The organism is Marinomonas alcarazii, from assembly GCF_003208215.1.
Lineage (GTDB): Bacteria > Pseudomonadota > Gammaproteobacteria > Pseudomonadales > Marinomonadaceae > Marinomonas > Marinomonas alcarazii.
In genome coordinates this window covers 173,014-230,684 of sequence record NZ_QKLW01000006.1, presented here as the reverse complement: position 1 = coordinate 230,684, position 57,671 = coordinate 173,014, and the positions used below count along the sequence as shown (strand labels likewise).

Below are 57,671 nucleotides of genomic sequence, written 5' to 3'. Positions count from 1 at the left end.
GTAAGGAAGCCCAACATGTCGATACACTTTTTAGAACGGCTCTACCAATCACGCTTTTTCACCATTTTTCTTGCAGGTGTCGGTGCTGCACTGTGCATTTTTATTATTTCGTTAGGGGCTGAAACGGCACCAGAATACATCGGCATGATGGCACCTTTTGGCGCAACCATGGTGATACTCTTTGCCTTACCTAAAAGCCCTCTGGCTCAACCTAAAAATATTTTAGGAGGCCATCTAATAACGGCCACAATAGGCCTAATAACATTACAATTTTGGGATGTGACGCCTCTGAGCATGGCGTTGAGTGTAGGAGCAGGTGTTTCCATCATGATGCTAACAAACACCCTTCATCCTCCCGCTGGAGCTAACCCACTGCTGATCTTATCGCTGAAAGTGTCTTGGGTATTTCTCTTCAATACCGTACTAACTGGTTGCTTGCTGATTATTTTATTTGGCTGGCTTTACCATAATGGTGTGTCACGCATAGGTTATTCGCTAAAACCAAAAGGCTAAGCTTAATTGCACATTTTTTGTTACTGCCTCTTTTTTAACCAGTCGTTTAATGTATAATCTCGCTCCGCATTTGACCACTAGGTCAAATGCGTAACCGACAAATTAGTCAATCACTTGGGTTCCCTAACCCCAATCAAACGAAAAAGGCCACAACATGAGTTCGTTCACTTCCGAGCAAAAAGCTAAGGCGCTTTGCTACCTTGCACTATTTCATTTGCTCATTATTGCCTCGAGCAATTACCTAGTACAAATCCCCTTTACCATTGCGGGTTTTCATACCACATGGGGCGCATTTACCTTCCCCTTTATCTTTTTGGCAACGGATCTAACGGTCAGAATTTTCGGAGCAGCATTAGCGAGAAAAATTATTTTCTTAGTCATGATTCCATCATTAATCGTGTCTTACGTGCTCTCTGTCATCTTTGCACAAGGTCAGTTCCAAGGCTTCGGCGCACTGGGGGCATTCAACGAGTTTGTTGGGCGCATTGCTATAGCAAGCTTGATGGCTTACTTGCTAGGACAAGTGCTGGATATTCAGGTATTTAATCGACTTCGTCAGCTAAAAGCCTGGTGGGTAGCACCTGCTGCTTCAACCGTCTTTGGTAACGGTTTAGACACCTTAGCCTTCTTCGGTATCGCCTTTTATCAGAGTCCAGATGCGTTTATGGCAGAGCACTGGCAAGCCATTGCACTTGCAGATTTCGGCTTTAAACTGATCATCAGTCTTGGATTATTTATTCCAATGTATGGCGTGTTATTGAACTACCTAACTAAGAAGCTCACCGCGATTAAGCCAGATTTCAAACTAGCCAACGCATAAAATGGTTTAAAAAAGGCCTATTTGATCAAAAATAGGCCTTTTTTATGTTCGCTCTCGACTTCCTCTCAATGACTTACCATAAGTCACCAAAGCGCTCTCGATGACTCAAATATAAACGTAAATCAAACTCTAACTGGTGATAATCCGCTTCCATATAACAACATAGCTTGTAGAAAGCCTTGTTGTGATCCTTTTCTTTAAGATGCGCCAACTCATGCACCAAAATCATCTTTAACAAAGGCTCGGGAATACGACGAAACAAAGATGAAATACGAATCTCATTCTTGGCTTTCAGCTTACTTCCCTGCATCCGTGACACATAAGTATGTAAACCAAGAGCATTATTAATAATGTGGATTTTATCGTCATAAATCACTTTGCTAATCGGCGGTGAACTGCGCATAAAAGCGTTTTTTAAATCCATCGCATAATCATACAAAGCGCGTGGACCGTTTAGCGAATGGGCAACCGGATATTTTTTAAATAACCAAGCGGCAGACTGCTCAGTATCCAGAAGCTGCTGCGCCTGTTGTTGCACCTGAGCACTGTAAGCACCAAGATATTTTTTTACTTCATTACTTTGAGTCATAGACGCTATCGACTAACACAGAAAAGATCGACAAGTGTCGCAGAACTGAGGTTGAAAAACCATTCAAGCACCCAGCCATGGCCGTAATTCTTCCCACAACTGAGGGCTGGCCGCCCAGACAAGGTTACCGTTTAACAACCCATCATTTTTAAGGAAGTCAGTCACTTGGCCACCCGCTTCTTCGATTAACAGCAAGCCTGCCAACGCATCCCAACTGTTTAGATGGGATTCAAAGTAGCCATGAACCAGCCCAGATGCCACATGAGCCAACATCAGAGCACCCGCTCCAAAACGTCGGTATTCGATACTCTGTTTGTCCAACATCAATATAAGATCGCAATACGCTTGTACAGGTCGACGATTAGATCGCCCTAACCCCAGAAGTGCCTGACCTTTTTGAGGATCATGAATCGTTAATCGAACGCCATTCAAATACGCGCCTTGGCCTTTCTTGGCAGTAAAAAACTCCTCCCTATCCGGCGCATAAACAAAGCCCATCTGGATTTCATTGTGCTTTATATAGGCTACTGAAACACACCAATAATCCATACCTTGAACGTAATTTGTGGTGCCATCAATGGGATCAATTACCCAGACACCGCAGTCCTCTGGCTTAGAAGCTTGAACAAGGCCACTTTCTTCCCCCAAAAAACCATCATCGGGGAATAAAGCGCGAATCACTTTTTTCAGCTCAGCTTCAACCGCAATGTCTGCCTGAGACACAAAATCTTGTCTGCTTTTTGTTGTTACAGATAATCCCGACTGACGAATGGCTTGAGCACGTTTGCCTGCGGTTTTAATTGCCGCTTCTAAAACTTGATAGTCATCTTGCATGTTATTTTGTCCTTATGCTGGTCAATTCAAAACTTGGTTAAGTATTTCTAATCACCAATTTGACCGGTATTTCTTCTATGCTTTGATCAATAGATGGATCTTTCCCTCTGGCTTCCAAGCAAGACAAAACCCGCCAGGCGGTTTTCTCAACATCTTGATGAATCGTCGTCAGGCGATAACTGTATTGCGCTGTTTGCGGCGTATTATCAAAACCAATAATGCGGAAGTCATGTGGGGCATCAAGGCCATTTTCTCGCATCCCATCCAAAAAGCCGCAGGCCAGCTGAGCATTAGCGCAAAACACACCATCAACGTTTCTCCCTTCTGCACAAAATACATGGGCCGCTTGCCTTCCACCTTCGTAGCCATCCGCTTCAGCAACTATTTCGAATAAATCTCTGCTCGTTTCAGCCATCACCTGCTGAAACATATCGCCACGATTGATACCGGACCAAGTGGATTCACGATAATTCAACCAAGCAATCGACTGACAGCCGCAAGCTATTAGCTGTTCCGCCACCAGCTCGGCGGCCATCTTGTTATCAGAACAAACAAGGTCTACCTCGGGAAACTCCACATGGCGGTTAATACCGACCACAGGGACATTGTGCTGAACGCATTCCTTCACTAAATCCGCAGGCGGTTGACCCGATGTGACAACGACCCCAGAGACTCGAAACTGCGTAAAACGCCGAATAGTCATTTCCAATTCATCCGCATCACGCACTTCTGTGACGAGGGCTTGATAACCTTTACGTTGAATTTCACTCAACAACCCCTCTAGCAAACTGCTACGAAAAGGGTCACTTAATCGCGCCACCACCACACCAATTAGCTGACTGCGTTTGCGATTTAAGCCCTGCGCCAAAAAATTGACTTGATAGCCAAGCTCATTCGCTGCTTGTAAGATTTTTTTGCGAGTCTCGCGTGCAACATTGCCTTGATCGCTAAACACCCTTGATACCGACGCACGGGACACACCAGCGAGCTTTGCCACATCTTCAGCAGACACAGACCGACCACCTCGAGGATTCTTCAAAGCACCTCTCCTTGATTCATCGGATGCGAACTAAGATCAAAATTATTTAAGTCAAATTGCAAACCATCTCGACTTAAAAATAGCGCAGGATGACCAGACGTAGCGGCCAACAAACTAGGGATGGCCTCATCAAAACAATGATAAATCCCCAATGCTCTTACATTTGTCTCCGCCAGCAAACGCTGACAGTCAGGGAAATCCCCATGAGAAGAGCCGCCATCCAAAGCATGAAAAGAAGCACATTCCTGAAAAGCGATATCCACACCTTCCATCAAGGCTTCGCTCGCCTTGGTAGGACGGCCATCGCCACTGTAAAAGACACTTTTTCCCTCTATGGTGATTCTCAGCGCTTTATTCGCCATTTCATGCTGCGTGTTGGCCGTGCGAATTTGCCAGTGCTTCCACTCGAAGTCGTCCGCAATATCTTGCCAATGAATGTCGAAACACAGCTGCGTTTCTGGCCACACAGCCAAATCAACGAGGGCCTGAAGCGGCTGTCGTTGATCCGATTGACAGAAAATAGTCAAAGGCTCCGTACGCTTGAAGCTTTTCCATTGGTTAATAAGGGCAGCTAAACCTGAACTGTGATCTGGGTGAATATGAGTGAAATAAATTACTGCAATGTCATTAACGCCAATATTGCGCTGCCAAATTGCCCGAGGAATCGTTGGACCACAATCAATAAGCCACTGATTCTCCAGGCTATCTGTGATTTTTATCGCGGAAGTATTACAGCGCTTAGAGAACGCACTGCCACTGCCAATTACATCAATTTTCATACTGTCTCACCAAGATGTCTTTTTAGCTTAATTAAATTGTCATAAAGATCCGACAAAGTAGGCCACCATAATGTCGGTTAGAGATTGCATTTTTTTTACAAACCACTGAACACGTGTTCATTTGTTAAAAAAATTCAAAAAACGACCGGCAATCGTTTTATTGGCTTGGGGAAAAAGAAAGGAATGGCGCACTTACACATACAAAACTTGCAGGCTGGCTACGGTAAAAAATTGATTTTAGACAAGATCAATTTGACTGTTGAGCAAGGCGAAATGATTGCCTTACTTGGTCCATCTGGTTGTGGCAAAACGACGCTGCTTAATGCGTTATGTGGCTTCGTTCCTGTAAGCGGCGGAGAGATTTTTGCGGGGTCTCGGTCCGTTTCTCAATTGCCAGCCGAAAAACGCAACATCACCATGGTTTTTCAAAGCTACGCTCTATGGCCTCATATGACTGTCGCACAAAATATTGGTTACGGACTTAAAGTTCAAAAAGCCAAACGCGCAGAAATAAACCGCCGCGTCAGCGAATTATTGAGCATCGTAAAATTAGAAGGGTTAGAAGACGAGAAGGTAACGGCTTTGTCAGGAGGACAACGCCAACGAGTGGCATTGGCACGCGCCTTAGCGATTCGTCCCGATGTGCTAGTGCTTGATGAACCGCTTTCCAATCTTGATGCGAAAGTTCGATTAAGCGTTCGCCATGAAATCAAAGCCCTGCAAAAGCAACTTGGCTTCACCTCTTTAATTGTCACCCATGATCAGGAAGAAGCCCTAGTCATGGCGGATCGGATTGCCGTGCTAAACCAAGGAAAAATCGAACAAATCGGTACCCCAGAAGAAATCTATCACCACCCAAGTACCCCTTTTGTTGCTGATTTTATGGGGGCTGAAAACCATATCAAATGGCCAACTCACGACGACGCTTTTCGCCTAAATACGAGTAACCCAGCAGCTGAATTAGATCTTTATTTTCGCAGCGAAAATGCCGTGCTAGCAACGCCACAGGCGGCAAGTAAAGATGACTTAAATGCGGGCTTAATTATTCACGGCCACGTCGAACAAAGTGTTTTCTTTGGCAATAACTACCAAATTAGTGTGCGCTGCGGGAAGCACACCATACAGGCAGATCATGACCAGAACCTGTCTGAGAATACTCCCGTGACCTTAAGTGTTCCCAATAATGCTCTGCATGCTTTTGATAAAGAAGGAAAGCTTGTAGCGCATCAAAAAAACCATGCCGTTTCTGTCAAATCAATGAGGATGAATCATGTTTGCTAAAACTAACATCGCTGTAATCGCTGCTGTCGGCCTTACTCAATTTTCCAGTTTTGCATTCGCAGAAACCACACTTAATGTGGCCTCTGCGGGTAGTCAAAATATGGTGGATTACGTGAAAACATATCTTGCCCCAAAATTTGAGGCGACACACCCTGGAGTAAAGGTAAACGTCGTAGGCACAGGACCAGGTGATGCAGGTTCTCACAAAATCATGGAAAAACTGTCGGCACAAAATGACAGCGGCCTTGCTAAGTGGGACATAGATGTAGCCGTTGTGCATCAAAAAATTGGTGGGGAAATGGTAGAAGATGGCTTGCTGTCAAAATACCGCAGCGAAGTGAAAACCGGTGACATGGTCTCTCGCGACAGTGCTAAAAATGCGCTAGGTATCAATGTGGATGGTTACGTTATGCCAATGTTCCACAGCCAAACCGCCATTGCTTACAACAGTGATTTTGTTGAGAACCCACCAACGTCTTATGACGAATTGGTTCAATGGACAAAAAAACACCCTAAAGCCTTTGGCTACAATGGCATCAAAAATGGCATGTCTGGCGTAAGTTTTGTAACTGGCTGGATTTATGCCTACGGCACAGATGCAGAAAGACTGTCTTCTGCGCCATACGATAAGAGCGTCGAATCCACTTGGAATAAAGCCTTTTCTGAACTTAAAGAGTTCAACAAAAATATCACCTTTACTCCGGGCAACGCTGGCACCTTAGACATGCTCAATCGGGGAGAGATTTTCATGGGCCCAGTTTGGGTAGATATGTTCTACAGCTGGAAAGAGCAAGGCAAAATCCCACCATCACTCAAACTTTCTTTGATTGCACCAGGCATGCCGGGTCAGCCTATGTACTACGTAGCACCAGCCAAAGCCGCACATCCTCAACTGGCTCGCGAGTTCATTGAATTAGCCACCAGCCCAGAAGTTCAAGCCAACGGTATTGTTAAGCAATTCAACTGGTACCCAGGCATTGATGCGAACTATGTGGAAGCTAAGCTAGATAAAGCGACATGGGAAAAACTGTTCGCAGAAATCACCCCTAGCGACTTATCAAAATATGGCAAAAGTTTCCCTATTGGACCGTACTTTGATGACATCAAAGAGGGCTACGAGCGCAACGTTTCTAACTAATATTTAGTTCAGAGAGACGTTCAACATAAGTCCTGAGCACTTATATTTTAAGCTGCTCAGGACTATTTATTCTTGTGTTGGTTATTGGAAGTAAACATGCGTCAAACGACATCACCCAATCTACTAAAGCATCGCCTTTGGTTAATCGTCCCAGCAGCTTTAATGGTTGGTATTTTCTTTTTATATCCTTTGGGTTTTTCACTCTATTCAGCCATTACATTAGACGATGGCGGTTTTACGCTCAGCCATTTGAACAAAGCCTTTGACCTTTATTCAAAAGACATTCTCTTCACCATCATTATTGTGTTGGTCTCAGTCGCTATATTGGCAGTTTTGTCCATTACCATCGCCGCTCTCATTACTTTATCGCCTTTCCGTTCTTTGACGAAGACACTGGGCTTTCTTTATCGTTTGCCTTTATTCATTCCCTTTATCGTCACAGCGCAAATGATGCGTACCTTTTTAGCGAAAAATGGCTTAATGAATAATGCTTTTGTCGCCTCGGGCTTACTAACGCCCATGGACACCGTATCTTTCCTGGGTTGGAGCGGCATTATTATTACCTTTGTCTGGAAGCAATTGGCCTTTTCAACCTTATTAATTTCTGGCGCCATGGCCGCATTAGACGAATCGCAAATTCGCGCAGCCCGCAATTTAGGCGCTTCACGCTTAAGTATTTTGTTCCAAATTATCTTGCCACAAATTACATCAACGCTTGGTGTTGCCATGGTTCTATCCATTGTCACCATGATGTCCGTATTATCGGTTCCTCTCATGATAGGAACAGGCTCACCTACTATGATGACAGCGGACATGGCATTTCGTATCAATTCTTATGGCGATTACCATGTAGCAAACGCACTAGGTTTAGTGTCCTACTGTATTTGCGCTGGATTGGCTTGGTTTTATTTACGCCAAAACCTCAAAGAAAAAGGGGCTAACTAATGAGCTATCCACAAACCAATAGCCTGCTAGCAAAAGTGAATATCCGCTATTTGCGTCCGAGTTTCTGGCTACAATGTGTCTTTATATTGTTACTCGCACTCGTCCTATTCGGGCCAATCATGAACTTACTAATTTGGACAGTAACGGAAAGCTGGTATTTCCCACATGCGTTACCTAGCCAATGGGGATTTAAATATTGGCAGCAAGTATTTAACCCATACAGCGATGTTTCAGGCTCATTATTTACCAGTTTATTGATTGCCGTGCTCACCGTTGTGGTTTGTTTGATTGTCTCTATTCCAGCGGGTTATGCACTCTCTAAACGTAGCATGCCATTCCGAATTTTCTGGATGCTGCTGTTTTTAATCCCTCAAGCATTTCCAAACCTAACCGTGTACATGAACATAGCTAGATTGTTTTATGATTTTGGCCTAAACGGTACCTTATTGGGGGTGATCATCGTCCATAGTGTTCATGGATTGATGTTTTCTATTTGGATCAGTGTGGCGGCATTTTCATCGACTGACCCTATGCTAGAGCGCGCATCACGGAATCTTGGGGCTGGACCTTTCTACACCTTCTTTCATATTGTATTGCCACAAGCAGCACCAGGCTTAATTGCCAGCAGCATATTTGTCTTTTTGGAATCTTTAGATGAATTTACTGGCACTTTCTTTGTTGGTTCACCGAATATAACGACATTGCCACTTCTACTTTACACTGCCAGTATGGAAGGAAACTATCAGATCGCTTCAATCACCGCATTGATCCTTCTTGTCCCTTCCATCTTATTTATGGTCATTATTCATAAATTTATGAAACCAGAAATGCTGTCTAAGCTCGGAAAGTAAGGCTATGAAAAAAGAAACAGTTTCACAGCGGCGATGGTCGACATGATGCGGATTAGCCATTTGAATTGGATTGGGTTCACTTTCTTTAACACGTGGAAGCCAATGAAAGCCCCCACGACCAATCCAGGTACCGCGTACAAGCTGGCTTTTGTGCTCTCGACAGACAGTAAACCAAGGCTAATATAAAATGGCAATTTCACCACGTTCATAATGAAAAACGCCCACGCACGGGTGCTGACATAGGTCTTCTTATCCAGCTTTTGCTCCAATAAGAACAGACTGAATATCGGGCCTGCTGCGTTGGCCATCATGGTGACAATACCACCTATAAAACCCATCGAATAAGCGGCCAGAGGCTTTTGCATAAAGGACGTCGGACGGTAATCTAAATAAAGTCCCAACGCGATCATCGCAATAATCATCACGCCAAGAAAACTCACAAACTGCTCCGCATTAATGTTCGCTAACAAATGGCTGGCGACAAAAACACCTAAAAAAGCCAATGGCAAAAATCGCGCTAGCACCGACCAAGCGATTTTAGATCGATAACTAAACACCGCCATAATGTCGGTAATAATATACAAGGGCAATAAGATGGCTAACGCCTCGGGGCCTGGGAAGGCGATCATCACAATGGGCAGCACCAGCAGGCCCATTCCGCCGATCGAAAACTTCGAGAAGCCACTGATCAGTCCAGCCAGAAACAACACAATAACCGTAATATCCACGTTTTCTCCTTCAAATAACTTACGAGATAACTCGTTTTTATGCGTGCAATAATACGGCAATTAATGAACAATAAATAATCTCGTTTAATTATTATAATGATCACAAATAGTGATCAAGTGTGAGGCTTATGAAACTGGACCAACTCAGGGCTTTTATTGCCGTCGTTGAAACCGGAAGCTTTCGTTCCGCTGCAGACGCCATCCACAAAACTCAGCCTGGAATCAGTGCGGCAGTAAAAGCATTAGAAGAGCAATACGGGATTTTATTATTCGATCGTAACAGTTATCGGCCTACGCTGACCGCCGAAGGTCATGCCTTCTTTTTACAAAGCCAAAAGCTCATGTCACAAGTTTTGCAATTGGAGAACCTAGGTCATGACCTTGCTCAAGGCACCGAAGCGCCACTTCATCTCTGTTTAAGTCAAATGGCGTTAGACAATGACTGCATGTCACGAATCAAAGCCTTTCAAAACCAACACGCGGATATCGCCTTAGACATCACCACAGATCACCTTTATGGCGTGCAAGAAAAACTCGCCAAGAACAAATGCGAGATCGCCATTGGCCCAAGGTACGGTCTCGATGACAGACATGCGTTTATCGAACTGAATAAAATCACCATGATCGCCGTAATTAGTCCAGAATTACTCGCCACGCTCAACACAAGCGACACCAAGATCAAGCAACAATCTCTTTATGCCATTCCCCAAATTTTAGTCAACGATACGACGGCCAACGCCTCAGAAAATGGCCACAGGTTCGTGTTACCAACAGGCAAGCGCTGGTATGTGAACGATTTCCAAGCAAAGAAAACCTTGTTGGTGCATGGGCTTGGTTGGGCGCGAATGCCAAAACATTGCATTCAGACAGAATTGAATAACGGACAGCTGGTGCCAATTGAAGTGGAAAATTTCACCTCACAGAATCAGCTGCCCATTTTTATGATCCGCTTACGCCACCAAACTCAGAGCTCTCAGGCGAACCTATTTTGGGAAATGATGAAAAGCCTTAACAGTTCGGGAAGCGATCTATAAAGATTAGATCTTATTTAATGCCCAATCATAATCTAAGAAGCGGATGGTCATATCTTTGTCTTTCAACTTCTGAATCTCTTCAGAGGTTAAAGACAAATCCATTGCGTGATCGACTAAAAATTGCTCCAGCGATGAATAGCCCTGCCAGCCTTTTTCGAAGTCTTCTCGATACCATTTGAAAATGGAAGATAGCCACAACTTGCCGCCATCTATTCGGTTTCGACTGCGATCTTGCAAGAAAAGTCGCGTTTGTTCGTCTAGCTGAGTATCTAAACGCTTGCCTGTGTAAGCTTCATTTCGCAACGAAGGACAACCGATACTCGCGCAATTCACCGCAAAATGAATGCGTGGATCCTGATAATGATCGGAACCGCGAATCAAGGTATGCTCAATATCATCCAAAGAGCGAGTTTCGCCCAGTAGCGGAATAAAAGATTGACTCCATGGCGAACGAAAGAAGCTCCCCAAATCTTTAATCGAGTCCAGATCTGGCCACTTGGTAAGAATCAAATCAACCGTCCAAGCGTTATAAGCATTGATCAAAAAAGCCAATTGCTCGTCTTTGGACCAGTTATCAAAATCAGCGTTATCGACTTGAGACAAATCCGCTAAATAGCGATCCAGTTGTGCCTTATCATCGGCAAAGCCTTGATAATCCACTTGGCTTGCCTGACCACCATTGAGCGGCAACACATGCTCTTTTAGCAATGTGCCCCACTGGCTATGATCAAATGCGTTTGCCGCGCTTACCTGAACACTGAACAAACCAGCGAAGGTAAAGCTCAATAGCGTGAAAACCAATAAGCGAAGTTTATTCATCACATTAACCTCGACGCCAAGCATGGTATTTTTCCAGCCAATTCAAGATACGCTGTGGCGCGTGCGCACGCTTCCACTCGCCTGCGGCGTATTTATTAGCTTCCGCCCATGTTGGATACGTATGAATGGTGCCGAGCACTTTATTCAGGCCAAGACCGTGTTTCATCGCCAATACAAACTCAGCCAACAAATCCCCAGCGTGCTCACCGACTATGGTCACACCCAAGATCTTATCTTTGCCCGGCACCGTCAGCACTTTGACAAAACCTTTTGCCGCACTATCGGCAATGGCGCGATCCAGATCATCTAATTCGTAGCGCACCATTTCATAAGCAATGCCTTTGTCTTTGGCATCTTGTTCACTCAAGCCAACGCGAGCCACTTCAGGGTCAACAAAAGTGGTCCAAGGAATCACTCGGTAATCGACACGGAATTTTTTCAACGAGCCAAACAAAGCATTCACCGCGGCATACCAAGCTTGGTGCGACGCCACATGAGTAAACTGATAAGGCCCAGCCACATCCCCTGCGGCAAAAATATTAGGGTAAAGGGTTTCCAGATAATCATTGGTGACAATGGTGCCTTTGGTCTCAATACCCAGACTTTCTAAACCGTAACCTTCCAGCCGCGCTTCGCGGCCAACCGCACAAATGAGCGCATCAAATTCCACAACAGATTCATGACCGTCGTGCTCAAGGATCAAACGCTTCACATCGCCTTCTTTTTCACAACGCACGGCACTGTGAGAAGTCAGCATAATCACGCCATCTTGAATTAGGCTTTCTTGTGCCAGCTTAGACACTTCTTCGTCTTCTCGGCCCATAATACGAGGCGAGCGTTCTACTTGTGTCACCTTGGACCCTAAACGCGCAAAACTCTGCGCCAGCTCACAACCAATCGGGCCACCACCTAAAACCACAAGGCGCTTCGGCGGCTCATCGAACTTAGCAAAGGCTTCCCACATGGTATCGCTGGTGTAATAACCCACCTCGTCTAAACCTGGTAAATTCGGAATGAAAGGCCGAGCGCCGGTTGCCAACACAATACTGCGCGCCGTCAAACGTTGTGTGTCGCCGTCATTTCGTTGAATTTCCACCGTCCAAGGGTCGATCAATTTAGCGTAACCTTGCACCACATCGACGCCCATTTTGCTGTAACGCTCAACGCTATCGTGAGGCTCTATTGTTGCGATCACATCGTGGATTCGTTGCATGACTTTTTTGAACGAAAAGGTCGGTTCGCTGCTGTTCAACCCATAGTTTTCAGCATGGCGCATTTGATGTGCGACTTTCGCACTTTTGATCAATGCCTTACTCGGAATACAGCCGTAATTTAAGCAATCGCCCCCCATTTTATGAGCTTCTATTAGCGTCACTTTGGCTTTTACCGTTGCCGCAATGTAAGCACTTACTAAGCCACCAGCACCTGCACCAATAACAATTAAATTACGATCAAAAGATTTTGGCTTGCTAAATCCGGCATACACACGGCGCGCTTTTACCACGTCGACGATTTTCTTCGCGATAAGCGGGAAAACACCCAACAACACAAAAGACAGCAGCAAAGATGGCGACAAAATACCCGACAAACTTTCTAACTGCCCCAACTGAGTTCCCGCATTTACGTACACCAACGTGCCCGCGAACATACCGATTTGGCTTACCCAGTAAAAGGTGAAAGCACGAATCGTTGTCAGCCCCATCAACAAGTTAATTAGAAAGAAAGGGAAAATAGGCACCAAACGAAGGGTAAACAAATAAAAGGCACCGTCTCTTTCGACGCCTTCGTTAAATGCGGTTAGACGATTGCCAAATCGTGACTGCACCATGTCTTGTAACAAATAACGAGATACCAAAAACGCCAAAGTCGCCCCAATGCTGCTGGCAAAGGATACGATCACGGTTCCCCACAGCAAGCCAAATAACGCGCCTGCCGCCAAGGTCATAATCACCGCACCGGGCAAAGACAAGGCTGTAACGATAACGTACAAGAGCAAAAACCCGCCACCCACCAACAAAGGGCTTTCATCTCGCCATGTATCAAACTGTGCAAGGCCAGATTTCAAACCGTCTAGTGTTAATAACTGGTTCAAATCGAAATAGAAAAAGCCCACTGCCAATGCGGCAATAAGTACCAACAATCCAATTTTCTTCATTAGTAGAACTCCGAAAGAGTTTTTGCAACTCCATATAAAACCAAACAATCTTGCTATGCGAAACCGTTTACGACTAATGCACTCATCAATACTTTGTTAGAAAAGATTCAACGCGCGTATTCCTAACCAATGCCACTCTTGTCATTCCCACGAAGGCGTTCTCTTGTCATTCCCGCGAAGGCGCTCTCTTGTCATTCCCGCGAAGGCGCTCTCTTGTCATTCCCGCGAAGGCGCTCTCTTGTCATTCCCGCGAAGGCGTTCTCTTGTCATTCCCGCGAAGGCGCTCTCTTGTCATTCCCGCGAAAGCGTTCTCTTGTCATTCCCGCGAAGGCGGGAATCTATCTCTTATGTCCATAGAAAATAACCTTATTTAAACAAGACCACTGTATTCACGCCTTCGCGGGAACGACGCTGAATGAAGTGATGGCTCATGCAAAGCTTCTATGTATAGAGGTTAGACTCAACCTAGCCCTAAATTATTACAGTAACGACTAAAATATTTTTAAGTTATGAGAGTAAGGCAAAAAACAGAATGCTGCACTTAATTACAAAAACGGATTGAGTGAAGGAGAAGACAAAGAAGATTTAAAAGGAAGAAAAGGCCGCGTTTGGAAATACAAACACGGCCTATCGAAAAATACGCGCAAAGCCTACGAGACTGTTTTAATACGTCCTGCCCACAAGCTAAACAACACACCAAAACAGCAAATACACAAGATCAATACGACCAAACCAGAAAGCCCATAGGCAGCAATGGCTGTAGCAAACGTCGGCGGCCCAACCGTCGCACCAAGGTTACCAAACTGCGCCAGTAAACCATAACCCTGCGCTTGCTCACTTGGATTACGAGCAAGGGTTGGGATCATTGCCAAAGCGGAGCCTGGCACCATACCAAGGAACAACACCATCGCGCCAACCACCAGACAAAACAATTCTGGCGAACCGCTAATAAGAGACAGCAAAAGCACACTACTGGCCACGCCACAATACGCCATTAAAGCAACACGTTGCGGCCGCATTAGATATTGTGCAATAGCCCCAGCGAGAAAGGTGCCGCCTGTACTAATCAATGGCAACACCACCATCATCAATTTTTGTAATGTCGAATCACCAATCAAACCGGGTACATAAGTCAGCACCGACACCAAAGTGCAGGTATAAAACAAGAATACGCAGCTTGGTAACAGAGCCCGAGGATTCTGATAGATTTTAGCCATCTGTCTTAAAAAGCCATCCTGCATTTCCGTCACAGGAACCAAATCCAATACCGGATTTTTTCTTAGCTTAAAAAACAACACCACACCGATTGTGGTGATAAAAAGTCCATGGCTTAAAAATAAAGTCTGCAAACCGTATTGGTCTAAAATATTTTTTCCAGCCCAACCACATAGCGCAAACGCAACACCAAAGAAGGTGCCCCAAATTCCCATGGTTAAAGACTTATGATTTGATGCACTTAATTTGGCAATCAAAGTCGGCGCCGCAACCACCACGCCCAATTGCGAAAAGCCTTCCAGCATTCGTGTCACGAATAACACATTAAAAGTTGGCAAAGTGGATTGAATCAGAGACAGACTGCCGCCCAGCAACAAAGCACCAACCAACACCTTCAAATAACCAAACCGACTGGCAATCATACCCGCCGACACCCCGAAGATTAAGCCAGCAATACCAACCGCAGACAACGCCGCGCCTGTTGACGTCGGCCCCATTTGATAATGCTCAAGCAAACCATCAAACGATACCGAGAACTTCGCAAACTGCATCGCCGCAGAAATACCTGCTACCCACAATAAAATAACGTTTAGCCACTGGGTTTTCGGCTCAGGGATAGATGATTGAAAAGAAGAGTTTGGCATCTCGCTTCCTTATTAGAATGAAAATTAAGCCATCGACCAAGAAGATGCACTTAAAAACTGACCTAATGGACAAGTTGTGGGCGCTATTCTAAAGCAAAAAGCACCAAAAATGGGCAGGTATTTCTATTAAAATAAGGAATGGTCTGACAAACTCTCTGCCAGACCATTAAAGGAAAAACTAAACCTACTGAGTGACAGCTGTTAATTCGGCTTTTCTCAGCTCTTTCATGCGCAAGCCGATGTTGCCGAGGATGAGCATCAAGCCACCGATGATTTGGTAAGCGGTTAAGCCCATATCAAGGAATAGCCAGTTGATCGCAGCGGCGAAGACAGGGAAAGACAGCTCAGCTAAAGTAGCGAGTTGCGCAGGGACCGTTTTTAAGCCTTGGTAATAGAACCACATGCCGATAAAGCCACTGAGTAATGCCATTACCACTAATAAGCTTAAGTCGATCGATGTCATCACCTTCAAACCATCAGACTGCGCCAATGCCATCGGTAGCAACACCAATAATCCAGCAACAAAACGGCCTGACATAATCGCGTTGGCAGGCATATGTTGGTAAGACAAGTATTTGCCACAGACCGTGGCCGCGCCCCAAGCGATGACTGCAATCAGGGTATAACCGTAACCCTTCATGATGCTTAACGTATCATCTGAGTAATGCCATTGCGCGTCGCCTAGTTGACGCAAATCCGGCCACATCATCACAAAGCTACCCATTAAAATCACCGCAGCCCAGCGAACAAATTGTCCTTCAATGCGCTCTTTCAATAACCAATAAGCCAGCAAAATCGCCACGATTGGCTGTAGTTTTTGTAGCAAGATAACGACCGTTGGATTCAAATAGTGAAAGGCCTCGGTAAATGCCAAGGTGCCCATGGCCGAACCGATACCACCAATAAAAAACAAACACGAAAAACCGCTTATCGACATATGACGATAAACATGGCGATAGCGCCACAGCATAGGTGCGACAAACAGCACCAAGGTAAGGTGTTCGATTAGGACTATTTGCAGTGTGGAATAACCCGCCCCTAATAAAGGGTAGCGAATTAAGGTATCTAATGCCCACGTGAAACACGCGATCATGATAAAAAATGTGCCTGCCATCTTTGATTTCTCCAAATAAAATAAGATGCACAGGGGTGATGAGAACGAATAGTACCAAGATCTGCACACAATAATGCACAGTTCAGATACACCTAACCAACCATTAGGCGTAACAAAAGCTTGGTCGACTTCTATCATCCGGACTATGACCGTCGGCTCTGGAGTCTCACCAGATCTGCTGACCTTTGTTTATAAAAACAAAGCGCTCGCGGGCTGTTGATAGATTCTTCAATCTAGTCAAATCACCGCCGGTGGGGAATTTCGCCCCGCCCCGAAGTTCGATTAATGTAAATATACATTTGTATAAAAATATATGGCTTAACTTTAAACGCATCCCGCTCTTTAGGCAATAAGCGCAACGTACGTGTTTATGAAATGCTGTATTTACTAGACAACAAAAACCTGACCAAGTATCCAATATTGATATACACTGACTCACCTAAAAATTCTCTTACATTGAATAGGAAGATTTCAATGCAAACCTCGTCCAAAAGCGGCATCCTTTTCGCACTAACGGCATTCACCTTATGGGCTATCGCACCGATTTACTTTAAGGAAATGTCATTTGTTCCCGCGACAGAGATTCTTGCCCATCGAGTCATTTGGTCTTGTGTCATTGTCCTCGTGCTAATCGTCCTATTGCGGTACACCAATGCCTTAAAAAAGGTATTACGTTCACCTAAAATCCTGATGGCCATGCTGATATCAACCCTCCTTATTGGCTTGAATTGGGGCACGTTTATTTGGGCCGTACAAAATAACAAAATGCTAAGCGCCAGCTTGGGTTATTACATAAACCCTCTCATTAGTATTTTATTGGGTATGATTTTCTTCAAAGACAAACTGGATAAAGTCCGCAAAGCAGCAGTGGTTTTATGTTTCTGCGCTGTGGTATTTGAAGTTATCCAATTTGGTTCTTTACCTTGGATTGCTTTAATTCTAGCGATGACCTTTGGCTTTTATGGCTTAGTAAGAAAAAAGATTGCGGTGGATAGTTTTACTGGAATGGCGATTGAAACTGCCATTATGCTGCCTTTGGCTCTTACCTATTTGATACTCAGCCCTTCACCAAGCGCTAACATGTTTGAAAACAGCGCGAGTGTAAATTGGCTGCTATTTGCAGCTGGCCCAGTCACTATGGTTCCGTTGATGTGCTTTGCGGCAGCGGCAAACAGAGTCAGCATGGTGACTCTTGGCTTCTTCCAGTACATCGGACCAACAGGCATGTTTTTTCTAGCGGTCTTTTTGTATGACGAGCCACTTAGCGCCGAAAAACTCACCACTTTTGTACTGATTTGGTCGGCATTGGCAATGCTGATTGTAGACTCTATTCGTCGTATTCGAAAAACGAAACCCGTACTTACTGATAAAGAAGCAGTCTAGCTTCTTAATAAACTGATGGGATGGGAGCGAAGTGCGTGATCCGCTTTCGCTCATTCGTAAAGACTGAAGATTCCCCGTAATCAACAAGGAAGCATCGCGGTAACGCGTGGGCCTCTCTTTTTATTGATATAAGAAGCTCTATTGTTAGAAACATCTTCAATTAGGTGACTTCTTTCCATGAACATTAATATCCAAAAAACCTTTGCTAAAACATTCTCAACGATCTTTTTCACCCTCGCAGGCTTTGTTGTTTTCGCCAGCTTCGCCGGAGCGTTCAGTGAATACAATCACGGCGAAAGCCTCACCCAAGTGATCATTAAGATCATCAACTCTAACATCATCGCCATTGCCGTATTTGAGCTGGCGATGGTGATAAATAAAGAATACGGCAGCGATAACGAGCATGACATTATTGTTTTATTACGACGAACCTTGCCGAGGTTTATCGGTACAGTTTGTGTTGCTATGGCATTAGAAGGCTTAATTATGGTGATCAAATACAGCCAGCTCGATATGGCGGGGAACTTGTATTACCCCGTAGCCATTGTTGCTAGTGCGGGGTTCTTGCTTATCTCTCTTGGCGTTTTTCTAAAATACGCACCTCGAGAACATTAAGTTGTTAAAGCTTGAGGAACTGGAAAAAAGCGTCCATAAAATGACCTTATGCAGCACCATAAGGTCATTAAAATTATGGTGTTTTTTTTGTTTCTTTTTTAGCAATCAAGCCTCACAATCGCGGCATGTTTAGCCACTGATTATTACCAAATGAAGATCATCTCTTTTGACGCCCTAAGAACACTACATTTACCCCAGGTCCGCTACATCAAACCAGAATCTATGTACGACCACCTTGATGAGATCAAAGAAGCCGACTGGCTATTATTTCCTCAATACTGGCAGCTTAATGCATTAGTTCACGGGCTAAAAAAGCGAATTTTCCCTAGTCTTGCTACTTATATGATTGGCCACGACAAAGTAGAGATGACTCGAACTTTTCGTACCGTTGTACCACTGCAACACCCCTATACAATTATTGCGGCGAATACGCCCTATGAAGCGGAAAAAATTTGGGATGAAATGCCATCGCCTTTTGTCGCTAAAATCCCTCGCAGCAGTATGGGTAATGGCGTTTTCTTGATAGAAACCATTGGTCAGTGGCGTGATTACCTTGCTCAAACCGACGTATTGTATGCGCAAGAATATCTACCAATAGACAGAGACATGCGTGTTATTTGGGTGGGCAATAAAATTGTCAGTGGTTATTGGCGTCTGCAGTCAGACAATGGTTTCCATAACAACATCAGCCAAGGCGGGCAGGTGGAAGTTGCCTTAATACCAAAAGAAGCGCAGGACTTAGTCACATATTTAGCTGAATCACTGGACATTAATCATGCCGGATTCGATATTGCCATGGTAGGTTCTACGCCTTATGTGATTGAAATCAATCGCATATTTGGCAATCAAGGTTTGCCCAATATCCAACATGATGTAAATACAGAGCTGCTTAATTACCTCAATGAGCAGCATTTGCTATCAATTACCACTCTCACAGATCAGCCAATAGGGTTTTGATTCTTTAATAAATCTTGCAAAGGGAAATCACTCTTTGCAAGATTCATGCAGCAGATCGCCACCGCACCAACGCCGCTGTAAACCTATCAGTACTGACTGCTATTTTTACATGGAAGCATCTAAGCGATTACTTAACTTGCCTACCCATCAAGATCATCCGATCAAGCGCAGTGTTCAAAGACTTGACGACCTCAGGTTTGATACGAGTGTAAGCCGTACAGTCATTAATCGCTGCGGCGTAGTCTGTGAAGAGCTTTTTTTCGGTGTAGCGTTCGTTAAGGTGAGACGCAAACGTTTTCTTTTGTCGATCAAACAGCGTCTGCATTAGTTTCGCCTGAACGGCATTGCCGCCATACATGCTTAATAATTTTGGCGTGACCACATCATCCTGCAGGAAGCTTCTATACGCAGATAAACCACGGTGAACGACAGCCATGTCTTCCGAGGAATAATGATCGGCATAATCATCCAGCTTGGAGTCAACAAATTCAACCAAAGCAACGCAGGTATTCAGCTTGTTGATAGACGGATTCGCGGCCCATACGGAGGAAAGCGAACACAGTAACCCAACCATAAAAACTAGGTATTTGGACATACTTAGCCCTTTCGTTTTTTATAATTATAGTGGTAATGAGTATCAGGTATTTCTTACTACTATAATGACAATTCAACTGTGGGACAATCAGAGATAACGCGCTCTGTTGAAGGAGGTAGATCTTTATCACCATACACGAAGTTAAGTCACAGTAGTAACATCGGCTATTTTTCATGGTTAAAGTCCATGCCAATACGGCAATAAAAAACCACTAACACTTTAAGGCGTTAGTGGTTATTTAAGCATTTATGTGACCAAAACAGCGTAAAGCCGAATGATTAACCAAAGTTAGCTTGCCAGTGTAAAGCGCTCCATGGTTTGTTTCATCGCAGCACTTTGCCCACTTAGCTCTTCCGCTGCGGCAGCGCCTTCTACAGAACCCGCCGCATTTTGCTCAACCACATCACCAACTGATGCCATCGCTTGAGACACTTCGTTTACCGCCAATGCTTGCTCATTACTCGCCGCAGCAATTTTCGCCACTATGGCCGAGGTTTCATTAATACCATCGAAAACATCTTTAAGAGATTTATCGGTACTTTCTGCAATAGCAACGCCATTCGCGGTCTTACTGGATGACAATTGGATCAACTTAGCCGTTTCAGCAGCCGCACCGGTACTTCTTGACGCTAAGCCACGCACTTCATCGGCAACCACCGCAAAGCCACGGCCTTGCTCGCCCGCTCTGGCAGCTTCAATGGCCGCATTTAATGCCAGCAAATTCGTTTGCTCTGCAATTTCATCAATGGTCTTAATAAAACCGGCAATACTTTCGCCAGCGGCTTTGATTTCATTCATTGCCACTATCATGGCCCGCATCTGTGATTGGCCTTCCACAACTGCTTTTTGAGCTTTATCAGCTAGCTGATTCGCCTCTTTAGCACTTTCAGCGTTTTCACTCGTTTGTACTGACAACTGTTCCAATGCCGCAGAAATTGTTTGTAGATTATCTTTCTGTTGAGTCGCACCTTCGGCAAGAGAGTGGCTGAAAATAGAAACCTGTGAACTACCCGCTGCAATTTGCTCCCCAGCATTTTGAATATCCAACAGTATAGAGTTAAGGTTTTTCACCATATCTTTCAAAGCTCGCCCTAAACTGTCTTTGTCAGAGGCTAATACAACTGTAGCAGTCAAATCGCCATCTGCAATTTTTTGAGCCAAAACCGCTTTCTCTTTCAAGCTTGCCACCATGACTCGAATAGCAGCATATAAGCTGGTTTCTTGTTCATTATTGCTTGGTAACTGAACTTCCAAGTCGCCTTTTGCCACGCCTCTTACGACTTGCGTGACCAAAGCAGGATCGCCACCTAATTGCGATGTGGTTGAACGGGTAATTAGCCAAGCAATGAGAGCCCCCAATAAGATGGCTATGACAACAGACACTTCAATAAGCACGATCGTAAACTCATTACTTTCGGTCAACTCGGGGCCAAGTTTATCTTGCTCGTTTTTAATGGATAACTTCAGGTCTTCTGTCATTTTTGTCACAACATTACCGATTGGATTCAATACATCATTCACAATCGCATTGCGATCTAATATAACAGCAACGGTTTGATCAAAGGCTTGCTTATAAATCACCATTTCTTGAGAAACCAAGTTTAATAAGGCCTTATGGGCTGGTTTTTGCAGCTCTTGATCAAGCTTCTGCATTTCCGCATTAAGATCAGTCACCTCTTGAGTAACCCTCTCAACAGCCTCAATATCGTTGGATTCTAGAAACTTCAGTACATACAAACGCGCGAGCAATAAATGCCTCATCGAAAGAGAAGCATGAAATGCTGCGTTAACATTGCCATCCTCTTTGGCTGAAATCAGTATTTCAGTCAGGTTTTTCTCAATCGTCGGACCTTTAAGGTTTAACACTTTTTCAACTAATTCGTTTCTTTGCCTTTTTAAATTCACCACCTCTTCAAAGCCATTAGAGTAATTGGTCATTGACTCTTCTAGCTCCTGTATAATCTTCAAGTCTTCGGGTGATTTAAGGTCTGTCGCGGCCTCATCAATGAGCGTCTGAGTTTTACCCCAGTAATAGTCAAATGCTTCTTTATCTTTTTCACTTCCGGTCGCAATATAGCTTTTCTCATCCATACGGACCATCAGCATATTTGCTTGCACCCGACCTACGGCATTCGTTGCCCTTGCCATCGATCGGTATTCATCAAAACCGCTCGATGCCTTGTTAAGAGCAAAAAATGCCGTCGTGCCAATCAAGGCTAAAAGACTAACAACAACGGCGAAGCCTAAATAAAGTTTTTGAGAGAACGAGAGCATATCCTTTTACCCCTAAGAGACGGTGATTAAAAATCAAACAGCTTACAACTGTACATTATATGTACAATTATGAAAATAAATGTGTTTTTTTGTCAATGCAACGGAAAAAATTCTGGATGTTTTTAAAAGTCGCCCAGAAGAGGGCGACAGAAGGGTCAAGAGGCAATATTAGGCGCTGTTTTATTCAGTCTTTTTGGTTGTTTTTCCCAACGAACTTTGACTTCAAATTGCTGGCTATCTTCATCTTCAGAAGCGGTTACTTTCAAGCGCAGTAATCCATTTGGATTAAGCAATAAAGCACCTTCCTTTTCATCACTAAATTCCAGTTTTCCTTTGCCCAACCCCTTGGAAAGCGCTTTTAATACATCCTGAATGTCTTCAGGGTTTAATAGCGCTTCGTGTTTAAATTCGGTTTTTGATTTCATAATGATTCCGCGTAAATTCCTTGTAGTTCAGTAGCAGTCATGACTTTTGCAGTAGGATAGTCACAACTAAGGCCCACAATACCGACATTTTTATCAATTAAGGTGGCGCCTATGCCATAACCATTTAAACCTTCGGCACTTCGAGAATGACAATCTAAGGTGATGTCGGCTTCAACATGCACCAAGCCTTTTTTAATGGTCACTCGCTGGCCTTGTTGGCGGTTAATGTGGCCTTGCACCACCACATGAATACCTGCTTTGTGAATGGCATGTACGCCACGGTGCGTCAAAGGCAGATCTGCGTCGCGGTATTTTGTTCGAAACGTATTGGCGATCGAACTGTAATAGAAACTGAATAAATCACGACGTTTTAGATTCTGATGAAACGCTTTGTTCGCATACTTAGTGCCGTTTTTCAGCAGCATTAGCCCCATGCTGTCGTCCAGCCCGGCATGCAAAAACAAAAAGGAGCCCCGCTTGGCAACCAATTCCATCTTGCGGAAAAACCAGTTGAATTCGCCTTTCTTATGTAAAAACAACTGTTGGCATTTCAACGAGGTTGCGTAGATTTGTCGCAGACTCAATCCTGCTGACAAACAATGTTTTTCAAAGCTATGGTTTTTCGACTCCATTTTTCGCACTTCACGATCAATCCCCTCAGCGGTCAAAAAGCCAGCAGCATGAAACGGAAACGCTTTAAACCAATCATCACCTGGGAATAGCAACTCACGACATGAGTCTTCATCGGGAATTTTTTTATCCCACTTTGTATCCGCTAAATATTCGTCGAAGACTTCACGAAACAGAGGCACGACTTTTTTGCCCATGCGTACAAAAAAGTGCTGGTTACCCACGTCTTTTTTACGCGCCAACGCCAACAAGCCCATCAGTAAACGCAAATCATGATTACCAGCCAACAAGGTGACACGCGCTTTAAGCTTATAAAGCTGTTTTACACTCCGCAGTAATTCTAAGTTGCTGGGACCTTTATCTAAACAATCACCACCCACAATGATTTCAGATCGCTTGCCTTTTTTCGTCAAGGTAAGGTGCCCTAGCCCCGCTTTTTTCTTACGTTCAGCGACACCAGCCGCAATCAAGGAAGCCTCAAAAGCAAGCGCGTCCGCATGAGGATCAGAAATAAACACCACAGAGCGCTTAGGCCAACGTAGTTTATTCTTTTGATAACGCTTAGGCGTATCTTGAGCCGCGAGTACATGGCTGTTCACCGAACTGTTATCACGCGGCCATGTTGTCCAAGCATTTGGCAAACGCTTGATAATGTCCGTATGGTTTGGGTGCTCTGTAATCACAGGGATAGGGCTTTGCATGGTGAAAATTACCTTTTATTTAAAAGTGCCATTAATCGAGCACTTAAGTTTCAATCAAGTGCAGCGATTAATTCATAGGCGCGATCAAAATCGATCTTACCGGTGAGCCGATAAACCTTCACATGCTCAAGTTCATTGCCATAATGCGCCACAGAATCTATGGCGTTAAGATCAGCAAAAGCACCGGATTTATCTTGATAAAACGGCCCCGGACGTTTGCGCAGCCCTTCGATCACTTCCGGCTGAGAAGCCAAATCAACCCTCTCAAGTTGCGTCGACTCAGCACTGTCTAGCGACCAATCCAACATAATGAGGCGAGACAGGTTGCCAGCTAGACGTACGCGGTTTGGCCCGTATTCATCTTCGATTTGCACATCGTATTTTTCTTCCAAAGACCACAGCTCACTTTGCGGCATTTGGCGCAAGGCTTGTTGACGAGACTCTGGCAAAATATGGCGTAGACGATCGGAATGCAAAAGGGTGCCGGGATTCACCCGCGGCAGCTTTGCCAAGCCGATGGTTTGCGTACCTTGTTCGGTCTTCTTAAACGCTGTCTTTTTTAGTAAAATTCGGTCGTTGGTGAGGAAATCGCGCTCTGACTGTTCCAAGCAACGCAGCATCAAGGTGGACTTACCACCGCCTGAGCCTGCGGCAATAGCCGTCGTTTCACCATTCACACAAAACGCCGACGCATGCCCCAAGGTAAAGCCTTGACGCAAATAATGATTCAAAAACTGGTTGTTAATAAAATTGATAATCTGCGCCAAATTAGACGAACAAGGGCCAACAGCAACGGTATGATCCGGTCGCTGTAAAAACGTCATGCCGGTTTTAAATTTCTTAATCCAGCGTCCACCAGCCACATCGATGAAACCTTCCTTGCGTCCTTGCTTGCCCTCTTCACGAGGCACTTCTAGCCATTCCAATTCATCGCCAACGACGCTTTGCTCCATCACGTAAAGGTTCAAAGACGTTGTGGTATGGACTTCCGCTTTTAAATAACTGCGATAATAATCGGCGATACCTGCCAACAACATAGCCTCGTTAGAGTGCACAGTGATAGATAACTCGGCAAAATGAAGTCGAATCGTTTCGGTACACTGGCTTAATGCTTCGTTTACATGGGGCAAGTTCAATAAGGTTTTCATCATGATGCGATCTCCTTCTTCTGTAATGTGCCTGTTTGTTGGACACACTCTTGTAAGGCGCATTGCTCTAAAACAAAATCCGCGTACACACTAGCAGCGTCAATATCACAACCTTCTAACGCGCCTTTAAAACCACCAAAAGCCGACACTTCAAAGACCACTGGGCCTTTATCCGTCAGAGCGATATCCACAGTGGTAAAACTCAGGTCGTAACAGGATTGGGCTCGGCGGCCTAATTCAATCAACTCGGCATCTGGCTCAAACTGCTCATATTTACCACCACTGTTAATCGTGGTGTTCCAAGAATCTTTATTGCCAACACGTGCGTAAGTACAAAGGTATTCACCGCCAACAAACACCATGCCCAAATCTCGGCCATCTAATTTCACCGTTTGCTGAATATAATAAATGGACTGACTCTGACGATACTCTTCCAATGCGTTACGAACAAATTCGTCACTGTCGTCTTCGGTCAACATAATCATGCCGCGGGCTTTAGTAGAATACAGCGGTTTTAAAATCGCTGAACCAAACTCTCTTACGGTGGCAAACGCTTGTTCTGGATTTTCTGTAATGCGCGTCAAGGGCATAGGAATATTGCCCTGTTGCAACGCCAAGGTGCCACTCAGGCGGTTCACTAAGTTACCGACACTTTGCGTCGGGCTAAACAATTTGACGCCAGCGCGTTCCGCATAAGACAACAGATGAATACGATCTTCTGTGGCGGGTGAATAGACGTCACTGATCTTCTTAATCACTAGACCATCTAAGGTCATCAGATCCAAATTTTTGTACATCAGTTGATTGGTATCTAAACGCAATTCTACTTGGCTCATATCAATCACGGCACGAAAGCCGGTACGTTCTTCAAGACGATCCGCCAATACTTCTGTGGACCATTTTCCCGGGATGCCAATGACCCCGATTCTCGGCTTATTCAACGTAAAGCTCCTTAAGCGGTAAAGTAAATGTTTGGGCTTGTTCTGATGACAGTCTCGCTAAGCACTCCAGCAAATAGCGAGCACGTAAATGCATTCGGGAAGCGAGTTTTTTATCGAAAATAAAACGTGTAGAAGTGGCAAACGAGCGAGCAAGACCCGCGGCTAAGCGCACTTCAAAAGTGATATCTTGCTGGCGAGAAGCAAAACGACGACCAAAGCGATATACCTCTTTGGCGCTTTCCATCATCTGCGTCCGCGTCTCACCACTTAACACTTGTAAGCGATAAATCGAGACCATTAGCACCGACAAATCCTGAACATAATCAAAATAAGACGCACGATGCAGATCGATAAAATACACGCGCTTTTCCGCATCATCGTAAATCAGATTGTCGACGTTAAAATCCCCATGGGTGAGCACGGAAAACGGCGCTCGCCAACGCGTTTCTTGTATCGCGACGCGACGTATTAACTCATCAAAGCTTAGACTGATGTAGCCACAAATGCGTTCTTCCTCTTTGAAAAACTCAGGATGCACCTTACGACTGTCTCCAATACGCTTTTGCAACTGTCCCATGAAATTCGCTGTGCAAGACTCAGGCGTCAGGCTCACTTTCCATGTTTGATTCAGGGTTTTAAATAAGGCTTTCAACGCGGCTTTCGTAGCGTCTTGGTCACCGTCGAGCAGCAAAGCTTCCAAGGTCTTTCCCGGAATGTGTTCGATCAATAAAGACGATTGCTCATTGCTGTCATCCTTCTTCCCATTGACTTGAGATGTGCCTGTTTGAGAAAGAACGCTAGGGGCTAATCTAGGATCAATATTGCGCCATTGATTCACGCCAGCCACTTCTTCTTCAATCTTGGCGCGATCTCCTTCTTTGTAAACCGCCAACACCTCTTTGCCAGATTCATCCTTGTGAGTAATCGCTGCAATGGCACTGCCAGAGCGAGTCAACGCCAAACGGCGAACTTTCAAATCTCGCAGGTCATAATTTAGATTGGTCGCGCTGTCCAATAAATGAGGGTAATTTTGCAATGTCGCCACTTGACCAAGATCCGCTTTAATCAAGGCTTCCGCCACCACGCCTAATTGTTCTATCAGGCGTTTCACACTGACATTGCTTAGAACCGCAGCGCGCAATTGGTCATCGCTCAGATCAAACTTCGCTTGCAACGTTAACGCTTGCAGCTCGTTATAGCTCGCCAGCAGCTTATGCGTGCGTCGGCCTAGCTTGATGCCCGTTCGACGACGATTGTCGCTCACACCGACTTTCACTAAGCGCAAAGCACGTCTGATACGTTTCACCAACTTGCGACACTCTTGCCCTACAGGATGCTCGTAACTCTCCTCTAAAGTACCTTCCCGAATACAGTCAAAACAATGTTGAGTCAGCATTTCAAGGGCGATCACCAAGGAATGCATGCCTTTGACCTGAGCGTGAAAACTGGTATTGGCTTTACGGCGCTCTAACAACCGCGCCGTTTCAATATCGGCTTTTTCACGTAACGCTTGCACATAACCACGACGACCACGAATACTCGACAGCAGAGCCGTTGAACTGGAGGTAAAAAAAAGCTCAACGAGATGACAGTGTGTTTCGACCTCATGCAAGAGAAAAGACACGTGCTCTTGCAGAGTCGCCACAACTGGGGTTGAAGGCATAACTGTTTTCCCTTATTACTTCCCTTTGACTATACAGACAGTAGAAAGCATCTAGATGACAGTTCTGTGACAATCTGTCATCAGAACCTTTTACAAGGAGACAAAATGAAAGGACCCAACCCAGATAACAAAGAGCCGATCAACATCCGAGCTATCCAAGCAACAGACGCCGCTGCTTGGTCAGCCCTAAGAATCGAATTTTTGCCCGAAATCAAAGATATCAGCCAAGCGGAAGTCGACTCCTTCTTTCAAGGAAGCTATCCAAATGTACAAGAGGTGTTGGTGGCACTCGATGACAACCAACGCATGACAGGTTTTATCGAGCTGAGCCTTCGCGACAATGTTCCCGGCAGCAACCAGCAAACCACGCCTTACATCGAAGCTTGGTTTGTTTCGCCGGATTGCCAAGGACAAGGTATTGGCAAAGCCTTAATTCACGCCGCCGAGGAATGGGCCAATCAACAAGGTTTTCAGGAACTCGGCAGCGACGCCCCGATCACCAACGAGAAAAGCATCAACCTTCACAAACAACTTGGCTTTAACGAAATAGAACGCGTGGTGTGTTTATTGAAACCTTTGAAGGGGTAAATATCATGATCAAACAAGTCGGCCCAACAGAAATAAAACTCAAACACAAAGCCAGCTGTCATTGTGGCGCTGTTGAATTGGAATTAACCCTGCCTAACGGCATCGAAAACCCAAGGCGCTGTGATTGCTCTATTTGCCGTCGTAAAGGTGCCATCGTAGGCTCTGTCGCACTAAACAATCTTCGAATCGTTAAAGGCCATGATGTTTTAAAGCTTTATCAATTCAACACCAGCACAGCCAAGCATTTCTTCTGCTCGAACTGTGGCATTTACACCCACCACCAACGCCGCTCAAACCCTACTGAGTTCGGCTACAACATAGGCTGTCTTGAAGGAGTGAACCCTTATGATCTTGGTGAAGTACAAATAGTCGACGGCGTTAATCATCCGGCTGATAGGAAATAGCATATGGGTACAAATACTGAATCAGACATTAAAACTCGCTGCGCATGGGCAAGTTCCGCGCCAGGCTTCCCTCATTACCACGATACTGAATGGGGTTTTCCAGTCGATGACGACCAACGATTATTTGAAAAGCTTTGCCTGGAAACCTTTCAGTCTGGCTTAAGCTGGAGAACGATCTTGAGCAAGCGAGACAACTTTCGCCTCGCCTTCGAGAATTTCGATTTTCATAAGATAGCGCAGTTTGGTGAAAACGAAATAGCAGAATTACTCAGCAACCAAGGCATCGTGCGAAATAAACGCAAAATCCTCGCAGTGATTAACAATGCCAAACGTGCTATTGAAATGGTCGAAAAAGAAGGTTCATTAGCGGTGTTTATTTGGCGCTACGAGCCTGACGAAAACACCCTACCACCGCCAGAAATCCAAACCACCTGCGCCGAATCCATCGCCCTTTCTAAAGAACTCAAAAAACGCGGCTGGCAATTCGTCGGCCCAACGACCATGTACGCCTTCATGCAATCCATGGGACTCATCAACGACCATGCTGAAAGCTGCTTTATGCGGGAGGAAATTGATCGAGCGCGGAAAGAGTTTGAAAGGCCAAGATGATAAAAATATTTATTTTTTGATTACGCAAATATCAATCCCTTAATCCATAATTAAAAAATAAATATGGAATGGAAGTTATCTTCTTCCTTATTTAGCAAAAAATAACCATCCGTTTGTTAAGCAGGTTAAAAACCGTTATTTAAGGATAGCCTAGATGTTTTTCAGCAAAAAAGAAGATAAGCCCTCGGTTTCAACACAGCAAGTTCAGCAGTTAAAACAATGCCACGATGAATTAAACGCTATAAAGCAAAATACGGCGTGTATCAGCTTCAATGTGGAAGGCATTATCTTAGATGCCAATCCCATTTTTTTGGACGCCATCGGTTACACACTAGAAGAAATCGTCGGTAAACATCATCGTATTTTTTGTGACGTAGAATATGCAAAGTCAGCAGAGTACAAAACCTTCTGGGATGACTTAAAAGCGGGCAAATCCTTTAATGGCACTTTTTTGCGTTTCAAAAAAGACAAGCAACCCATTCATTTAGAAGCCAGTTACTTTCCCGTATCTGGTGATAGCAGCAAAGTGACAAAGATCCTCAAAATAGCCAATGACATCACCGAAATGCAAGAATCCTTAGCAAGCAAAAATGCGGTGTTGACGGCATTGGACCGCTCCCTTGCGGTCATAGAGTTTGACCCAGAGGGCTATATACTTCATGCCAACAGTAATTTTTTAAGAACCATGAAATGCGAACTGAAAGAGATTGTTGGCAAACATCATAAAATGTTCTGTGATGAAAAATTTTACAGGGAGCATCCTAATTTTTGGACAGATTTGGCCCGTGGGCAACATTCATCCGGACGCTTCCAACGCTTTAATGGTGATGGAAAATCCATTTGGTTAGAAGCGACGTACAATCCAATTTTTGATGATAAAGGTCGAGTACACAAAGTCATTAAGTTCGCCTCAGACATTTCAGAGCGCGTAAACAATGCCATAAACGCGATTGAACTCGCTGCCGCCACGTCTGAGCAAACCAGCCAGGTATCATCCAACGCTGTAAATATCCTCAATGCTTCAGTACAAACCTCTAATGAAATTGCTGAAAAAGTAAAAAGCGCTGCAGACATAGGAGATTTACTCAAAACACAATCCAAAAGCATTTCCGACATAGTCGTCACCATTCGATCCATTGCAGACCAAACCAATTTACTCGCCCTAAACGCAGCAATAGAAGCGGCTCGAGCAGGTGATGCTGGACGCGGTTTCTCTGTAGTAGCTGATGAAGTTCGCAAACTCGCCAGCAACACCGCTGCGGCTACGGCTGAAATTGGCCAAGTGGTAGAGAAAAACCATAATTTGATCAATGAAATGGATAACATGTTGAGTTCGGTTACAGGCATTGCGCTTCACGGACAAGAAAGTATTAATGAGGTGTCTCGTGGTCTTACTGAAATTTCATCTGGCGTAGCGAGATTCGTCGAAATGGTCGATAAAATGAAAGATTAGCCCTTTTCACCCTAAGAGCTAACTCAATCAAATCGAGTTAGCTCTTTCACTTCAAGTCTTACTTCACCTACTTTCCAGCAATATCATGTTTCAGTAAAACGCCCTCAAATTGTGCAAAAATAAAGTATTGCATCGAAACATTTTCGGTCTTAACGTCAATTAATGCTGGTCACAAAATGCACGATTAAGTCTTTTAAATTCGGCTTAAATGATGGACAGTAAGAACAATAAGAATGGTTTAGGTGCATCTAAAACACTATGTCAATTAAAGAGATAGCAACCCAGTTGGAGTTATCAGTATCCACAGTGTCACGAGCACTGAATGATTACCCAGATATTAGCCCAAGTACAAAAAAGCGAGTTCTAAAAGAAGCGGCACGTCAGGGTTACAAATTGAAAGGGCCAGAAATGGCACACTGGGTGCAAGCAAAGCGTGTGATCACGGCGATTATTCCTTGCCAAGACACACAATATCTCGACCCCATTCTTTCGAAGGTGTTAGCTGGAACTCGACACGCGCTGCAAGCAGAAGGTTATTTACTGCAAGTGGTCGCAATCGATACCGGCAAACAGGAATTAAGTGAGTTTGAACGCCTTGTCAAAGCAGGCGATCAAGATGGCTTTCTGCTCCTTCGCACTCGGGTTAATGACCCGAAAGTCCATCGTTTACTGAAGCTTAATGTGCCTTTTGTGTGTTACGGACGCACCGAGCGCGCGGCGCAATTTGCTTGGCTAGATTTGGATAATTACCAAGTCGGTCATTTAAGCCTGAGTCGCCTAAGCGAACAAGGCCACCAGAAAATTGGGGTGGTATCAGTAAGCGAGCGGTATTTTTTCGCCCAAGAAAGGCGACGTGGCATCCAAGATGCCGCCGAGCAAATTGGGCTTTCTCTTGCGTCTGAACAATGGTTAGAAGTGGGCTTTGACGAGGAAGAAAGTTACCTCGCTTGTGCTGAATTTCTGCTCCAGCACCCAGATATCACCGCGTTGATTTGCTTAACCAGCACCAGCGCGCGAGCCGCTGCATTGGCGGCCATGCGATTGCACAACTCACAGTTAAATGAAAGAGAAAAACCTGTGAGTGTCATTGGTTGTGATACACCCACTGATGAGCTAACCGCCAGTATGGGGATCACCAGCATTCAGCAAGCACCACCAGCACAGCTTGGTAAGCAGCTTGCCGAAATGATGGTAGCGCGCATCAAAGGGACTCCGGTGAAGGACCTGCAAGTCGTTTTAGCTCCGGGGGTTGTGACGATAGGACTTTAATAACACGTGTTTTTAAAGCCACAAGAAGCAGACAAATAAAAACAAGAGGAAGCCATAATGAAAACTAAAACTTCACTATTCGTTGCCGGCACAGTGCTGGCAAACGGACTCCTGATAAGCCAACTCGCTCACGCCGCCACGGTAGAATTTTGGACAGCACAAACTCAAACTGACCGACTACAAAATATTGAATTGCTGGCCAGTACCTTTGAAGCCTTAAACGATGGTGTGACCGTCAAAGTCGTCGCCGTCGATGAAAACGAAATGGCGACACAAATGGCTGCCGCTGTCGCAGCAGGTACAACACCGCAACTGATTGAGGTCAATTCCGAGATCATCATGGCGCTTGGCGAAGAAGGCATTGTCGATACCAAGACTCATCAAGGCGTCATTCAAGATATTGGCAAGAGTCGCTTTCATAAAGGGGCTCTGACCACTCTGACATCGCCTTCTGGGGAATACTATGGCTTGCCCTATCATGGTTTTATTCAGGGAATTTGGTACCGCAAAGATTGGTTTGATGAAAAAGGCTTAGCAGCGCCAAACACTTGGGAAAATATCGAAAAAGCGGCCAAAGCGCTCACTGACAAAGCCAATAATCAGTACGGCATTTTGGTCGGCACCAAGCAGGACAGCTACACAGAACAAGTCTTCACTCAACTGGCGCTTTCCAATAATGCCAGCCAGTTCGATGCCAACGGCAATTTAGTCTTCAACAGCCCTGCCACACTCGAAACCATCGAATATTACAAAGAATTAGCGAAATACAATCCACCAGGCCCACAGAACTGGCGTGCTCGAGATTATTACTTGCAAGGCAAGATGGGCATGTTCTTTTATTCCACTTACATAATGGATGATCTCGCTTTGGCAGAAGTGGCCAAAGGCTCACTGTCTTCAGCAAACTTCAAAGAGCTCAGCGGTGGCACCTTTGACCCTGAGTTGGTTAAAAACACTGAGTTCGCACCAATTATCACCCACAAAAGCGCCGCGTCTTATGGCACCTTGTCTGGCCTTGTCGCCTTGAAAGCGAAAAGCGCAGAGGACACCAAAGCCACCAAAGACTTTATTGAATTCATGTACGACCCTGCCAGTTACATCACTTTCCTACACATGGCACCGGGTGGCATGAACCCAATGCTGAAAGGCATTGCAGAAGATCCAGCGTATTTAGAGGATCCAAACGGTGTATTTAAACTTTATGGCGCAGACAAGATGAAACAGATCGTGTCTGGTTTTGACAACCTTCGCTCCTTCTCTGTCGTTGAAGGCAAAACATTCCCAGCCTCTGGCGCCATCTTTGCTAAATCTGTCATTCCGCGAATGATCTACAGCGTCACCATTGAGGGAAAAGACCCGCAAGCTGCGCTGAATGATGCTGAAGCGGAAATGAAATCGATTATAGGCCAATAAGTCTCAACCCCCTCCCAACCTCCCCTTAGCAGGGGGAGGAGCAGTGATCAGTTCCCTCCTCTTATTAAGGAGAGGACTAGGGTAGGGTTTTAGTGATTTTACCCCCTCCCAACCTCCCCCTTAGCCGGGGAAGGAGCAGTGATCAGTTCCCTCCCCTTGTTAAGGGGAGGGTTAGGGTGGGGTTAAACGTAAAAAAGGGAAGAAAATATGTCTTCTGTCTTAATAAAAAATGAATCTCGACTGGGTTTAAAGCTGGTTGCACCAGCGGTCGGAATCATTGGCCTGCTGGTGATTTACCCGATCCTGTTCAACATCTATCTGAGTTTTTTTGATGTTCAGCTCAACGGCACGAAAACCTTTGTTGGCATGGAGAACTACACGGACTTGCTCGGCAACCCGCGTTATTACCATTCCATTGGTGTCTCGGTTATTTATCTGATCGGCACAGTTGCTGGCACCACTATTTTAGGCCTGGCGGCAGCGATTCTAATGAACCAAGAGTTCCGTTTTCGCAATCTTGCCCGCGGCTTGATTCTTTTGCCCTACTTCGCGCCAGTTATCAGTGTGGTGTTCGGCTGGCAGTTTATTTTCGATCCTGTAAACGGCATTTATAACCACGTGGTGGTCGATGTGTTACACCTGACCGACACTCGGGAAAACCTCATCGGTAACCCAGATTCAGCTTTGTTCGTGGTGATCATATTCGATATTTGGAAGCATTTTCCTATCGCCTATTTACTGTTTCTCGCCAAGCTGCAAAGCGTGCCAAAAGACTTATACGAAGCTGCTGCGATAGATGGGCAAAATGCTTGGGGCCGCTTCTGGCACGTTACCTTGCCAGAGCTAAGATTCGTCATTGCCACCGTGGTGTTATTACGCATTATCTGGAATTTAAACCGCTTCGAAGACGTCTACTTACTTGCACCGAACGTGGAAACCTTGCCGATTTTCACTTACTACCAAGCGTTCGCTGGCATCGTCGATCAAGGCGTGGCCGCCGCAATTTCGGTGATTCAATTACTCGTGCTGGTAGGCTTGATCTGGCTGTACGTTCGTAAAGTCCTTAAGTGGTAGGGGAAGAATATGATGAATAAACGCTCAACCACCCAATCTGTGATCTTGTATGCCTTGGTGCTCGCGTTGGTGATTTTCTGCGTGTTTCCATTTTTGCAGATTCTTTCAACCTCGTTAAAGCATCCGATTGATTGGGGCAATCCATCGCTTATTCCGCGTGTCTTACATTTGGATGCTTACAAAGAGCTGCTTGGTTTGATGCCAGCAAAAGAAGCCGACATTCCAGCCAGTGTACAACGCTTACTGAGTAATCCAGCGCTGTCGGAAGATCAAAAACAAAAGCTATTGGCAAAGTTTAGTTCGGGTGGCGAGGTGTTTCCGTTCGGACGCTACATGCTTAATACCTTTGTGATTTCTTTCATTACGGGGATTTGTTCAACCTTTTTGGCCTCTCTCGCGGCGTACGCCATTGCGCGCCTACGTTTCCCAGCGCAATCCTTGATGGCAAACGGCGTTTTGTTTGTCTACATGGTTGGCGGTGTCTTATTGATGGTTCCGCTCTATCAAATGAGCGTTAACGTCGGCTTGGCATCGAGTGCCGCTGGGACGATTTTTAGTCTGTTTTTGATCTATCTGATTCAGACCTTGCCAGTCGCCATGTACATGTTGGGAAATTACTTCCGCACCATTCCCTTCTCCCTAGAAGAAGCGGCAATGATGGACGGTTGCTCAAGGGTAGAAGCCTTCTGGCGCATCATCATGCCCTTGTCGAAGCCGATGCTGTTTACCGTGTTTATCTATTGTTTTGTCATCGCTTGGAACGAGTATTTGTTTGCTTCCGTGTTCCTCAAACAATACCAAGATTTTCAAACCTTGCCGTTGGCATTACAAACTTTGTTTACCTCGAAAAACGCCATTTGGGATCGCATCATGGCCGCGTCCATGTTGACGCTATTGCCTGTGGTGATTTGTTTCATGTTGGCAAATAAACATTTGTCAGGCGGGCTTACCGACGGCGGTGTGAAAGGATAAATATGACTAATTTCAAAATAAACAACGCTAATTTTTGTATCCGTCATTCCCGCGAAGGCGGGAATCGAGCCCTTATGGCCATCGAAAATAACCTTATTTATACAACACCACTGGATTCCCGCCTTCGCGGGAATGACAAAGATATCTTTTAATTTTTTACGCCACAGTGGCGAGGAATTAAACCCGAAGAGATTAAATAAAAGGAATATTACGATGAGTTCCGTAATCTTACGAAATGTTAATAAATCCTACGGCAATTTGCCGATCGTGAAGAACCTCAATTTAGAAGTAAAAGACGGTGAATTTGTGGTGTTGGTTGGCCCAAGTGGCTGCGGGAAAAGTACCACGCTTCGCATGGTGGCAGGTCTAGAAGACATCACCCAAGGGGAAATACAAATTGGCCAACGTGCCATTAACGATTTGCCGCCACACAAACGCAACATCGCCATGGTGTTCCAGAACTACGCCTTGTATCCGCATATGTCGGTGCGAGAGAACATCATCTTTGGCTTGAAAAAGTCTGGTGCAGACGCGGAAACCATTAAAGAGAAACTCGCCGACGTATCGGAAATGCTCAAGCTCGACGATTATTTGGATCGCAAGCCTGCGGATTTATCCGGTGGCCAGCGCCAACGTGTCGCCATGGGGCGCGCCTTGGCTCGTGATGCGGATGTGTATTTGTTTGATGAACCTTTATCAAACCTAGACGCCAAGCTACGCCATCATATGCGGACCGAAATCGCTCGCATTCAGCATCAATACAACATGACCGCGATCTACGTTACCCACGATCAGATCGAGGCTATGACCTTAGGCGATAGAGTCGTGGTGATGCGCGATGGCATTGTCGAACAAGTCGGTACGCCAATGGAAATTTATCTACAGCCAACCAACACCTTTGTCGCAACCTTTATTGGTTCTCCAGCAATGAACTTGATTGAAGCAAAAATCGAAGGCGACGATCTGCTATTCGATAACTACCGACTGCCAGCAGCGAAAATCGCCAATGTGGACTTACACGACCTGAAATCCCACGACACAGTGTTGGTTGGCATTCGCCCAGATTTCTTTGAAGACAGCGCACTGTCCTCACCAAGCGATAACCTATTTGAATTCAACGACATACAAGTAGAGCTGGTGGAAAATCTCGGCTTCGACAAAGAAATCATGTTCAAACTCGGCGGCGAAGACGCCAAAGCCCGACTCGACCTACGTTCCCACGTCAAACGCCAAGAACGTATTTCTTTGTCGGTCGACTTGAATCGCGTCTTATTATTCGACACCAGCCCGCAAGGCATGCTGTTGAACTCTGGGGAAATTTGAAAGGAGAGTAACTAAGGCTTTGGCGCACCAATCATAGAATAGTTGATCAATTCTTGGTGGTTCTTTTGAACAATGTTTTCAGCTTGTACGTCAAAGCCCATTTTCTCGAAAAAGGCTTTAGCAAGAATACTGGCCTCAACATACATGATCTCGCATCCATTCTTTATCGCTTCGTCGCTGGCGTGTTTAAAAAGCGCCAACGCCACACCTCGGCGCTGGTAATTGCGATGCACATACAGGCAATCTATGTGACCATCCGATTCTAGTTCGATAAAGCCAACAACGACGTCATCAATCGTCGCAACGAACGGCTTGGTTATCGCTAACCGCTCTTTCCACATAGTGTAACCTGGTGGCGTTGGCGCCCATGCTTCCAGCTGTGCTGCTGAATAGATATCAGAGCTTATTGAATGCACTGAGCCATGAAAAAGATCAGCTATTTCGGTTGAATCTGAGGGTTTGAAGTGTCTTATTTTCATAGCCTTCTTTCCATATAGCCTGCTTGGAGAAATGATTTTGCCTTACCTTGCCCATGAATCAATCACTCAACAATGCGGCCGCACTGCCACAAACGGTCATAATGAATAGGAACCATTTTAGGTGTTTTGGGTTGGCTTTAATGGCCATTTTTACGGCTAGGAAAGAACCCAACATGGTGCCAGAGGCAAGGATTAACCCGGGGATCCAAAGGATCTGATCATTCCAAATAAATACGCCTAGCGCCAAGGCGGTAAACCCCAGTGTGCAGACCATTTTTAGCGCGTTGGTACGAACCAGATCGTAACGCAATGTACCAGCCAAAGCCGCAATAAGAATAAATCCAACCCCCGCCTGAACGAAGCCACCGTAAACACCAGCGATAAACAAAGCTATCCACGCACTCGGCTTTTCCGTGACTTTAAAAGGCACAGTGCCTTCTGGTGGCGCAATCATGGTCGGACGCACAATCATAATAATTGTCATGCCAATCATGGCACTCAGTAAAAGCGGTTTTAACCAGGTTTCTGGCGCATAACTGGCAGCAAATGCGCCTACAACACCACCGAGCAATGACGGAATCATCACTGGAAGGATATCAGCGTTATCCAATTTCTTCGCTTTACGAAAGCCAAACGTCGCCGCCACATTCTGTAAAAACACGCCAACTCGGTTCGTGGCATTGGCAATATCTGCCGGCATTCCCATAACCATTAGCGCTGGCAATGTTAGGTTAGAACCGCCTCCAGCCAATGTATTGATAATACCAGCAATGAAACCTGTGCCGATCAAAAGCGAAATGGTGAATACGCTGTAATCCATAACATTATCCTTAAGTGGCTCATGAGCGAGTCGGGGGAGAATAAAAAGAGGAACGAATAATAAAGACAATTCGATCAACTGACAAAAGGTTCTTAACGCAAATCGACAGCGAAATAAGATTGGAGTTAATCGGCTATATAAGAAATAACAAGACAAGCGTATAAAAATAGATTATTTTTCGTGCCCAAGAAGTACAAGGAACGTAACTTCAAAGAAACGAACATTATCTATGGTTTTTTCTGTGCGTTAAACATTCCCAAACTTCTTAATTTTATTGGATGAAATAAGTAAAGAGGTTTCAATGACAGTTAAGTCTAAGATTATTGCATTAATGGCTGCAGGGGTAATTCTCCCGATATTTATCATCTCTGCCGTTATTATTCAGAATGTGCGCTCTAGCGCCCTGCAAAGTTTCGAACAACGAAGCCAAGCTGAAATTGGTCATGTTGATACCATTTTTTCGATGTATTTGAATAATCTAGCGGAAAATGTAGCCTTTCTTGCCCAATCAAACGCACTAAAAAAATTGACGCCTGGCAGCATCAAAAGCTATGCCAATCAATCCACACAAGAAGAGATGACACCGCATAAAAACTCCCCTCTGGAGCAAGAAGCGTTCGCTCTGATGGATGCTTTCGGAGACTCTCACCCAGATTTAACCTATATTTGGTTAGGAGCCAATGATACTGGCTACCTCCAATGGCCAATTGCTAAGAACTCGAAAAATTACAATCCTATCGAAAGAGGGTGGTATAAGCAGTCAATCGATAGCCGTACGCCCGTTCGTATTCCTGCCTACCGAGATAGCGCAACCAACGCACCTCTTGTCGATTACATACAACGCTTTGATGGCCAAAATGGTTTTTACGGCGTCGTTGGTATTGATGTGACATTGAAAAAGCTAACTGAGCTATTAGCTAACGTGAAGTTTGGCGGCGAAGGTTATGTCGTCATGGTAGAGGATTCCAACACCATTCTAGCGGACCCTTCCGATCCTAAAAATAACTTCAAATCGATTAAAGAAGCATCACGTCCCTATGCCACGCTTGCTGATATAAGCACGGCTCAAGAGCTGACCATTAATGGTGAAACTTGGTTTGCCAAAGTGTATACGTCACCTGAACTGAATTGGAAATTTATTGGTTTAGTTCCCAGTAAAGTGATTTATGCACAAGCCAATAGTCTAATTATTATGATTGTTATCATCTCCTTGGTGATGATCGCTATATTCATGACTATTGGTGCGACACTGTCTAGTGTTGTGATTCGCCCAGTGAGAAATATGGCGGATCGACTTACTGACATCAGCCAAGGCGAAGGGGATTTAACGCAACGCCTAGAAGTTAAAAACAAAGACGAAGCAGGACAAATGGCCTCTGCTTTTAATCAGTTCGTTTCTTCAATCGACAGCATTGTTGGTCACGCAAAATCTTCAAGCGAACAAATCAGCCAGGTTGCCCATCAGTCTGAGAACCTATCTTCGGAACTCAGCGAAGTCGCCTCACACCAAGTTAACTCTGTTGATCAGGTATCAACGGCCTTTAATGAAATGGTAGCGACAGCCAATGAAGTTGCTTCTAGTTGTAGCAGTGCCGCCTCGGCAGCGGAAAACAGTGAATCTCAGGTAAAAGAGGGCAACAAACTCATTAGAGAAACAATGGAATCGCTTAATGGCTTAGAAAAAGAAATTAATAGCTCTAATGAAAGCATGATCGAACTGTCAAAAGAGTCAGAAAATATCGTCGGCATTTTAGACACCATCAAAGCCATTGCCGAGCAAACCAACTTACTTGCTTTAAACGCTGCCATTGAGGCGGCTCGTGCCGGTGAACAAGGCCGAGGCTTTGCGGTAGTGGCCGACGAAGTTCGAACACTTGCAGGCCGAACTGCGCAATCCACCGAAGAAATTGACAAGATGCTCACCAAGCTACAACAACAAACCGGCTTTGCCACGACGAGAATGAATCAAAGTGTTAGCGTCGCAAAAGATACGGTTGTCTTGGCTTCTAAAACCCATCACGTCTTTGGCGAAATTCTCCGCTCAGTACTTGAGATTAAAGACATGATGATTCAAATCAGTGCCTCGGCTGAAGAGCAGCATTTGGTAGCAGAAGAAATCAATACGAATGTCATTGTGATTCACGATGGCACAATCAAGTCCAGCGATCTATCCAATCAAGTTGCTGAAACGGCTGCCGCGCTAAATAAATTATCAGATGAGTTAAAAGTCATGGTTGGGCACTTTAAATCCAGCCAGATGTAATCGCTCAAGCACCGAAAAGCCTAGCATAAAGAGATAAACTGCCCCCCAATAGTTGGATATTCCAATTATTGGGGGTCTTTTTATGAGCCAAAATCATAGGTTGTTTCTTAAGCTTCTCATTCATACTTGAGAGCAAAACAAACCTAAAAAAATACTCGTCCAATTTTCGGTTGTTGCTTAATTGGGAATAAAGCACTCTATCCCAATAAACAATCTCCCAATACACTGAACGTAAGTATTACCTAGAAACAGGGCGCAACATGCTAATAACCGATGAAAAACAAGCCGACGACTATTACCGAGCCTTAATAAACCGTGAACCTAGTTATGTTGGCGTGTTTTTCGTGGGTGTTAGAACCACGTCTATTTTTTGCATTGCGACTTGTCGAGCACGTAAACCCAAGCGGGAAAACGTTGTGTTTTACACACATTTCAAAGACGCAATGGACGCAGGCTTTCGTCCCTGCAAAGTCTGTCGCCCCACCGAAAACACCCATGAGACGCCTTATGAAGTGCAAGCAGCAATAGACCTTGTGCGCGATTGCACAAAAGCGAAAATCACCGACCAGCAATTAAGAGAGTCGGGGATCAGGCCAATCTTTGTGCGCCGCTGGTTTAATCAACATTACGGCATGACGTTTCAAACCTTTCAACGTATGTATCGAATTAATTATGCCTTTCAAGAATTAAAGACAGGAAAAAGTGCCACCAATACAGCGCTAGATTCAGGCTACGATTCTTTAAGTGGTTTCGGTTACACTTTTAAAAAGTTACTCGGTCATGCACCGACCCTAAATTTGGAGAATGCTGTGATTTTAATTGATAGGCTAACAACGCCGATTGGCCCTATGTTTGTCTGCGCCACAGACGAGGGTATTTGCCTGTTGGAATTCGTCGATCGACGTATGTTAGAAACCGAGTTTGAAGACTTACAGCGTCGCTTAAAAGCGCCGATTATGGCCGGTGAAAATGCTCATATTAGACAGCTAAAACAAGAGTTAGAAGAGTATTTTCTAGGTACACGTGGCGAATTCAGTGTGCCGCTTCATACACCAGGAACGGATTTTCAAAATGCCGTCTGGAACATGCTTGGCAACATTCCGTTTGGTGAAACCGCCAGCTACCTAGAGCAAGCATCCCGATTGAATAACCCAAAAGCCGTACGAGCGGTGGCCAGAGCCAATGGCATGAACCGTGTCGCGATCGTCATTCCTTGTCATCGAGTGATTGGAAAAGACGGCAGTTTAACCGGTTACGCCGGAGGATTAGAGCGAAAACGCTGGCTACTGGATCATGAAAAAGCACACCGTCAAAATGTCGTGAAAGACTGACTCAAACGATTCAAACAGCTGTAGTTTCATGAATGTATCAAGGTTGCGTCATGGCATTGTAATTTCCATCTAGAGGACTTGAAATACCCTGCCACCAAGTTCATCTTGTGCACTTTGATTGTCATTATGGAATTCAATATGCCTACAAACATTGTTGCTGTATACGGAACGCTTCGTGAGGGGCTCAATAATCATGAACTTCTTACCGAATGCAAACGCATCGGTTTAGGCTGGCTAACTGGTTTTCGCATGCACAACCTGGGAAATTACCCAGGCATTGCTTCGACCCATGACGAAAGCGGCCGAATTCGAGTGGAATGGTACGACGTCTCAGATGAGATACTCGCGTCTTTGGATCAGCTGGAAGGCTACGACCCAAAAGCGCCAGAAAGCTCTATGTATATCAGAAAGCGGGTTTTCTCACCTTATGGTAAAGGCTGGATTTATGTCTATAACAAGCCACTCGATAACGCACCCTACATGGAAGCGGGCGATTGGGAGCGATACTCCCGAACCTCTATGCTTCATCAAGGCGCACAATCGGCGTAGACAATACTTGAGTCGTTTGAGCACTTTGCATTCGAGCGATATTCGCCACACTGGCGTTGATTTGACTTTCATCCGTTAACAAACCAAAACGCACCACAAAGTGCTTCGACTCACCCGCGCCAATCGTCGGAACCAAACCTAATTCACGCTGATAAGAGCGGTTATAAGCAAAACTAGTACCCGGCTCAATGCCTACAACGTAACCTTGCTCTAGTGTGTCCGTATTTTTCCATATGGTCAGCACTGGCAAGGTATCTGTTTGGTAGCTCACTTCAATGCCGCAGCTTGCCGCTGCATTGTGTAATAACGCGTGAGAAAAGCCCTTCTCGTCACTCAGCGGACGAATATTAAATACCATTTCGTCAAAGTCTTTGGTTGGCTCAGGCATCTGGCTCCAATCACTCAAACCACCAGCGGCGTAGTCATTAAAAGGTGATAATTCCGCCATAGGAACATGCAGTTTTGCCCCCTTTTCAAGGATCGGCTGAGCAAAATTATTGTGGTAAATCGCTTGGTATTCGCGCGGATAACTGCCTTTGTTGGTTAAGGTGTCTTCAACCAATAAATAAGGCTCATCTGGCGTCAGAGATAATACAGTCTGCAATTCAAAGTTAGTGAATTTAAAGCGTTTTTCATCTACACGCCCACGTAAAGTCACACGATAAGGTGGCACTTGCTCAACCTCTAAAATCACTTCGTCGGCTGGCGTGTTTTGAATACGACCATGTAATGTCAAAAACTCATCGCCGTCTTGACCTGGGTGACCTGCCCACTGATAACCACACCGCACAATCATCTCGTTAAAACCATCTAACCAACCTAAGCCGCCAGACGCTTCTTGATTAACAAAGCTTGGATGAACCACTTCTTTAACAGGCGAATCCCAACCAAATCGTACGTCTTGTCCTGACGCATCTTTCCTAATGACATCCAGAACCGCCATGCCGCGAGTCGGTACAACACGAACAACAGAGTCACCTACTGTTAACGTGATCAAGCGCGAACCGGTTTGCTTACCGCCCATTAGACAAGTTTGCTGCACAGTAATTGGAATGTCTTTCGGCAAGCCCATTAATTCCGCAGACAATGACAAATTCGCCACATCGATATGTTGTTGATTACTTAGAAGAACAAGTTGAAACATGGTTAGGCTCCAAAGGAAATTGCCTCATGCTAGCGCAAGTAAGAAAGCAAAACTAATAAAAAATAAGCGATTATGAATGCTTAGCGATGGACAAAAAACTTCTTTAGTTCTTGTTAATTATCTAATTTTTTAAGGCGCTTTAAGTAACTTAAGTAACTTAAGTTATTCGGACATTGCAATACAGTCTTAACAATCGCAGGTCTAAAATATAAAATTGATAACCATTTTTGGAAACTAAAACAGGATAATACCTTTATATGGATTATATAAAAAATACGCTTGCCCTCACTCTTTATAAAAGATTATTGTCTTCTATACCCTACCCGCGTTGCACAGAATGAGGTTGTTCATGAAATCACCTATTAGAATTAGACAGCAAATTAATATTGGTTTGGTCATTATTCTCTTACTGGCTCTTGCTAGTATTTATCTCGTAATAGAAATGAAAGTGAAGCCTGATTTAACCGCAGAGCGACAAAGTCAGATTTCTGTTAATCAACAAGGCTTGAGTGAATTACTCAGTGCAAAACTAGAAAAAATCCAACTCCTTACCAGTACTCTTGCTTTGGCTGGCTCTCAACTGCCTAAAGATGAATCTCTCTTTAAGCAAGTTTTTCCCAGCATTATTAATAATCATGGTGATAAAAGTATTGCTGGAGGTGGTATTTGGCCGGAGCCTTCTGCCTTTACCGCTAATACAGAACGCCGTAGTTTTTTCTGGGGTCGGGATGGTTCTCAAATGAGCTATCTAGACGATTATAATGACCCTGCAGGGTCAGGCTATCATAATGAAGCTTGGTACACTGTCGGCAGAACCTCTTCACAAAAGCTTTGCGCTTGGTCTGAAGCCTACATTGACCCGGTCACTAATACGCCGATGGTGACCTGTACGATTCCAATGAAAGAAGGCAATAAATTCACCGGTGTTGCAACCGTCGATATGATGCTCGATGGCATCACAAAATCACTTGAAGAATATGGTGCTGCAAACCAAGGTTATGTCTTCGCAATTGACCAAGCTGGACAAGTGCTAAGTTTTCCTAAAGGCAAAGCTAACCTAGTTAAAAGCGATGGCAGCATGCTGACCGCTAAAGAGCTAGGGAATCAACTTCCATGGTTAAAAGAATCATTAGCAGGTCTAAATGGAGAAGAAAAAGTTATCTCTATTGATCACGACGGTATTTTAGACGGAGCCGCCTATGTGGATTTAATCAAACACCCACAAACAGGTTGGACCATTGGCTTAGTTGTTCCTAAAGAAAGAATGACAGAAATCGCTCAAAGCATGGGCCTTTTCCTAATGATCGTCATTGGCGCCTTATTGATCATAGTAAGCGTTATTGCCGCTTCTTTCTTCCGCAGCTTGCTTGGCCAGATCAACCAAACAACTCAGCAAATTCAAGAGTTGGCTGATGGTGGTAGCAGTCAAGAGCTGAAAGTAGGTAAGCTAAATGAACTTGGTGATTTACGCCAGGCCGTGAATGCTTATGGCGATAAACTTAAAAAACTGCTTGAGCAAATTCATATTGAGTCCGCCAACTTAGTGAAAGATGCTGGGCGCTTAAGTTCATTTAGTAATGATTTCTTACACAAAGCGAATAGCCTGAGTGATGAGAACACCACCTTAGCAGCCGCAACAGAAGAGCTAGGAGCCACCTCTCATGATGTTGCCATGTATGCAAACGAGACCAAAGCAACCGTCGAGCGTATCCACCAAGACGTGCGCAGCAGTGGCAATGAAATGAATACCGTTATAGAGACAATGCGCTCTCTTACTAGCGCCATGACACAAGCACAAGCCAACATACTTAAGCTAGACGAAGACAGCCGTCGTGCAAACGGCATGTTAAGCGTGATCCGTGACATTGCCGAACAAACCAACTTGCTGGCATTAAACGCAGCAATTGAGGCGGCAAGGGCCGGAGAAACAGGTCGAGGCTTTGCGGTTGTTGCCGATGAAGTGCGTAACCTTGCCGCGAAAAGTGAAAGCTCTGCGGTAGAGATAGAAGAGGTCTTAGGGCGCTTGCAAGTGGCATCAAAAGAATCCGTAAGTTCTATGGAACTTGGCCACAGCGAAACAGAACGCGCCGTTGAGACAGCAGAATCGACAGCAAATCACTTGCATCAGGTTGTTAGTGCTTTCTCTCAAATCACCGATCAGGCGACACAAATTTCGGTGGCCGCTGGTGAGCAGCAAAAAGTATCGCAAGACTTGAGCAAATTCGTTTCTCGACTACAGGAACTTACTGGCAGCAATGCCAGCGATTCGAGTCATCTTAGCCGTATGAGCCAAGAGATTGACGCCATTGCCAACCGACTCAATGCGTTAAAATAACAACACTCTAGCAATACAACAGATCAAAAATCCCCCACTAACCTAGTTAGTGGGGGATTTTTTTTGCAGACTTTTAGTTTCAAAGACGGTGCCAAAATTTTGCAACTAATCGATGCATAAAATGCCGATACGGTGGACGCAGCAAGGTAAGTACATTCGGCCCTCGTTTACGCAATATCGACTTACTATGAGAAAAGGTTCGAAAGCCTTCTTCAGCGTGATAAGCCCCCATTCCCGACGCACCTACACCACCAAACGGCAAATCTGCTTGCGCTACTTGCACTAAGGTGTGATTAGTCACCAAGCTGCCGCTCACGATGCGTTCTGCACACAGCACTTGATCATCAGCGTTTTGCGTAAACAAATACAAAGCAAGGGGCCGAGGTTTCTGCTGGATGTAAGACAGGGCATCGGACATTTCGGTATAGGTAAGAATGGGCAATAACGGTCCGAACACTTCCTCCTGCATCACGCTTAATTCGTCGTCAGGCTGATGTAAAACATGCAACGCTAGCTTACCTGCGCTTTCTACAGGCCCTTGTGGCATAAGATTGTCACATTGCACACCTGCGGCTTGCGCTTGCTTTAAATAGCCTTTCAGGCGGTCTAATTGCCGAGTGTTAATCAAATTGGTGTAATCAGGGCTCAACACACCATCGGGATAGTAAGCGGCAAGCTCCTGTTTGATATACTCGATTAAGGTTTGCTTATGCTCGGAATGGCATATGACGTAATCGGGCGCAACGCAGGTTTGTCCGGCATTTAGAGCCTTACCAAACACCAGCTTCTTGGCGGTATCGCGCAAATCCGCTGACGGTGCCACCAGTAATGGTGATTTACCACCTAGCTCCAGAGTAACAGGCGTTAAATGCTTCGCAGCGTTGCGCATAATAATGTAGCCAACAGCGGTTGAACCGGTAAATAAAAGATGATCAAAGGGCAAAAGACTGAACTCATTGGCGATATCGCCCTCACCTTCAACTACTTCTATCCAATCCTCACCCAAGGCGTGGCTCACTATGTCGCGTAAGACGCGATTGGTTGCAGGACAAAACTCCGATAATTTCATCATCACGCGATTGCCAGCGGCTAAAGCGCCCACCAAAGGCCCTAAAGACAGCAACACCGGATAGTTCCAAGGTGATATGACGCCGACAACGCCTTTAGGCTGATAGAACACCTGAGCGCTTGCAGGCAAGGTGCTGACGTGGAGATTACGCCTTGATGGTTTCATCCATTTAGCGAGATGACGTTTCGCGTGTTTTATTTCCCCAATCAAAGGAACAAGCTCCAGCAACCTTGATTCTTCATGGGCACGCTGCCCAAAATCTTTTTGCAACGCATCTAATAAAGAAATTTCATGGTCCATGAGCGCTGCTTGTAAACAAGTAAGACAATGCTGACGCTCTTTAATCGATGGGAAAGGGGTTTGATTTGCCAAGTTTTTCAGACGAGAAAAAGCCGAATGAATGTCGTTTTTAGAAGAAAAACTGGAAGAACTTATATTCATGTTGGCCTCTAACAGCTCGTTATTATTTTGTGATGAAACGCCGTCGATTTACTACACTATGTAATGATTCACAAAAAAAGCAAGGAGCAGATTATGGCGACTATTTTGTGCTACGGAGACTCCCTTACTTGGGGTAGCATCCCTAATGGTGGACGTTATCCAAAACATTTACGCTGGCCCAATATCTTAAATGACCTTTTGGGGAAGCATCACCAAGTCATAAACTTTGGATTACCTGGCCGAACCACTATCTGGAATGACCCTTTCTTGGAAGGAAGAAACGGCTTGTCATACTTACAAGCCGCCTTAGAAACCTTTGGCCCAGTAGACATTTTAGTACTCATGCTAGGCACCAACGATCTTAAACGACATTTCAATGTGGGAGCCTTTGAAGCAGCAAAAGGCATAGAGAAGCTGATCGAGAAGTCAAGAATGCCGAATCCTCACGGTTTCCCAAGCCCAACCCTTGTGGTCATCGCACCGCCAAATATTTTATCCCCAACGGGCTCTATGGCAGAGAGCTTCAACGGAGCCATTGAAAAGTCACAACATTTTCATCAGTACTATCAAGATATTGCTGCGCACAACCAATGTATTTTCCTTAATGCTGCCGGGGTTTTACAGCCTAGTGAGGTCGATGGCGTACATTTAGACGCTCAAGGGAATGAGGCATTAGCACACGCCTTATATGAGGCTATCAAGCACAAAATTCAGTCATAACGTATTGTTTTTCATTACTTTTGTTTAAACTTTGGCCATGCAGTTTGTCAAAATTAAAAACGAATCAATCTCAACAATGAATAAGACTCATGCTAAATACGTTATATCAGAGCGACGATGAACTTTGGCTAAAAGAGGGACGTCTGCCAAAGCAAAAGGAAAAAACAAAATCTGTACAAAATATGCACGATTATTTGAAAATATTCGTATTTAGGCGAAATAATCGCTCATTCTATTTTTCGTACACAAAGTTATCCACAAGCAATTAGGGCAGGCATTTTTTTCACTGCGAGACGCCCATGACACTTAATGTCCCTGTATTTTGCTTCTGTATGCTCAAATTCCCTCTTTTTTGTACCTCGCAATCAAATAATAAATCCGTATGATCTTGGGCATTGGATTGATGCATTAGATCAATATGTCGAACAAAGCAGTAAGGAGAAAGGCAATGAAAGTAAGCTTCATCGGACTTGGAACAATGGGCTACCCAATGGCTGGGCATGTAAGCAAGGCAGGCCATGAGGTTGTCGTTTTCAATCGATCAACACAAAAAGCCCAAAACTGGTGTAGCGAATACACCGGCACCTTTGCGACCACTCCCGCTATCGCTGCAAAAGACGCTGATATTGTATTAACTTGTGTCGGCAACGATGATGATTTGCGCGCGGTGTATCTAGGTCCAGAAGGAGCCTTTCAGCAGGCAAAAGCGGGCACTCTGTTTATTGATCACACAACCGCCTCAGCAGAAGTGGCAAAAGAGCTTCATCAAGCGGCTCAAGAAAAAGGTTTTCACTTCATGGATGCACCCGTTTCTGGTGGCCAAGCTGGAGCCGTCAACGGCGTATTAACCGTAATGATCGGTGGTGAGCAAAGCGACCTAGATAGAGCGCAGCCAATACTGGATTGTTATGCAAAAGCGTCAACATTAATGGGACCTATCGGAAATGGCCAAATTACCAAAATGGTCAATCAGATTCTAATTGGTGGTGTGCTGGCGGGCTTGTCAGAAGGTATTCGCTTTGCGCAAAAAGCAGGCTTAGACATCGCAACGCTGGTCGACACACTAAAGCATGGAGCGGCAGGATCGTGGCAATTAGAGAACCGTGGTGAAACCATGGCGAAAGATGAGTTTGATTTTGGTTTTGCCATCGAGTGGATGCATAAAGATTTGGGGTTGAGTCTTGCTCAGGCCGAAAAAATGGGCATCCAGATTCCTTTAACTCAGGCAGTAGATCAAGACTATCAAGCACTCATGGCCGAAGGCCGTAGTCGCCAAGATACTTCTGTTCTCATAAAAGCATTTGATAAAAAGTAACCCCCTCCCAACCTCCCCCTTAGCAGGGGGAGGGGCTTGTGCTATTCCCCTTCACACTCCCTCTTATTTTCAAGTGGAGGATTAAGGAGGGGTTGTTCTCTTTTTTGCCACACAAGGACTCACTGAAAAACGCCTTTTGATCTCTCTTTTTTCCACTTCTTGCAGATTTCTTAAAAAATATCCCCCCTTTTCTTCCCTATTCCTTACGCAGTAATTCACCTGCTAGGCCTTTGTTTTCAAGCCTTTCATAGCTTTATGTAAATTTTGTATTCATTCCACGTATAGGACATATCATTATTTCGATTGGTTATTTAAATTGGCTTAAGTACTCTTCAATGACGCTGTTTTTGAGGTTTCTGTTTAATCAGACTCATCATTTATAGCTAAAGGGGGCTCAAGGACGAGGCAGAGCAGCCCCATTCGAACTAGGAGTTTGGATGGGGTTTGTTTTAACGCAGTGAAACTCGCACTAACAAGATGGCTCTTAACCTACCCAAGAAATTCACAAAAGTAACGAATACCTTGATTCGACTTCCCACGTGTTCAACACGAATATAATTATGCTAATGGAGAGTTACAATGAAAAAAGGGTTAGCAAAACTGACGCTTGCACTCATGGCCGCTGGAGCAATTGGCACATCTGCTCACGCTGCATCCACACTAGTTTATTGCTCAGAAGGTAGCCCAGAGGGCTTTAACCCAGCATTCTATACTGCTGGTACAACTTTTGATGCGACATCAAAAAACATGTTCAACCGTTTAGTCGAATTCAAACTTGGAACGACTGAAACAGAGCCTGGCTTAGCAACAAGCTATGATGTATCAAGCGATGGCCTTGAATACACTTTCCATTTGCGTAAAGGCGTGAAGTTCCACTCTTCAAAAGACTTCAAGCCAACACGTGACTTCAACGCTGACGATGTGATCTTCACTTTCGATCGTCAAGGCAACAAAGAAAATCCTTACCACACAGTATCTGGTGGCTCTTACGAGTACTTCACTGGCATGGGTATGGACACGCTAATCAAGAAAATCGAAAAGATTGACGACTACACGGTGAAGTTCGTTTTGACTAAACCTGAAGCGCCATTCATTGCTAACCTAGCAATGGACTTTGCGTCTATCTTTTCTAAAGAACAAGCCGACGCTTATATGAAAGCGGGCACGCCTGAGAAGTTGGATATCGATCCAGTTGGCACAGGTCCGTTCCAAAAAGTTCAGTACCAAAAAGACTCTTTGATTCGCTACACTGCATTTAAAGATTACTGGAAAGGCAAAGCAAAAATCGACCGTCTTGTTTTCTCTATCACGCCAGACGCATCTGTTCGTTACGCGAAATTGAAAGCCGGTGAATGTGATGTTATGCCGTACCCGAACCCAGCTGACCTTAAGCAGATGGAAGCGGATCCAAACATCAACCTAATGAGCCAAGAAGGCTTGAACGTTGGTTATTTGGCATTTAACACGCAGAAAAAACCCTTCACTGATGTTCGTGTTCGCCAAGCGCTAAGCTTAGCAACAGACAAGAGCGCGATCATTGATGCCGTGTTCCAAGGCGCAGGTAAAGCCGCGAAAAACCCAATTCCACCGACTATGTGGTCTTACAACAAAAACGTTGTAGATTATGCATACGATCCAGTAAAAGCGAAAAAATTGCTTGCTGAAGCGGGTTATCCAGACGGTTTCTCAACGAATATTTGGGCAATGCCAGTACAACGTCCATACAACCCAAATGCGCGTCGTATGGCTGAAATCATGCAAGAAGACTGGTCAAAAATCGGCGTAAAAGCGGAAATTGTTTCCTACGAATGGGGTGAATACCTAAACCGTTCTAAGAAAGGTGAACACGATACCGTATTGCTAGGTTGGACTGGTGATAATGGTGACCCAGATAACTTCCTATATGTATTGCTAGGTTGTGATGCTGTTGGCGGCTCTAACCGTGCACAATGGTGTAACGAAGAGTTCAACAACTTGCTTCTAAAAGCAAAACAAACTTCTGATAAAGCGGAACGTACGAAAGACTACGAAGAAGCTCAGGTTGTTTTCAAACGTGAAGCGCCTTGGATCACTATCGCGCACTCAGTGGTTTATGAGCCAATCCGTAAAGAAGTAAAAGGTTACAAAATTGATCCACTTGGTGGTCACTACTTCTACAACGTTAGTAAATAGAAGTAAGTCCTTACTCGGACGATGACAAAGAGTTTACTCACTGGGACGTGGGTAAACTCTTTGCTGACCGAGCGATTTGCTCGATCACATAATATCTCAAGAGAGCCTGTCCTTTATGTTCCAATTTATTTTCCGTCGTCTAAGCCTCGTCATTCCGACCTTTATCGGGATTACCTTGCTGACCTTTACCCTTATTCGCCTTATTCCCGGTGACCCAATCGAGGTCATGGCTGGTGAGCGCGGTGTGAGCGCAGAACGTCACGCCGAGCTAAGTGCTCAACTTGGCTTTGATCAGCCGCTATATGTGCAGTACTTCCATTACGTCACTGGCGTTTTACAGGGGGACTTAGGCAACTCCCTCATTACCAGAGAACCGGTAATGAAAGAATTTCTTACGCTTTTCCCAGCTACCATAGAATTGGCTGTTTGTGCGGCTATTTTCGCTATTTTAATCGGTTTGCCTGCGGGTATTTTTGCTGCGGTAAAACGAGGAACTGTGATTGACCATTCGGTGATGACTTTCTCTCTGACTGGTTATTCCATGCCCATATTCTGGTGGGCACTGCTACTGATGTTGGTATTTTCCGTTAATCTGGGTTGGACACCCGTCTCTGGACGGATAGACGTGGTGTACTGGATAGACGACGTTACCGGCTTCATGCTGATTGACTCATTATTATCGGGTGAGGAAGGCGCGTTTTCTTCTGCGGTATCTCATCTTATTTTGCCAAGCATCGTACTCGGCACGATTCCTATGGCAGTGATCGCCCGTATGACACGCTCTTCTATGTTGGAAGTATTAAGCGAAGATTACATTCGTACCGCTCGTGCAAAAGGCATTGCCCCTTGGCGTGTCATTGTCATTCATGCGCTTCGCAACGCCTTGATTCCTGTTATTACCGTGATCGGTTTACAGGTAGGGATTCTGTTGTCCGGTGCCATTTTGACCGAGACAGTCTTTGCTTGGCCAGGCATTGGTAAATGGTTGATCGAGTCCATCGGACGCCGTGATTACCCCGTTGTACAAGGCGGCATTTTGATTGTTGCCTGTATCATCATTGTCGTGAATCTCTTGGTAGATATCACTTACGGCATTGTTAACCCACGAATTCGACATAGCCGATAAGGAGGCGTTTATGACTACATCTACAAAAACGTCCACGACAGACGCGCCATTGACTGCACCAGTACCTATGACGCCAATGCAAGAGTTTTGGCATTATTTCAGCAGCAACAAAGGCGCTGTAGCTGGCTTAGTCGTGATTGCGATTATTTGCTTCATGGCCGTCTTTGCTAATTTTGTTGCACCGCACTCACCGTCTGACCAATACCGCGATGCGCTGTTATTACCACCAGCTTGGTTAGAAGGCGGTAACTGGTCTTTTGTTCTAGGTACCGACGATGTAGGCCGAGATATATTATCTCGATTGATTTATGGTTCACGCCTTTCTATTGCTGTCGGCATAGTCGCAGTTACTGCGTCTTTGGTAATGGGTATTTTGCTGGGTCTGATTGCTGGTTATTTTAAAGGTGTAATCGATACGGCAATCATGCGTATTGTCGACATCATGTTGGCGATGCCAAGCTTGTTGTTGGCCATTGCGATCGTCGCCATCTTAGGGCCAAGCATTGTGAATGCAGCTTTAGCCATTTCCATTGTTTCGCTACCGCATTATGTTCGTTTGACTCGTGCGGCAACCATGGCAGAAATGTCACGAGATTATGTAACGTCTTCTCGCGTAATCGGTGCTAGCCCACTGCGTTTGATGTTTATTTGTATCTTGCCAAACTGCTTAGCGCCTTTGATCGTGCAAGCAACATTAGGCTTCTCCAGCGCCATCCTAGATATGGCGGCCTTAGGCTTTCTTGGCCTTGGCGCACAACCACCAACTCCTGAATGGGGTTCTATGTTGGCCGATGCGTTGCAGTTTGTTCAGCGCGCTTGGTGGGTGGTTACTTTCCCAGGTTTGATGATTTTGATCACAGTACTGGCGTTTAACCTCATGGGCGATGGCTTGCGTGATGCCCTTGATCCCAAGTTGAAACAGTAAGAGAGGTTGTTATGTCACTGTTACAGTTGGAAAATTTAAGCGTTACCTTCGGCAATTTTCGCGCCGTTGATAACATCAGTTACAAGGTCGAAGAAGGGGAAGTTCTCGGCATCGTTGGGGAATCTGGCTCAGGCAAGAGTGTGAGTTCATTGTCCATCATGGGCTTGATCGATTTCCCAGGTAAAGTGAGCGCAGACCAATTAACCTTCGATGGTCAAGATCTGCAAGCTATGCCAGAAAAGCAACGTCGTAAGCTAACAGGCTCAGACATTGCGATGATCTTCCAAGATCCAATGACCAGCCTTAACCCATGTTTCACCGTGGGCTATCAGATCATGGAAGCGTTAAAAACGCACCAAGGCGGCAGTAAGAAAGAACTGCGAACCCGTGCGATTGAGTTGCTAACACAGGTCGGTATTCCAGCACCGGAATCGCGTTTGGACAATTACCCTCATCAGCTTTCAGGTGGCATGAGCCAGCGTGTGATGATTGCCATGTCTATTGCCTGTGATCCGCGTCTATTGATCGCTGACGAGCCAACAACCGCTCTAGACGTGACCATTCAAGCGCAGATCATTGATCTATTGATTGAGTTACAACGCAAAAAACAAATGGGCTTGGTGCTAATCACTCACGATTTGGCTCTCGTGGCCGAAGTGGCTCATCGCGTTATCGTTATGTACGCGGGTCAAATTGTCGAATCAGGTCCAGCGTCAGAAGTCTTCAGCACCCCAAGACACCCTTATACTCAGGCGTTACTGGCTTCTTTGCCAGAATCGGCTTCCGGTAAAGCTCGCCTTGAAGCGTTACCGGGTGTGGTTCCAGGCCAATATGATCGTCCGCTGGGTTGCTTGCTCAGCCCTCGCTGTCCTTATGCGACAGATCATTGCCGTCAGGTTGAACCTGCAAACCAAGGGGATCTTGATCGTCAAGTAAAATGCCATACGCCATTGGACCGCGAAGGGAGACCAGCCGCATGAACCAATCCGATAGCCAGTTAATCTTAAAGGCTGAAAACCTAAAACAGCATTACCACGTCAAACAAGGTTTGTTTAAACCTGACGCTGTCGTTAAAGCGGTTGATGGCATTAGTTTCAACCTTGAAAAAGGCAAAACCCTTGCGGTAGTAGGCGAATCTGGTTGTGGTAAATCCACTCTTGGCCGCATGCTGACCATGATTGAAACCCCGACAGGTGGTAGCTTGGCTCACCTAGGTGAAGACTTACTAACCTTGAGTGCAGACGCGCAAGCGAAGCTACGCCAGAAGATCCAGATCATCTTCCAGAACCCTTATGGCTCGCTGAATCCACGTAAGAAGATAGGTGCAATTCTGGAAGAGCCTTTGGTCATTAACACCAAGCTTTCCAAAGAAGAACGCAAAGAAAAAGCGCTCTCTATCATGGCGAAGGTCGGTTTAAAAACCGAACATTACGACCGTTACCCGCACATGTTTTCGGGTGGACAACGTCAGCGTATCGCCATCGCACGTGGCTTGATGCTCGACCCAAATGTCATTGTCGCTGACGAACCTGTGTCAGCGCTGGATGTATCGGTTCAAGCGCAAGTATTGAACTTGATGATGGATTTGCAGGAAGAGTTTGGCTTGAGCTATGTGTTCATCTCCCACGATTTGTCAGTGGTGGAACACATTGCCGACGACGTGATGGTGATGTACTTAGGTAAGGTGGTTGAACAAGGTACTCGCGAACAGCTGTTCGAGAACCCGAAACACCCTTATACCTTAGCATTACTGTCTAGTACGCCGCAGCTTTCACCAGATAAACGTCGCGTACGTATTAAGCTACAAGGCGAACTGCCTTCACCGCTTAATCCGCCTTCAGGTTGTGCTTTTCACGGACGTTGTAGCTATGCCAACGACCGCTGTAAAAGCGAAACGCCATTGCTACGATTAGATGATCAAGCGGAGCAAGAGCAAGGCCACATGATTGCTTGTCATGCTGTGGAAGAAAAGCGTATTGAAGCGATTAAGGTGGGTGCAGCGTAATCGAACCCGTCTAAGATATATGAGCTTTAAAGACGCCCGAAAGGGCGTTTTTTTATATCTGAAATCTTTATATTCCTGATTATCAAAATAAAGAATTAATAAATTTATACTGTTTACTATACCAATAATTTATGAAGTCAGCACAAAATTGGATGACTAAGTCAAACCACCAAGTATTACACTGGATCAATGCAGTAGAACAGATTCATTGTTTTACCTAGATTGCAGACTTATAAAAATAATTAATGCATTGGTGTAAATATGAAGTTTGATTTTTCTATCTACGACCTTCATGTCGCAGAAGCTTCTTCGCAAACGCTAACAAACATTTTACGAGATAAGAAGTTTGGTGAGTATTATTTCATTCAAAGCTCTCCCCTTCAGAAACTTGCAAAGTTAACGTTTAAGGAGTTCGGACCACTTTCTATTTTAGAGTACGAAGCTGGCAACAGCACAAATATTCGCGCATCTAACGTTTCAAATGCTTATTTTCTACATATCATTCTCGCCGGTCAAAGCATCGGTAAGTCTAATAACGAGGTACGTACACTGCGGGCTGGTGACTCTATTTTAGTCATGCCAGGCACTCGATTTGAATCCAATAACTCTAAAAACTGCCGAAAGTTAATTGTTAAAATTCCAACCGATTTTTTACACCAGACCGCACGAAAGTTCGGCTATGTGACAACAAAAGAACCAATCCAATTTGAACATAATGCCAACGTATTCCCAATGACGGGGCCTTTATTCAACCTACTTAATGACATGCTACAGCAGGACAAGCGCATTCTTTGCGATCGTGCATTGATCTACTACTGCCGACTATTCAATAGTGCAATTCTAACCATGTTCAAGAGCAACTTTATCCAGCCTCGATCTACTTTGTCGCTACACCGTCATGTAGAACGCGTGCGTAATTATGTGCTAGACAATATTACAGCAGACATAACAATCGATGAATTGGCCAAGGTATGCCAAATTAGCCGAAAATCCTTGTATAACCTCTTTGAAAGAGAAGCAGGACTAACGCCGTCCGCTTACATACGCCGCCTAAAGTTAGAAAGTATTCATTCCGAATTAAAGAACAATGAACGCGTTAGAAATGTGACACAAGTCGCGTTGGAGTATGGTTTTACGAATTTGGGAAGGTTCTCAGCTCAATACCGAGAACAAATTGGGGAATTGCCTTCTCAAACGCTAAGACATTTTACTCATTAACCTAGAGCTAAAAAAAACAGACTAGGCAAAAGGGTAAGACCCAGTCTGTTCTTGCTAGTGCTCTTGTATTAGAACTTGTACATCGCCATTATTTCTACTTGCTGTCCAGCAGGGCGCGTTACAATGCTACCGCTCGCTGCACCATTAGTCGCGGCACTTTGATCTCGTAGCTCGACACCAATATCAAGCCCTGGAAGGTAAGTGTAAATCATGTTCGCTGTGGTAATGGTCAGCGTGTCATCAGCCAAGCTTGAAGCATCTGTCGACACTTGACCATAACGTAGATTCGCTCGTAACTTATCATTCACTTTATGACCAATACCCGCGGAAAAGCCAGTGATTGTTAACAGGTCACCATTGCTATCTAATTCGGCTGAGCCAGCTGTTCCAGCGGCTCCGTTGTATCCCCAACCGGCATATATTGCAGCACCCGTACCAGAAAAGCCGCTTACAGATACGCTTGTATCACCAAATTTCAACTTTGCAGCCAAAGACAACGCTGCACCAAATTTTGACTCACTATCGTTTGTATCGGACGGTGTTGTGTCGACGTCTCGACCAGTAAGCGTCACGTTATAAGCATGGCCTTCTGCGGTTCTATGAGTATATCCGGCAATCAAATCTGGAAGATTTGCATGACTATAAAGAGGATCCTGTGCTGTTAATCGCAAACCACCCTTTGCATAATGCGCTACAAGGTCAGGCCTTACTACCGCTCCGTTCCCTGAAACCGTACCAATACCCGTTCCATAGAAGTTAATCATTTCAGTATCAAAAGGTGCATTGGCATAAAACTGCCCAGTCCAAGTCTGACCTACCGTTAA

General features: G+C 45.0%; 52 protein-coding genes and 1 riboswitch (1 of these 53 running past the window's edge). Of the genes, 31 read left to right on the top strand and 21 right to left on the bottom strand.

Going from position 1 to position 57,671, the window contains the following annotated elements; genetic code table 11:
- Positions 1-15 precede the first annotated feature (15 nt).
- Entirely contained in the window at positions 16-513 is a 498-nt protein-coding gene (locus DFP75_RS13510) for an HPP family protein (protein ID WP_110576536.1), read from the top strand.
- 154 nt (positions 514-667) lie between these two features.
- Positions 668-1,333: a 7-cyano-7-deazaguanine/7-aminomethyl-7-deazaguanine transporter gene (locus DFP75_RS13505; protein WP_110576535.1), complete on the top strand. Its 666-nt coding sequence runs from the start codon at positions 668-670 to the stop codon at positions 1,331-1,333.
- Between the two features lie 73 nt (positions 1,334-1,406).
- Here the strand turns inward: DFP75_RS13505 and DFP75_RS13500 are convergent, their stop codons facing one another.
- The 4 genes from DFP75_RS13500 to DFP75_RS13485 all read right to left on the bottom strand — a co-directional run bounded on the left by DFP75_RS13500 (position 1,407) and on the right by DFP75_RS13485 (position 4,574).
- On the bottom strand, positions 1,407-1,922 hold the full coding sequence (locus DFP75_RS13500; RefSeq protein ID WP_110576534.1) for a YgjP-like metallopeptidase domain-containing protein: 516 nt from the start codon (positions 1,920-1,922) through the stop codon (positions 1,407-1,409).
- Positions 1,923-1,985: 63 nt separating this feature from the next.
- Positions 1,986-2,756, bottom strand: a complete 771-nt coding sequence (locus DFP75_RS13495) for an inositol monophosphatase family protein (protein ID WP_110576533.1) — start codon at positions 2,754-2,756, stop codon at positions 1,986-1,988.
- Positions 2,757-2,793: 37 nt separating this feature from the next.
- Positions 2,794-3,795 (bottom strand): LacI family DNA-binding transcriptional regulator, encoded by a 1,002-nt coding sequence (locus tag DFP75_RS13490; protein ID WP_110576532.1) that lies wholly within the window; start codon positions 3,793-3,795, stop codon positions 2,794-2,796.
- Positions 3,792-4,574, bottom strand: coding sequence for an MBL fold metallo-hydrolase (locus tag DFP75_RS13485; RefSeq protein WP_110576531.1), 783 nt, complete (start codon positions 4,572-4,574; stop codon positions 3,792-3,794). The genes DFP75_RS13490 and DFP75_RS13485 overlap by 4 nt, the downstream gene beginning before the upstream one ends.
- 183 nt (positions 4,575-4,757) lie before the next feature.
- Between DFP75_RS13485 and DFP75_RS13480 the strand changes: the two genes are divergently transcribed.
- The 4 genes from DFP75_RS13480 (at position 4,758) to DFP75_RS13465 (ending at position 8,789) form a co-directional block, all read left to right on the top strand.
- Positions 4,758-5,855 (top strand): ABC transporter ATP-binding protein, encoded by a 1,098-nt coding sequence (locus DFP75_RS13480; protein ID WP_110576579.1) that lies wholly within the window; start codon positions 4,758-4,760, stop codon positions 5,853-5,855.
- Positions 5,845-6,993: an ABC transporter substrate-binding protein gene (locus DFP75_RS13475; RefSeq protein WP_110576529.1), complete on the top strand. Its 1,149-nt coding sequence runs from the start codon at positions 5,845-5,847 to the stop codon at positions 6,991-6,993. Before DFP75_RS13480 ends, DFP75_RS13475 begins: the two co-directional genes overlap by 11 nt.
- Positions 6,994-7,089: 96 nt before the next feature.
- Positions 7,090-7,938 carry an ABC transporter permease gene (locus tag DFP75_RS13470; protein ID WP_110576527.1) on the top strand — a complete coding sequence of 283 codons (849 nt, stop codon included), beginning with the start codon at positions 7,090-7,092 and terminating at the stop codon, positions 7,936-7,938.
- On the top strand, positions 7,938-8,789 hold the full coding sequence (locus tag DFP75_RS13465) for an ABC transporter permease (protein ID WP_110576525.1): 852 nt from the start codon (positions 7,938-7,940) through the stop codon (positions 8,787-8,789). The genes DFP75_RS13470 and DFP75_RS13465 overlap by 1 nt, the downstream gene beginning before the upstream one ends.
- Positions 8,790-8,791: 2 nt before the next feature.
- Here the strand turns inward: DFP75_RS13465 and DFP75_RS13460 are convergent, their stop codons facing one another.
- Positions 8,792-9,517, bottom strand: a complete 726-nt coding sequence (locus tag DFP75_RS13460) for a sulfite exporter TauE/SafE family protein (RefSeq protein ID WP_110576523.1) — start codon at positions 9,515-9,517, stop codon at positions 8,792-8,794.
- Between the two features lie 128 nt (positions 9,518-9,645).
- Between DFP75_RS13460 and DFP75_RS13455 the strand changes: the two genes are divergently transcribed.
- The gene (locus tag DFP75_RS13455) at positions 9,646-10,551 is read left to right on the top strand and encodes a LysR family transcriptional regulator (protein WP_110576521.1); all 906 of its coding nucleotides are present in this window, start codon (positions 9,646-9,648) and stop codon (positions 10,549-10,551) included.
- Positions 10,552-10,554: 3 nt separating this feature from the next.
- Here the strand turns inward: DFP75_RS13455 and DFP75_RS13450 are convergent, their stop codons facing one another.
- From DFP75_RS13450 to DFP75_RS13435, 4 genes are all read right to left on the bottom strand, one after another.
- Positions 10,555-11,370, bottom strand: coding sequence for a DUF547 domain-containing protein (locus tag DFP75_RS13450; RefSeq protein ID WP_110576577.1), 816 nt, complete (start codon positions 11,368-11,370; stop codon positions 10,555-10,557).
- Between the two features lie 4 nt (positions 11,371-11,374).
- A complete protein-coding gene (locus DFP75_RS13445; protein ID WP_110576519.1) occupies positions 11,375-13,525 on the bottom strand; it encodes an FAD-dependent oxidoreductase in 2,151 nt (716 codons plus the stop codon).
- A 650-nt stretch (positions 13,526-14,175) separates the two neighbouring features.
- Positions 14,176-15,384, bottom strand: coding sequence for an MFS transporter (locus DFP75_RS13440; RefSeq protein ID WP_110576517.1), 1,209 nt, complete (start codon positions 15,382-15,384; stop codon positions 14,176-14,178).
- 184 nt (positions 15,385-15,568) lie between these two features.
- Positions 15,569-16,498 carry a DMT family transporter gene (locus tag DFP75_RS13435; RefSeq protein WP_110576515.1) on the bottom strand — a complete coding sequence of 310 codons (930 nt, stop codon included), beginning with the start codon at positions 16,496-16,498 and terminating at the stop codon, positions 15,569-15,571.
- Between the two features lie 122 nt (positions 16,499-16,620).
- Positions 16,621-16,782: riboswitch (FMN riboswitch) on the bottom strand.
- Positions 16,783-16,972: 190 nt separating this feature from the next.
- Here DFP75_RS13435 and rarD point away from each other — a divergent pair.
- The 3 genes from rarD to DFP75_RS13420 all read left to right on the top strand — a co-directional run bounded on the left by rarD (position 16,973) and on the right by DFP75_RS13420 (position 19,453).
- Positions 16,973-17,881 carry an EamA family transporter RarD gene (rarD, locus tag DFP75_RS13430; protein WP_110576513.1) on the top strand — a complete coding sequence of 303 codons (909 nt, stop codon included), beginning with the start codon at positions 16,973-16,975 and terminating at the stop codon, positions 17,879-17,881.
- A 177-nt stretch (positions 17,882-18,058) separates the two neighbouring features.
- Positions 18,059-18,496 carry a hypothetical protein gene (locus tag DFP75_RS13425; RefSeq protein WP_110576511.1) on the top strand — a complete coding sequence of 146 codons (438 nt, stop codon included), beginning with the start codon at positions 18,059-18,061 and terminating at the stop codon, positions 18,494-18,496.
- Between the two features lie 150 nt (positions 18,497-18,646).
- The gene (locus DFP75_RS13420) at positions 18,647-19,453 is read left to right on the top strand and encodes an ATP-grasp domain-containing protein (protein WP_110576509.1); all 807 of its coding nucleotides are present in this window, start codon (positions 18,647-18,649) and stop codon (positions 19,451-19,453) included.
- A 127-nt stretch (positions 19,454-19,580) separates the two neighbouring features.
- Here DFP75_RS13420 and DFP75_RS13415 read toward each other — a convergent pair whose 3' ends face one another.
- The 7 genes from DFP75_RS13415 to DFP75_RS13385 form a co-directional block, all read right to left on the bottom strand.
- Complete coding sequence (locus tag DFP75_RS13415) at positions 19,581-20,048, bottom strand: hypothetical protein (RefSeq protein ID WP_110576507.1); 468 nt, start codon at positions 20,046-20,048, stop codon at positions 19,581-19,583.
- Positions 20,049-20,336: 288 nt separating this feature from the next.
- Positions 20,337-22,322 carry a HAMP domain-containing methyl-accepting chemotaxis protein gene (locus DFP75_RS13410; RefSeq protein WP_110576505.1) on the bottom strand — a complete coding sequence of 662 codons (1,986 nt, stop codon included), beginning with the start codon at positions 22,320-22,322 and terminating at the stop codon, positions 20,337-20,339.
- Positions 22,323-22,477: 155 nt separating this feature from the next.
- Positions 22,478-22,747 carry an amphi-Trp domain-containing protein gene (locus DFP75_RS13405; RefSeq protein ID WP_110576503.1) on the bottom strand — a complete coding sequence of 90 codons (270 nt, stop codon included), beginning with the start codon at positions 22,745-22,747 and terminating at the stop codon, positions 22,478-22,480.
- Positions 22,744-24,078, bottom strand: coding sequence for a metallophosphoesterase family protein (locus DFP75_RS13400; protein ID WP_110576501.1), 1,335 nt, complete (start codon positions 24,076-24,078; stop codon positions 22,744-22,746). Before DFP75_RS13400 ends, DFP75_RS13405 begins: the two co-directional genes overlap by 4 nt.
- Before the next feature lie 50 nt (positions 24,079-24,128).
- Entirely contained in the window at positions 24,129-25,229 is a 1,101-nt protein-coding gene (locus DFP75_RS13395) for an HprK-related kinase B (protein ID WP_110576499.1), read from the bottom strand.
- The gene (locus DFP75_RS13390; RefSeq protein ID WP_110576497.1) at positions 25,226-26,167 is read right to left on the bottom strand and encodes a GAK system ATP-grasp enzyme; all 942 of its coding nucleotides are present in this window, start codon (positions 26,165-26,167) and stop codon (positions 25,226-25,228) included. Before DFP75_RS13390 ends, DFP75_RS13395 begins: the two co-directional genes overlap by 4 nt.
- Positions 26,160-27,830, bottom strand: a complete 1,671-nt coding sequence (locus DFP75_RS13385) for a phosphotransferase family protein (protein ID WP_110576495.1) — start codon at positions 27,828-27,830, stop codon at positions 26,160-26,162. Before DFP75_RS13385 ends, DFP75_RS13390 begins: the two co-directional genes overlap by 8 nt.
- 105 nt (positions 27,831-27,935) lie before the next feature.
- On the opposite strand from DFP75_RS13385, the gene DFP75_RS13380 reads away from it, so the two are divergent.
- The 9 genes from DFP75_RS13380 (at position 27,936) to DFP75_RS13340 (ending at position 36,935) form a co-directional block, all read left to right on the top strand.
- The gene (locus tag DFP75_RS13380) at positions 27,936-28,418 is read left to right on the top strand and encodes a GNAT family N-acetyltransferase (protein WP_110576493.1); all 483 of its coding nucleotides are present in this window, start codon (positions 27,936-27,938) and stop codon (positions 28,416-28,418) included.
- 5 nt (positions 28,419-28,423) lie between these two features.
- Positions 28,424-28,822, top strand: a complete 399-nt coding sequence (locus DFP75_RS13375; RefSeq protein WP_110576491.1) for a GFA family protein — start codon at positions 28,424-28,426, stop codon at positions 28,820-28,822.
- A gap of 3 nt (positions 28,823-28,825) precedes the next feature.
- Entirely contained in the window at positions 28,826-29,431 is a 606-nt protein-coding gene (locus DFP75_RS13370) for a DNA-3-methyladenine glycosylase I (RefSeq protein WP_110576489.1), read from the top strand.
- A 154-nt stretch (positions 29,432-29,585) separates the two neighbouring features.
- A complete protein-coding gene (locus tag DFP75_RS13365) occupies positions 29,586-30,884 on the top strand; it encodes a methyl-accepting chemotaxis protein (protein WP_110576487.1) in 1,299 nt (432 codons plus the stop codon).
- Between the two features lie 258 nt (positions 30,885-31,142).
- Positions 31,143-32,153, top strand: a complete 1,011-nt coding sequence (locus DFP75_RS13360; RefSeq protein ID WP_110576485.1) for a LacI family DNA-binding transcriptional regulator — start codon at positions 31,143-31,145, stop codon at positions 32,151-32,153.
- A 57-nt stretch (positions 32,154-32,210) separates the two neighbouring features.
- Positions 32,211-33,566 carry an ABC transporter substrate-binding protein gene (locus DFP75_RS13355; protein WP_110576483.1) on the top strand — a complete coding sequence of 452 codons (1,356 nt, stop codon included), beginning with the start codon at positions 32,211-32,213 and terminating at the stop codon, positions 33,564-33,566.
- Positions 33,567-33,773: 207 nt separating this feature from the next.
- Positions 33,774-34,640 (top strand): carbohydrate ABC transporter permease, encoded by an 867-nt coding sequence (locus DFP75_RS13350; protein ID WP_110576481.1) that lies wholly within the window; start codon positions 33,774-33,776, stop codon positions 34,638-34,640.
- Positions 34,641-34,649: 9 nt separating this feature from the next.
- Positions 34,650-35,612 carry a carbohydrate ABC transporter permease gene (locus tag DFP75_RS13345; protein ID WP_110576479.1) on the top strand — a complete coding sequence of 321 codons (963 nt, stop codon included), beginning with the start codon at positions 34,650-34,652 and terminating at the stop codon, positions 35,610-35,612.
- A 213-nt stretch (positions 35,613-35,825) separates the two neighbouring features.
- Complete coding sequence (locus DFP75_RS13340) at positions 35,826-36,935, top strand: ABC transporter ATP-binding protein (protein ID WP_110576477.1); 1,110 nt, start codon at positions 35,826-35,828, stop codon at positions 36,933-36,935.
- An 11-nt stretch (positions 36,936-36,946) separates the two neighbouring features.
- Here the strand turns inward: DFP75_RS13340 and DFP75_RS13335 are convergent, their stop codons facing one another.
- Together DFP75_RS13335 and DFP75_RS13330 are read right to left on the bottom strand one after the other, a co-directional pair.
- On the bottom strand, positions 36,947-37,414 hold the full coding sequence (locus tag DFP75_RS13335; protein ID WP_110576475.1) for a GNAT family N-acetyltransferase: 468 nt from the start codon (positions 37,412-37,414) through the stop codon (positions 36,947-36,949).
- A 58-nt stretch (positions 37,415-37,472) separates the two neighbouring features.
- Positions 37,473-38,234: a sulfite exporter TauE/SafE family protein gene (locus DFP75_RS13330; protein ID WP_110576473.1), complete on the bottom strand. Its 762-nt coding sequence runs from the start codon at positions 38,232-38,234 to the stop codon at positions 37,473-37,475.
- A gap of 301 nt (positions 38,235-38,535) precedes the next feature.
- On the opposite strand from DFP75_RS13330, the gene DFP75_RS13325 reads away from it, so the two are divergent.
- The 3 genes from DFP75_RS13325 (at position 38,536) to DFP75_RS13310 (ending at position 42,377) form a co-directional block, all read left to right on the top strand.
- Complete coding sequence (locus tag DFP75_RS13325) at positions 38,536-40,497, top strand: methyl-accepting chemotaxis protein (RefSeq protein WP_110576471.1); 1,962 nt, start codon at positions 38,536-38,538, stop codon at positions 40,495-40,497.
- 260 nt (positions 40,498-40,757) lie between these two features.
- A complete protein-coding gene (locus DFP75_RS13315) occupies positions 40,758-41,828 on the top strand; it encodes a bifunctional transcriptional activator/DNA repair enzyme AdaA (RefSeq protein ID WP_110576467.1) in 1,071 nt (356 codons plus the stop codon).
- Positions 41,829-41,966: 138 nt separating this feature from the next.
- Complete coding sequence (locus tag DFP75_RS13310; protein ID WP_245927058.1) at positions 41,967-42,377, top strand: gamma-glutamylcyclotransferase family protein; 411 nt, start codon at positions 41,967-41,969, stop codon at positions 42,375-42,377.
- Here the strand turns inward: DFP75_RS13310 and DFP75_RS13305 are convergent.
- On the bottom strand, positions 42,346-43,521 hold the full coding sequence (locus tag DFP75_RS13305) for an aldose 1-epimerase family protein (RefSeq protein WP_110576463.1): 1,176 nt from the start codon (positions 43,519-43,521) through the stop codon (positions 42,346-42,348). The genes DFP75_RS13310 and DFP75_RS13305 overlap by 32 nt on opposite strands.
- Before the next feature lie 349 nt (positions 43,522-43,870).
- Here DFP75_RS13305 and DFP75_RS13300 point away from each other — a divergent pair, with 349 nt between their 5' ends.
- Positions 43,871-45,856 (top strand): methyl-accepting chemotaxis protein, encoded by a 1,986-nt coding sequence (locus tag DFP75_RS13300; RefSeq protein ID WP_110576461.1) that lies wholly within the window; start codon positions 43,871-43,873, stop codon positions 45,854-45,856.
- A 79-nt stretch (positions 45,857-45,935) separates the two neighbouring features.
- Here the strand turns inward: DFP75_RS13300 and DFP75_RS13295 are convergent, their stop codons facing one another.
- Complete coding sequence (locus tag DFP75_RS13295; protein WP_110576459.1) at positions 45,936-47,366, bottom strand: coniferyl aldehyde dehydrogenase; 1,431 nt, start codon at positions 47,364-47,366, stop codon at positions 45,936-45,938.
- Between the two features lie 93 nt (positions 47,367-47,459).
- On the opposite strand from DFP75_RS13295, the gene DFP75_RS13290 reads away from it, so the two are divergent.
- From DFP75_RS13290 to DFP75_RS13255, 8 genes are all read left to right on the top strand, one after another.
- Positions 47,460-48,086 carry an SGNH/GDSL hydrolase family protein gene (locus DFP75_RS13290; RefSeq protein WP_110576457.1) on the top strand — a complete coding sequence of 209 codons (627 nt, stop codon included), beginning with the start codon at positions 47,460-47,462 and terminating at the stop codon, positions 48,084-48,086.
- 448 nt (positions 48,087-48,534) lie between these two features.
- Positions 48,535-49,401 (top strand): NAD(P)-dependent oxidoreductase, encoded by an 867-nt coding sequence (locus DFP75_RS13285; RefSeq protein ID WP_110576455.1) that lies wholly within the window; start codon positions 48,535-48,537, stop codon positions 49,399-49,401.
- Positions 49,402-49,980: 579 nt separating this feature from the next.
- Positions 49,981-51,573 (top strand): ABC transporter substrate-binding protein, encoded by a 1,593-nt coding sequence (locus DFP75_RS13280; protein ID WP_110576453.1) that lies wholly within the window; start codon positions 49,981-49,983, stop codon positions 51,571-51,573.
- A gap of 115 nt (positions 51,574-51,688) precedes the next feature.
- On the top strand, positions 51,689-52,699 hold the full coding sequence (locus tag DFP75_RS13275; protein WP_110576451.1) for an ABC transporter permease subunit: 1,011 nt from the start codon (positions 51,689-51,691) through the stop codon (positions 52,697-52,699).
- A gap of 10 nt (positions 52,700-52,709) precedes the next feature.
- Positions 52,710-53,624, top strand: coding sequence for a dipeptide ABC transporter permease DppC (dppC, locus tag DFP75_RS13270; RefSeq protein ID WP_110576449.1), 915 nt, complete (start codon positions 52,710-52,712; stop codon positions 53,622-53,624).
- 11 nt (positions 53,625-53,635) lie between these two features.
- Positions 53,636-54,604 carry a dipeptide ABC transporter ATP-binding protein gene (gene dppD / locus DFP75_RS13265; RefSeq protein WP_110576447.1) on the top strand — a complete coding sequence of 323 codons (969 nt, stop codon included), beginning with the start codon at positions 53,636-53,638 and terminating at the stop codon, positions 54,602-54,604.
- Complete coding sequence (locus DFP75_RS13260) at positions 54,601-55,629, top strand: peptide ABC transporter ATP-binding protein (RefSeq protein WP_110576445.1); 1,029 nt, start codon at positions 54,601-54,603, stop codon at positions 55,627-55,629. The genes dppD and DFP75_RS13260 overlap by 4 nt, the downstream gene beginning before the upstream one ends.
- A gap of 261 nt (positions 55,630-55,890) precedes the next feature.
- Positions 55,891-56,847: an AraC family transcriptional regulator gene (locus DFP75_RS13255; RefSeq protein WP_110576443.1), complete on the top strand. Its 957-nt coding sequence runs from the start codon at positions 55,891-55,893 to the stop codon at positions 56,845-56,847.
- Positions 56,848-56,915: 68 nt separating this feature from the next.
- Here the strand turns inward: DFP75_RS13255 and DFP75_RS13250 are convergent, their stop codons facing one another.
- On the bottom strand, positions 56,916-57,671 hold the 3' portion of the coding sequence (locus DFP75_RS13250; protein ID WP_110576441.1) for a hypothetical protein. Its footprint extends 309 nt past the window's final position; 756 of the gene's 1,065 nt are visible here — the last part of the coding sequence; the start codon falls outside the window, past its right edge; it ends in the stop codon at positions 56,916-56,918.

What these genes read in the sequence shown, in the direction of transcription:
- DFP75_RS13510 (WP_110576536.1), top strand. Translation starts at nt 16, where the DNA reads ATGTCGATACACTTTTTAGAACGGCTCTACCAATCACGCTTTTTCACC.
- DFP75_RS13505 (WP_110576535.1), top strand. Translation starts at nt 668, where the DNA reads ATGAGTTCGTTCACTTCCGAGCAAAAAGCTAAGGCGCTTTGCTACCTT.
- DFP75_RS13500 (WP_110576534.1), bottom strand. Translation starts at nt 1,922, where the DNA reads ATGACTCAAAGTAATGAAGTAAAAAAATATCTTGGTGCTTACAGTGCT.
- DFP75_RS13495 (WP_110576533.1), bottom strand. Translation starts at nt 2,756, where the DNA reads ATGCAAGATGACTATCAAGTTTTAGAAGCGGCAATTAAAACCGCAGGC.
- DFP75_RS13485 (WP_110576531.1), bottom strand. Translation starts at nt 4,574, where the DNA reads ATGAAAATTGATGTAATTGGCAGTGGCAGTGCGTTCTCTAAGCGCTGT.
- DFP75_RS13480 (WP_110576579.1), top strand. Translation starts at nt 4,758, where the DNA reads ATGGCGCACTTACACATACAAAACTTGCAGGCTGGCTACGGTAAAAAA.
- DFP75_RS13475 (WP_110576529.1), top strand. Translation starts at nt 5,845, where the DNA reads ATGTTTGCTAAAACTAACATCGCTGTAATCGCTGCTGTCGGCCTTACT.
- DFP75_RS13470 (WP_110576527.1), top strand. Translation starts at nt 7,090, where the DNA reads ATGCGTCAAACGACATCACCCAATCTACTAAAGCATCGCCTTTGGTTA.
- DFP75_RS13465 (WP_110576525.1), top strand. Translation starts at nt 7,938, where the DNA reads ATGAGCTATCCACAAACCAATAGCCTGCTAGCAAAAGTGAATATCCGC.
- DFP75_RS13455 (WP_110576521.1), top strand. Translation starts at nt 9,646, where the DNA reads ATGAAACTGGACCAACTCAGGGCTTTTATTGCCGTCGTTGAAACCGGA.
- DFP75_RS13450 (WP_110576577.1), bottom strand. Translation starts at nt 11,370, where the DNA reads ATGAATAAACTTCGCTTATTGGTTTTCACGCTATTGAGCTTTACCTTC.
- DFP75_RS13445 (WP_110576519.1), bottom strand. Translation starts at nt 13,525, where the DNA reads ATGAAGAAAATTGGATTGTTGGTACTTATTGCCGCATTGGCAGTGGGC.
- DFP75_RS13440 (WP_110576517.1), bottom strand. Translation starts at nt 15,384, where the DNA reads ATGCCAAACTCTTCTTTTCAATCATCTATCCCTGAGCCGAAAACCCAG.
- DFP75_RS13435 (WP_110576515.1), bottom strand. Translation starts at nt 16,498, where the DNA reads ATGGCAGGCACATTTTTTATCATGATCGCGTGTTTCACGTGGGCATTA.
- rarD (WP_110576513.1), top strand. Translation starts at nt 16,973, where the DNA reads ATGCAAACCTCGTCCAAAAGCGGCATCCTTTTCGCACTAACGGCATTC.
- DFP75_RS13425 (WP_110576511.1), top strand. Translation starts at nt 18,059, where the DNA reads ATGAACATTAATATCCAAAAAACCTTTGCTAAAACATTCTCAACGATC.
- DFP75_RS13420 (WP_110576509.1), top strand. Translation starts at nt 18,647, where the DNA reads ATGAAGATCATCTCTTTTGACGCCCTAAGAACACTACATTTACCCCAG.
- DFP75_RS13415 (WP_110576507.1), bottom strand. Translation starts at nt 20,048, where the DNA reads ATGTCCAAATACCTAGTTTTTATGGTTGGGTTACTGTGTTCGCTTTCC.
- DFP75_RS13410 (WP_110576505.1), bottom strand. Translation starts at nt 22,322, where the DNA reads ATGCTCTCGTTCTCTCAAAAACTTTATTTAGGCTTCGCCGTTGTTGTT.
- DFP75_RS13405 (WP_110576503.1), bottom strand. Translation starts at nt 22,747, where the DNA reads ATGAAATCAAAAACCGAATTTAAACACGAAGCGCTATTAAACCCTGAA.
- DFP75_RS13400 (WP_110576501.1), bottom strand. Translation starts at nt 24,078, where the DNA reads ATGCAAAGCCCTATCCCTGTGATTACAGAGCACCCAAACCATACGGAC.
- DFP75_RS13395 (WP_110576499.1), bottom strand. Translation starts at nt 25,229, where the DNA reads ATGATGAAAACCTTATTGAACTTGCCCCATGTAAACGAAGCATTAAGC.
- DFP75_RS13385 (WP_110576495.1), bottom strand. Translation starts at nt 27,830, where the DNA reads ATGCCTTCAACCCCAGTTGTGGCGACTCTGCAAGAGCACGTGTCTTTT.
- DFP75_RS13380 (WP_110576493.1), top strand. Translation starts at nt 27,936, where the DNA reads ATGAAAGGACCCAACCCAGATAACAAAGAGCCGATCAACATCCGAGCT.
- DFP75_RS13375 (WP_110576491.1), top strand. Translation starts at nt 28,424, where the DNA reads ATGATCAAACAAGTCGGCCCAACAGAAATAAAACTCAAACACAAAGCC.
- DFP75_RS13370 (WP_110576489.1), top strand. Translation starts at nt 28,826, where the DNA reads ATGGGTACAAATACTGAATCAGACATTAAAACTCGCTGCGCATGGGCA.
- DFP75_RS13365 (WP_110576487.1), top strand. Translation starts at nt 29,586, where the DNA reads ATGTTTTTCAGCAAAAAAGAAGATAAGCCCTCGGTTTCAACACAGCAA.
- DFP75_RS13360 (WP_110576485.1), top strand. Translation starts at nt 31,143, where the DNA reads ATGTCAATTAAAGAGATAGCAACCCAGTTGGAGTTATCAGTATCCACA.
- DFP75_RS13355 (WP_110576483.1), top strand. Translation starts at nt 32,211, where the DNA reads ATGAAAACTAAAACTTCACTATTCGTTGCCGGCACAGTGCTGGCAAAC.
- DFP75_RS13350 (WP_110576481.1), top strand. Translation starts at nt 33,774, where the DNA reads ATGTCTTCTGTCTTAATAAAAAATGAATCTCGACTGGGTTTAAAGCTG.
- DFP75_RS13345 (WP_110576479.1), top strand. Translation starts at nt 34,650, where the DNA reads ATGATGAATAAACGCTCAACCACCCAATCTGTGATCTTGTATGCCTTG.
- DFP75_RS13340 (WP_110576477.1), top strand. Translation starts at nt 35,826, where the DNA reads ATGAGTTCCGTAATCTTACGAAATGTTAATAAATCCTACGGCAATTTG.
- DFP75_RS13335 (WP_110576475.1), bottom strand. Translation starts at nt 37,414, where the DNA reads ATGAAAATAAGACACTTCAAACCCTCAGATTCAACCGAAATAGCTGAT.
- DFP75_RS13330 (WP_110576473.1), bottom strand. Translation starts at nt 38,234, where the DNA reads ATGGATTACAGCGTATTCACCATTTCGCTTTTGATCGGCACAGGTTTC.
- DFP75_RS13325 (WP_110576471.1), top strand. Translation starts at nt 38,536, where the DNA reads ATGACAGTTAAGTCTAAGATTATTGCATTAATGGCTGCAGGGGTAATT.
- DFP75_RS13315 (WP_110576467.1), top strand. Translation starts at nt 40,758, where the DNA reads ATGCTAATAACCGATGAAAAACAAGCCGACGACTATTACCGAGCCTTA.
- DFP75_RS13310 (WP_245927058.1), top strand. Translation starts at nt 41,967, where the DNA reads ATGCCTACAAACATTGTTGCTGTATACGGAACGCTTCGTGAGGGGCTC.
- DFP75_RS13305 (WP_110576463.1), bottom strand. Translation starts at nt 43,521, where the DNA reads ATGTTTCAACTTGTTCTTCTAAGTAATCAACAACATATCGATGTGGCG.
- DFP75_RS13300 (WP_110576461.1), top strand. Translation starts at nt 43,871, where the DNA reads ATGAAATCACCTATTAGAATTAGACAGCAAATTAATATTGGTTTGGTC.
- DFP75_RS13295 (WP_110576459.1), bottom strand. Translation starts at nt 47,366, where the DNA reads ATGAATATAAGTTCTTCCAGTTTTTCTTCTAAAAACGACATTCATTCG.
- DFP75_RS13290 (WP_110576457.1), top strand. Translation starts at nt 47,460, where the DNA reads ATGGCGACTATTTTGTGCTACGGAGACTCCCTTACTTGGGGTAGCATC.
- DFP75_RS13285 (WP_110576455.1), top strand. Translation starts at nt 48,535, where the DNA reads ATGAAAGTAAGCTTCATCGGACTTGGAACAATGGGCTACCCAATGGCT.
- DFP75_RS13280 (WP_110576453.1), top strand. Translation starts at nt 49,981, where the DNA reads ATGAAAAAAGGGTTAGCAAAACTGACGCTTGCACTCATGGCCGCTGGA.
- DFP75_RS13275 (WP_110576451.1), top strand. Translation starts at nt 51,689, where the DNA reads ATGTTCCAATTTATTTTCCGTCGTCTAAGCCTCGTCATTCCGACCTTT.
- dppC (WP_110576449.1), top strand. Translation starts at nt 52,710, where the DNA reads ATGACTACATCTACAAAAACGTCCACGACAGACGCGCCATTGACTGCA.
- dppD (WP_110576447.1), top strand. Translation starts at nt 53,636, where the DNA reads ATGTCACTGTTACAGTTGGAAAATTTAAGCGTTACCTTCGGCAATTTT.
- DFP75_RS13260 (WP_110576445.1), top strand. Translation starts at nt 54,601, where the DNA reads ATGAACCAATCCGATAGCCAGTTAATCTTAAAGGCTGAAAACCTAAAA.
- DFP75_RS13255 (WP_110576443.1), top strand. Translation starts at nt 55,891, where the DNA reads ATGAAGTTTGATTTTTCTATCTACGACCTTCATGTCGCAGAAGCTTCT.